The organism is Klebsiella sp. SYXHC3 (genome assembly GCF_057196925.1).
The window spans coordinates 230,204-287,874 of the sequence record NZ_JBXUNG010000005.1; the positions used below are offsets into that span (position 1 = coordinate 230,204).

Sequence of the window (57,671 nt, forward strand, 5' to 3'; positions counted from 1 at the left end):
CCGATATAGAAAATACAGATTAAGGTAAACAGCTGCTGTAGCGTGCTGGTTAAGCCAATCGGCAGCATCGCCGCCGTCATCACCAGCAAACCCGCCATCAGACGATGCTCGAGGCGAAAACGTTTCTCGCTCCAACGGGCGATGGGATACAGCAGCGTCAGGGAGATTGTCGCCTCGATGGCATACATCCATTTCACCGCCGCCGGAGAGCCCGCAATATCGTTAACCATAATCGGCAGCATGAGCATCACCTGCACGGCCAGCATGTAGTAACCGGTCAGGGTCAACACGTAAGTGACAAAGCGCTTATCGCGTAACACCAGCCCCAGTCCTTCGCGGATCGGTGTTTTGACCGTCGAGAGTTTCCATGCCGGCAGATACCAGGCGTTAAATGCGGCACAGGCAATAAAGAGCGCTGCCCCTGCGCTGCACACCAGACGGAAATCGTACTGTAATAGCCAACTGCCGAGCAGGGCGCCGATGACCGCGCCGGCGCTATCTTGCATCATCAGGATAGAGAAGAAGCGACCACGTTGATGCGGGCGCACCAGTTTGACCACCAGCGCCGCTCGCGGCGGGTCGAACAGGGTGCCGCCGAGACCGGACAAAATGCATGAGAGCCAGAGCACCCAGGGCTCATGGGCGACGGCCATCGCCGCGAAACCGCCGGCGCGCATCAGCATGCCGGTGACGATCATCGGTTTGGCGCCGAAACGATCGGCAATCGCCCCACCGAAGATGCCTAAACCTTGTTGCACCAGCTGACGTAGACCGAGGGCGATACCGACCATCAGCGCCGCCCAACCCATTTGGTCGACAAAACGGATCGATATCAGTGGGAATACGACAAAAAAGCCGAGCACAACCAGCATGTTATCGACTAACAGGAAATATTTACCCAGGCTCCTTGCCTGCGATACGCGGGACATTTCCCCTCCAGGGAAAAAGAAAGATAAGCTTAGATATTCTGCGGGGGCGGCGGTTATTTTCCCAGCATACTGGCGACAATATTTTTTTATCAAAAAGCAAGATCGATTGAGCCTATTCATCGAAAAATGGAGATGGTGCAGAAAATGGTATGTTGCTGTTTTCCCACCTTCACTCAGGGAAGGTATAGTGAAAGATATTAGTTTGGGGCAGGGAACAGGAGTGAGGAATGTTTGGCTATCGCAGTAACGTACCCAAGGTGCGTTTGACGACGGACCGGCTGGTGGTGCGGCTGGTTCACGATCGTGACGCCTGGCGTCTGGCCGATTATTACGCGGAAAACAAGGGGTTCCTGAAACCCTGGGAGCCGGTGCGCGATGAAAGCCACTGTTATCCTTCCGGCTGGCAGGCGCGATTATCGATGATTACGGAGTTTCATAAACAGGGTTCGGCCTTTTATTTCGCGCTACTCGATCCTGATGAGAAAGAGATTATTGGCGTAGCGAATTTCTCAAATGTGGTGCGTGGTTCATTTCATGCCTGTTATCTCGGCTATTCCATTGGTGAAAAGTGGCAAGGGCAGGGGCTGATGTTTGAAGCGCTGACCGCGGCGATTCGCTATATGCAACGTACGCAGCATATTCACCGTATCATGGCCAACTATATGCCGCATAACAAACGCAGCGGCGATCTGCTTGCCCGGCTCGGGTTCGAAAAAGAGGGTTACGCAAAGGACTACCTCCTCATTGATGGGCAATGGCGAGACCACGTATTGACGGCGTTAACGGCCACTGACTGGACACCAGGGCGCTAAGGAGAAAACATGAAATATCAGCTAACCGCGCATGAAGCGCGCATCATTGGTTGCCTGCTGGAGAAGCAGGTGACCACGCCGGAACAATATCCGCTATCAGTGAATGCTGTGGTTACCGCCTGTAACCAGAAAACCAACCGTGAGCCGGTAATGTCGCTGGCGGAAAGCGACGTCCAGGATTTGCTGGATGAGCTGGTCAAACGCCACTACCTGCGTACGGTAAGCGGTTTTGGCAACCGGGTGACCAAATATGAACAGCGCTTCTGCAATTCGGAATTTGGCGATCTCAAATTAACGGCGGCGGAAGTCGCCATTGTCACGACGCTGCTGCTGCGCGGTGCGCAAACGCCAGGCGAGCTGCGTAGCCGCGCGCAGCGGATGTATGAATTCCGCGACATGGCCGAGGTGGAAAGCACGCTCGACAATTTGGCCAGTCGTGAAGACGGTCCTTACGTCGCGCGCCTTCCGCGCGAGCCGGGTAAACGCGAAAGCCGCTATATGCACCTGTTTTGTGATGACATGGATTCGCTCATTACCGTCGTGGAAGCCGTGTCGCCGCCGAATGACGATTTGCAGGCGCGCGTTGAGGCGCTGGAAAGTGAAGTCGCTGAGCTCAAAGTACGCCTTGATTCACTACTGGCTCATTTAGGAGAGTAACCGTGACGGCGAAATTACGTGTTGGCGTGGTGGGACTTGGCGGCATTGCGCAAAAGGCATGGCTGCCGGTGCTGGGCGCCGCTGATGGCTGGACGCTGCAGGCCGCCTGGTCGCCAGGAAAAGAGAAAGCGTTACGCATCTGCGAAACCTGGCGTCTGCCCTATGCCGAGTCTCTGGATGCGCTGGCGGCGCAATGTGATGCGGTATTTGTCCATACCTCAACCGCTTCACATTATGAAGTGGTTCATCATCTGCTGAATGCAGGCGTTCATGTTTGCGTGGATAAGCCGCTGGCGGACAAGCTCAGCGAAGCCGAATCATTGGTTGAACTGGCGGCACGTCGGCGTTTAACGTTAATGGTGGGCTTCAATCGCCGCTTTGCGCCGTTGTATCGTGAATTGAAAGCGCATCTCAATGACGCGGCGTCATTGCGCATGGATAAGCACCGTAGCGATAGCGTGGGCAAAGAGCTGCGCTTTACCCTGCTGGATGATTATCTGCATGTTGTCGATACCGCGCTGTGGCTGGCGGGAGATAAAACGCGGGTGGACGGCGGGGTCCTGCAAACCACTTCTCAAGGGGAAATGCTCTACGCCGAGCATCACTTCAGCGCGGGGCAACTGCAGATCACCACCAGTATGCATCGTCGCGCGGGAAGCCAGCGTGAGTGGGTGCAAGCGGTGACCGATGGCGGACTGTATGAGGTGTGCGATATGCGCGAGTGGCGTGAAGAGCGGGGCAGCGGTATCCTGCAGCGCCCGGCGCCCGGCTGGCAAACGACGCTTGAGCAGCGTGGATTCGACGGCTGCGCGCGGCACTTTATCGAATGCGTGCAAAATCAGACGGTTCCGGAAACCGCCGGCGAGCAGGCGCTTTTAGCCCAGCGGATCGTGGAAAAGCTCTGGCGCGAGGCGATGAGCGAATAACTGGTTGTAACAACTGACAGTAGTAATTCATTGCGAACCCGGTAGACTATCGCCACTTTCCAGCGCCCGCTTTTGCGGGCGTTTTACTCCATGGGTTGTGGAATAAGACAGTAATGAATCTATTAAAATCATTAGCGGCAGTCAGCTCGATGACCATGTTCTCGCGCGTACTGGGGTTCGCCCGCGATGCTATCGTCGCGCGTATTTTTGGCGCCGGGATGGCGACCGACGCCTTTTTTGTGGCCTTCAAACTGCCAAACCTCTTGCGGCGTATTTTTGCCGAAGGCGCCTTTTCTCAGGCGTTTGTGCCGATTCTCGCTGAATATAAAAGTAAGCAGGGCGAAGACGCGACGCGGGTGTTCGTCTCCTATGTTTCCGGGCTGTTGACGCTGGTTCTGGCGCTGGTCACCGTGGCGGGGATGCTGGCGGCGCCATGGGTGATTACCGTAACCGCTCCGGGCTTTGCCGATACGCCGGATAAATTTGCCTTAACCACCCAGCTGCTGCGCATCACCTTCCCCTACATTTTATTGATCTCGCTGGCGTCGCTGGTGGGGGCGATCCTTAACACCTGGAACCGCTTCTCGGTTCCCGCCTTCGCGCCGACCTTCCTTAACGTCAGCATGATTGGTTTTGCCCTGTTTGCCGCGCCTTATTTTCATCCGCCAATGCTGGCGATGGCCTGGGCGGTCACGGTTGGCGGTATCCTGCAACTGGCGTATCAACTGCCGCATCTGAAAAAAATAGGTATGCTGGTTCTGCCGCGGGTTAACCTGAAAGATGCCGGGGCGATTCGCGTGGTTAAGCAGATGGGGCCGGCGATCCTCGGCGTCTCTGTTAGCCAGATCTCGCTGATTATCAATACCATTTTCGCCTCCTTCCTGGTTTCAGGTTCGGTCTCCTGGATGTATTATGCCGACCGTCTGATGGAGTTCCCCTCCGGCGTGCTGGGCGTGGCGCTGGGCACCATCCTGTTGCCATCGTTATCAAAAAGTTTCGCCAGCGGCAATCACGATGAGTACTGCCGACTGATGGATTGGGGGCTGCGTCTGTGCTTCCTGCTGGCCTTGCCAAGCGCGGTTGCCTTAGGCATTCTCGCCAAACCGCTGACGGTATCGCTATTCCAGTACGGTAAGTTTAACGCTTTCGATGCGGCGATGACGCAACGCGCTCTGGTGGCTTATTCGGTTGGACTGATGGGGCTTATCGTCGTGAAGGTGCTGGCGCCGGGCTTTTACTCGCGCCAGGATATCAAGACGCCGGTTAAAATCGCCATTGTTACTCTGATAATGACCCAGGTGATGAACCTGGCGTTTATTGGCCCGTTGAAGCATGCCGGCTTGTCGCTGTCTATTGGTCTGGCTGCCTGTCTGAACGCCGCGCTGCTTTACTGGCAACTGCGTAAGCAGAAAATCTTCACGCCGCAGCCGGGCTGGTTCGTCTTCCTGCTGCGTCTGGTCATCGCGGTGCTGGTCATGGCCGCAGCGCTCGTCGGCGTGATGTATCTGATGCCGGAATGGTCGCAGGGGACGATGCCGTTCCGCCTGATGCGTCTGATGGTGGTGGTGGTGGCTGGCGTTGTCGCCTATTTCGCGACCTTGCTGCTGCTCGGCTTCCGCCTGAAAGAGTTTGCCCGCCGCACGATTTAAATTCACCGTAACGTCGGGCCTGATTAACCCGTTCCGCTATGCGGAGCGGGTTTTTTTATCTCACGGCGCGTTCTGCGGCCTGTAGACGAGCATTTTCCAGCAGGCGGATAATCAGAGCAATCGCGCCGCTGCTCACCGCCAGAATCACCACACCGTTCCAGCCAGCCAGCACGTACAGTTTACTTCCCAGCACCGATCCCAGAGCCATTCCGATGAAGACCACGGTAAATAGCAAGGCGTTAAGCCTGCCGCGGGCCTGGGGCTCCAGGCTGTAAACCAGGTTTTGATGCGCCACCAGGCTCGACTGCAGACCAAGGTCAAAACCGATAGCCGATAACGCAATCAGCGCCAGTTGGCCGTGTACCGGCAGCGCGGGCAGTAGCAACATTAGGGCAAAGGAGACGGTGACGAATGCCGCGCCGAGCTGGGTGACTCTCCCCGCGCCAACTTTATCCGCCAGTCCTCCTGCCAGCGGTGCCGCCAGGGCGCCTGCCGCGCCAGCGATACCGAAGCCGCCGGCGACCGCGCTACCCATCTGGTAATGTTCGGCGAGCATCACCGCCAGCGTCGACCAGAACGCGCTAAAGGCGATAGACAAAAAGCCCTGGGCGAATGCCGCGCGGCGCAGCGCGGGATAGCGCTGCCACAAATGGGCCATTGACTTCAGCAACTGCGGATAACTGAGGGTAGAGTGGATCTCAAAACGCGGCACAACACGCCACATTAACAGGCCGATAAAGGCGATACTGACTGCCGCAGCCTGGTACATGACCCGCCAGCCAAATAGCGCGCCGACCAGCCCGCTGACGGTACGTGAAAGCAGGATCCCCAGTAGCAGGCCGGTCATCACCGTACCGACCATCTTCCCCTGTTTGCCCGCCGGCGCCAGAATCGCCGCCGCCGGGACAATATCCTGCGCCATGGTCGCCGCCATGCCAATCAGCAGGCTGACGACCAGTAGCGAGGTAAGCTGACCGGTCAGGCTGCAGAGTAGCAACAGTACCGCCAGCACGGCGCTTTTCAGCAGGATAAGCATTCGGCGATCGTGGCGATCGCCGAGCGGCAGCAGAAATAATATTCCCAATGCATAGCCAGCCTGGGTCAGCGTGGGCACCAGCCCCATACCCTCCACGCTGAGATGCAGGTTGGCGCCGATTAACGGCAGCAACGGCTGGGCGTAGTAGATGGATGCGACGCTGAAGCCAGCGCCGAGCGCGAGAATAAAAATAACCCAGCCGGCCTGGCGGGGGGATAAAGGAAGCGGTGTCATGGTAGTGCCCTCGTAAATGCGTTGGCGCTATTGTTCCCTGAAGCAGACTGGCGCGGAAGATAGGGTAGTGGTAAAACGGTTATACGTAGCACGTATAGGCAAAATATAAATGAAGAAACAAGAGCGTATAGATCGGATTGAGCTGATGCGGACCTTTATTCGCATCGTCGAAGCGGGTTCGCTCTCGGCGGCGGCTCTGCAGATGAGTACGACTCAGGCGACCGTCAGCCGACGTTTGCAGTCGCTGGAGACGTTACTTGGCGCGAGGCTTATTCTGCGCACGACCCATGCGATGAAACTGACCGATGACGGCGAGCGCTGTTATCAACATGCGCGGCGGCTGGTGGACAGCTGGCTGGCGCTGGAAGATGATTTGCGCATCGAGGAGGACCGGCCGGTTGGCGTGCTGCGGGTGCGGGCGCCGCACGCTTTTGGCCAACAGCAGTTGCTGGGTCCGCTGGTGAGTTTTCTGCAGCGATATCCCGAGCTCTCCGTTGAGTGGATGCTGAATGATAAAACCGTCGACTTTCTTAGCGATAATATTGATTGCGCGATCCGCGTTGGCGCAGAAGTCGATCCATCAACGGTATCGGTATTATTGGCTGTGGTTCCCCGCAGCCTGGTGGTTGCGCCTGAGCTAATGGCGCGACATCCGGAACTCAGCGAACCGCAGGCGCTCTCCGCGCTGCCCTGGGTCGCTATCAGCACCTTTTATCAGCATGAAGTCACGCTACAGCATCAGGTAGACGGGCAGCTGATGAATTTCCCGATTGTCCCTTGCCTGAGTACCGATAGCGTCTACGTTGCGCGTAACACCGCCCTGGCGGGGCTGGGGGCGGCAATTGTTTCCAGTTGGGCGGTGGAGGAGGATATTGCGGCAGGCAGGCTGATTGAGCCGTTTGCGCAGTGGCGGGCTTCGCCGCTGCCGGTGCATCTGGTTTATCCCTGGGCGCGCTATTATCCGACGCGGCTACGCAAGTTTCTCGATTTGATGCGCGAAGTGATGCCACAGGTGGCGGGGATGCAGCGCCCGGACGAGAAGAAATAAAAAAACCGGCCAGTTGGCCGGTTTTTTCGTTGAGCACCGTTACTCTACAGGCTGCGGACGGGTAGCTTCCGCCGTGGCCTGGTGAGTGGCGCTATGGCCGCCTGCAGACCCTTTACCCTCAAAGGCAAACGGAGGACGAACCCAATCGCTTTGGCGCGGGGCTTCCGGCACGTATTCCGGAGCCGGTGCGCGGGTCATCGGCGCGGTCGCATGGCGAGTCGCGGTGGTCGCCGGTTGCGCTTTCACCACTGGCGCGGTGCTGATGACCGGCGTCGGTTCAACAACCGGCGCGGCTTCTTCAACGGCGGCAACGGTCGTTTCTTCGACAACAGCGGTTTCTTCTTCGGCAATCGTTGGCTGCGCAGTGACGGTTTCTTCAGTAGCTGGAGCAGGTGCGGTCTCAGTTTCTTCGACTACCGGCTCTGCTGGCTCACTGACTTCTGCCTGCGGCGCAACGTTTTCCGCAACAACTGCGGTCTCTTCAACCACCGCCGTTTCTTCGACGACCGGAGCTTCAACGACGGTCGCTTCTGCGGTCGGTTCGCTGGCCACTGCCGGTGCGACAGTTTCAGCTGCGACGGTTTCCGCAACGACAACCGGAGCGATAGTCTCCGCGACGACTGGCGTAATGATAGGCTCAACGTTGGCGGTTTCCTGTACCGGTAACTCTTCCTGCTGCTGATCATGCGCACGGGCAATCGGATAGCGGATCCACGCTTTACCTGACGCCAGCTCAGGCGACGCGCAGGCGATGGCCAGCGGCATCGGCGACTGGGTCGGATAACGCTCATCGCGGTAACGACGGCGACGTTGGCCGCTTACGCGCAGGTGGCGCGGAGAGCGACGAGAGCGACGCGGCATACCGTTAGATTCACGAGCGTCGCCGTTTTCATCCTGCTCAGCGGCAGTTTCAACGACGGCCGGCAGATCGACTTTTGCCAGTTCCGTACGCGGCGTAGTGGATTCCGCCTGCTGCTCAGCAACGGCTTCGACAACCTGCTCGGTTTCTGCGGATTCAAAGCGGACTTTCTGCGCCAGCTGACGCGGCTTACGACGCGGCATGCTCTGAACGCGCTCTTCCTGCTCGGTTTCCTGCTGTACTACCGGTTCTTCGCGGGTCTGAGTTTTCGCTTCCTGCTGTGCCTGACGCTTGTCATCATTACGACGGCGGTTGCGTTCACGGCGCGGTTGCTGTTGCTCATCGCGTGATTTGCCTTTATCAGACTCATCGCCCGCGTTTTGGCGAGATTCGCGCAGTTCAGCGTTCTGTGATTGTTTGTCACGACGATTACGGCGGTTCTCCTCGCGTGATTCACGAGGTTCGCGACCTTCTGTGTTTTCTCCGCGATTATCACGAGTATCACGGTTGTCACGATTATCGCGGTTATCACGACGGTCGTTACGGTCGCGGCGATTATTAGAACGCGGTTTACGGCGCTCTTGCTGACGCTCAGGTTTCTCTTCAGTTTTTTGCTCGGCTTTGACTTCAGCCGGTTTAGCTTCTTCTGCGCCGGAGAAGATGTTTTTCAACGCGCCGAAGAAGCGGGACAGCAGACCAGGCTGGGCAGGCGTTGCTACCTTCGCTGCCGGAGCAGCGGCGGCTTTCGCTGCGGTCGGCGCGGCTGCGGTTTCTTCCTGTACCGGCGCAGGCGGCGCATCCGGCATCACGAAAGCAGCCAGCGCTGGCTCTTCGCGGCGTTTGCGTTCAGCCGGTTCTTCGTCAGACGGCATCGCCATCTCTTCTTCGTGCAGTTTCGGCAGCAAATAGCTCAGCGTGGAGGTTTCTTCGCCTTTACGCACGCGCAGTACGGAGTAGTGCGGGGTTTGCATCTCATCGTTAGGGACGATGATGACGCGAATGTCGCTCTGGCGGGTTTCAATCGCGCTGACTGCGGCACGTTTTTCGTTAAGCAGGTAAGAAGCGATAGGTACCGGAACGATCGCGTGGACTTCTTTGGTGTTCTCTTTCAGCGCTTCTTCTTCAATCAGGCGCAGGATAGAGAGCGACAGCGATTCGTTGTCACGCACGGTACCGGTGCCGCTACAGCGTGGGCACACGTGGTGGCTGGATTCGCCCAGCGACGGGCTCAGACGCTGGCGGGACATCTCCAGCAGGCCGAAGCGCGAGATATGGCTGATCTGGATACGCGCGCGGTCCTGGCGGACGGCTTCACGCAGGCGGTTTTCAACCGCACGCTGGTGGCGGACCGGGGTCATATCGATGAAGTCGATAACGATCAGGCCGCCAAGGTCGCGCAGACGCAACTGGCGCGCGATTTCGTCAGCCGCTTCGAGGTTAGTGTTGAACGCCGTTTCTTCGATATCGCCGCCGCGGGTCGCGCGAGCGGAGTTGATGTCGATAGCGGTCAGCGCTTCGGTGCTATCGATAACGATAGAACCACCGGACGGCAGACGCACTTCACGCTGGAACGCGGATTCAATCTGGGATTCAATTTGGTAGTGGCTGAACAGCGGGATTTCACCGGTGTACAGTTTGATTTTGCTGCTGAAATCCGGACGACCGAGGGCGGCGATATGCTGGCGCGCCAGCTCAAGCACTTTCGGATTATCGATCAGGATTTCGCCGATGTCCTGGCGCAGATAGTCGCGGAAGGCACGCACGATAACGTTACTTTCCTGGTGGATCAGGAACGGAGCAGGGCGGCTCTCAGCGGCTTTCTGAATCGCTTCCCAGTGCTTCAGGCGGAAGCTCAGATCCCACTGCAGCGCTTCAGCGGATTTGCCAACGCCCGCGGTACGCACGATAAGACCCATGCCGTCCGGCAACTGAAGGCTCGCCAGCGCTTCTTTCAGCTCGGTACGATCGTCACCTTCGATACGGCGCGAAATGCCGCCGGCGCGAGGGTTGTTCGGCATCAGTACCAGGTAGCTGCCTGCCAGGCTGATAAAGGTGGTCAGCGCGGCGCCTTTATTACCGCGCTCTTCTTTATCAATCTGAACAATGACTTCCTGACCTTCACGCAGAACGTCCTTAATGTTAGGGCGGCCATGAGCGCTGTAATTGGCTGGGAAGTATTCGCGGGCAATTTCTTTGAGGGGGAGGAAACCATGACGCTCAGCGCCGTAATCGACAAACGCGGCTTCAAGGCTAGGTTCAATACGAGTGATTTTGCCTTTGTAGATGTTCGCTTTTTTCTGCTCGTGCCCGGGGCTTTCGATATCCAGGTCGTACAGGCGCTGCCCATCAACAAGAGCGACGCGCAACTCTTCCTGCTGAGTTGCGTTGATTAACATTCTTTTCATCGTAACTTACTCATTATTCTTACATTGACGACTAAGCTACGGGCAGAGTAACGCCTTACCGGGTGAAAACCGATGGCCTCGAGTCTGGTTCACGTCGCCAACCTCACGGTTGTCGCGCGCTTAAGAGGCGCAGAGTGTCGGTCGCCTGTGTTTCAAACGGAAACACAGCGCAATTATTCAGGGGAACAGCCTGGGATGTATCACCAGAGAATATTCCATTTATACACTTCATCCTTTAAGTGATTTCGCGTTGGCCGCGCTTGTTCACCTCACTCGATTGCTTGTACAACCGACTGAAGATTCTCTCTTTTGCAGCCTTGACGCACCTCAAACGATGTTGCGTATATTCTCATCGTCTCTCACGTCGCAGGAGTAATGGCTTAACCTGTTCACCTCAATCGGAGGATTCAGATGAACTCCCGGTGGTTCCGGAGTCGATGCCGTCCTGCCACGCAAAAATCTTATAGAGCCTGTGCCGGTAAGGACTGCAACCCGCAGCCCGCTAACTGTCTGAAAGATCAATACGTCTTACGCCATTGCTGCGTGGATGATCGGTCAGACAAAATTGGTCATTCCGCTAATTTCTTGTTCTAACAAGTGTCAACACGGAAAACGGCTTCATTATTCCATTGCTAACCTTGTTATAGCAAGTTCACTTTTACCTTTTATCACCGGGTTACTCACAGTTTTTTCACCAGCGTCTACAGATTGTTCTAATAACAAACAAAACGCCGATGAAGCATGCGATGAAAACCGGATACTGATAAATATAAGCATATAAAAATGAGTGGCGCTAATGCCCTCGGCTATTTAGAATCGCCGACCATGAAAACTGAGACTCCAACCGTAAAAATGGTTGCCATTTCCGCCGATGAAGCGGGGCAACGTATCGACAACTTTTTGCGTACGCAACTTAAAGGCGTACCGAAGAGCATGATTTATCGCATCCTGCGTAAAGGCGAGGTGCGGGTGAACAAAAAACGCGTCAAGCCGGAATATAAACTGGAAGATGGCGATGAAGTGCGTATCCCGCCGGTGAGGGTCGCCGAGCGCGAAGAAGAGGCCGTTTCGCCGCATCTGCAAAAAGTGGCGGCGCTGTCGGATGTTATCCTCTATGAAGACGATCATATCCTGGTGCTGAATAAACCTTCCGGTACCGCGGTGCACGGTGGTAGCGGTCTGAGCTTCGGCGTGATTGAAGGGCTGCGGGCGCTACGCCCTGAGGCCCGTTTCCTGGAACTGGTCCACCGTCTCGATCGTGATACCTCAGGCGTTCTGCTGGTAGCGAAAAAACGTTCGGCGCTTCGCTCGCTTCATGAGCAACTGCGTGAGAAAGGGATGCAGAAGGATTATCTGGCGCTGGTCCGCGGTCAGTGGCAGTCGCACACGAAGGTGGTACAAGCGCCGCTGCTGAAAAATATTCTGCAGAGCGGCGAGCGCATCGTGCGCGTGAGCCAGGAAGGTAAGCCTTCCGAAACGCGCTTTAAAGTGGAAGAGCGTTACGCGTTTGCCACGTTGGTACGCTGTAGCCCGGTTACCGGGCGTACGCATCAGATTCGCGTTCACACGCAGTATGCGGGACATCCTATTGCTTTTGACGATCGTTATGGCGATCGCGAGTTTGACAAGCAGCTTTCAGGGACAGGTTTAAACCGTCTGTTTTTGCATGCGGCAGCGCTGAAGTTCACTCATCCAGGCACCGGTGAAGTGATGCGTATTGAAGCGCCGTTGGATAACCAACTGAAACACTGCTTGCAGGTTTTGCGCAATAGCAAATAAGCACAGCGGCGGATTCATACTCCGCCGCTTTCTTTTATGGCTAGCTAAGCAGCGGGTTAAAGCCTTCCCGGCGCAACATCTGGCATAGCGCTATCAGCGGTAATCCAACCAGCGAATTAGGATCGCGTCCTTCCAGTCGCTCAAATAGCGTGATGCCTAAGCCTTCGCTTTTAAAACTGCCGGCACACTGCAGAGGGTTCTCTTTACGGATATAGGCCTCGATCTCCTGATCGCTTAAATGACGAAAATGGACATCGAAGGGTTCGCATTCCGTTTGCAGGTGTCCGTTGGCGGAATTGTAGAGCGCAAGCCCGGTATAAAAAGTGACAATCGTGCCGCTGGCTTTGCGTAGCTGACGGTGAGCGTTTTCTTCAGTGTGCGGTTTACCGGTGATTTCGCCGTCTAAGACGCAAACCTGATCGGAACCTATAATAAGGTGCTGAGGGAAGCGGGATGCCAGCGCCTGGGCTTTGGCTTGCGCCAGACGCACAACCAACTGGCGAGCGGATTCGCCGGGCTGAGGCGTTTCGTCAACCTCCGGCGCCGCGCATTCGAACGGCAGCGTGAGTTTTTCCAGCAGCATCCGCCGCCACGGCGAGGTTGAGGCCAGGAGAAGATTAGACATATTTTTTCATCCACATATAGCGCTTCGCAGAGCATCATTTTAAACTATGCGCCGCAATGTGTGCGAATAAATGGCAAAAGGCAACCTGAGGCTGCCTTTTTCTTTGACTCTATGACATTACAAAGTTAATATGCGCGCCCTATGCAAAAGGTAAAATTACCCCTGACTCTCGATCCGGTTCGCACGGCTCAAAAACGCCTTGATTACGAGGGTATCTACGCCCGTGATCAGGTTGGCCGTGTCGCCGATTCAGTCGTCAGCGTGGACAGTGATGTGGAATGCAGTATGTCGTTCGCTATCGATAACCAGCGTCTCGCCGTTATTACCGGTGATGCGAAGGTGTCGGTAACCCTCGAATGTCAGCGTTGCGGGAAACCGTTCCCTCATCATGTTCACACAACGTATTGTTTCAGCCCTGTCAGAAATGACGAACAGGCAGAAGCACTACCGGAAGCGTATGAGCCGATTGAGGTTAACGAATTCGGTGAAATCGATCTGCAGGCGATGGTTGAGGATGAAATCATTCTTTCCTTGCCGGTAGTTCCGGTGCATGATTCTGAACACTGTGAAGTGTCCGACGCGGACATGGTCTTTGGCGAACTGCCTGAAGAGGCACAAAAACCAAACCCATTTGCCGTATTAGCCAGCTTAAAGCATAAGTAATTGAGGAGTAAGGTCCATGGCCGTACAACAGAATAAACCAACCCGTTCCAAACGTGGCATGCGTCGTTCCCATGACGCTCTGACCGCAGTCACCAGCCTGTCTGTAGACAAAACTTCTGGTGAGAAACACCTGCGTCACCACATCACTGCCGACGGTTTCTACCGCGGTCGCAAGGTAATCGCTAAGTAATCACGCCTTACTCCGTGGATTTCACGTTGCAAGAAAACGTAGTCAACGTCCTTGTAACGTGAAAGACAAGAGTAAAAGCGTGGTGAAGCTTAGTGAGGATCTCCCCAGGTAACTGGGGAATAACCGAACCGGGCAGCGACGATACCTTGACACGTCTAACCCTGGCGTTAGATGTCATGGGGGGCGATTTTGGCCCATCCGTGACAGTGCCTGCAGCACTGCAGGCACTGAACTCTAATTCGCAACTCACACTTCTTTTAGTCGGCGACCCCGACGCCATCACGCCATTACTTGCCAAAGCTGATTTCGAACAACGTTCGCGACTGCAGATTATCCCTGCACAGTCAGTTATTGCCAGTGATGCGCGACCCGCGCAGGCTATCCGCAGTAGCCGCGGAAGCTCGATGCGCCTGGCGCTGGAGCTGGTGAAAGAAGGGCGAGCCGAAGCCTGCGTTAGCGCGGGAAATACCGGCGCGCTGATGGGGCTGGCGAAATTATTGCTTAAGCCCATTGAGGGGATTGAGCGCCCGGCGCTGGTGACGGTACTGCCGCATCAGCAAAAGGGCAAAACGGTAGTGCTGGATTTAGGCGCTAACGTCGATTGCGACAGTACAATGCTGGTGCAGTTCGCCGTAATGGGCGCAGTGTTAGCTGAAGAAGTGGTGGGGATTAAAAACCCACGCATTGCGTTGTTGAATATCGGTGAAGAAGAGATGAAAGGTCTCACCAGCATTCGCGATGCGTCGGCAATGCTCAAAAAACTGCCGTCCTTCAACTATATTGGTTACCTTGAAGCTAACGAACTGTTGACGGGGAAAACGGATGTTCTGGTTTGTGACGGATTCACAGGCAACGTCACATTAAAGACGATGGAAGGTGTTGTCAGGATGTTCCTTTCGCTGCTGAAATCACAGGGAGAGGGAAAAAAACGGTCGTGGTGGCTGATTTTATTAAAGCGTTGGTTACAAAAAAGCCTGAGCAGGCGATTCAGTCACCTCAACCCCGACCAGTATAATGGCGCCTGTCTGTTAGGATTGCGCGGTTCTGTGATCAAAAGTCATGGCGCTGCCAACCAGCGCGCATTTTGCGTCGCAATAGAGCAGGCAGTGCAGGCGGTGCAGCGGCAGGTTCCACAGCGGATCGCCGCTCGCCTGGAATCGTTATACCCAGCAGGCTTTGAACTGCCAGGGAGCAGCAGCGGTAACGGGAATGCCCGACAGCACACCGGGACCAACGGATACGACTGACGCCCTGCGGTTTGAACAACGCGGGTATATTACCCAAGAGTGACTGAGCGTACATGTATACAAAGATTATTGGCACCGGCAGCTACCTGCCTGAGCAAGTGCGTACTAACGCCGACCTGGAAAAAATGGTTGAAACGACTGACGAGTGGATTGTCACACGTACAGGTATTCGTGAACGCCGTATTGCCGCAGCGAACGAGACAGTTGCTACGATGGGCTTCGAAGCCGCAAAGAAAGCGCTGGAAATGGCGAATGTCAACCCGGAACAAATTGGTCTGATCGTTGTTGCGACCACCTCGGGTACTCATGCCTTCCCGAGCTCTGCGTGCCAGATTCAATCTATGCTGGGGGTCAAAGGCTGTCCGGCGTTTGACGTCGCAGCTGCCTGCGCGGGCTTCACCTACGCGTTGAGCATCGCCGACCAGTATGTGAAAAACGGCGCCGTAGATTACGCGCTGGTGATTGGCGCCGACGTGCTGGCGCGCACCTGCGATCCAACCGATCGCGGCACGATCATTATCTTCGGCGACGGCGCGGGCGCAGTGGTGCTTGGCGCTTCTGAAGAGCCAGGCATTATCTCCACGCATCTGCATGCCGATGGCCGCTACGGTGAGCTGTTAACGCTGCCGAACGCCGATCGCGTAGAGCCGGAAAATCCGATTTATCTGACGATGGCCGGCAACGAAGTGTTTAAAGTTGCGGTCACCGAACTGGCGCATATCGTTGACGAGACGCTGGCGGCCAATAATCTTGAGCGCTCGGCGCTGGATTGGCTGGTGCCGCACCAGGCTAACCTGCGGATCATCAGCGCGACGGCGAAAAAGCTGGGAATGTCGATGGATAATGTGGTGGTCACGCTCGATCGTCACGGTAACACTTCTGCCGCCTCGGTCCCTTGCGCGCTCGATGAAGCCGTTCGCGATGGCCGTATTCAACGCGGCCAGTTGATTCTGCTGGAAGCCTTCGGTGGTGGTTTCACCTGGGGTTCCGCGCTGGTTCGTTTTTAGTATAAGGATTTAAACATGACGCAATTTGCTTTTGTGTTCCCGGGACAGGGCTCTCAGGCTGTCGGTATGCTGGCAGATATGGCCGCGACCTGGCCAGTTATTGAAGAGACTTTCGGCGAAGCTTCCGCAGCGTTGGGTTACGATCTGTGGGCGCTTGCCCAACAGGGCCCGGCAGAAGAACTGAACAAAACCTGGCAAACGCAGCCGGCGCTGCTGACCGCTTCCGTCGCGTTATATCGCGTATGGCAGCAGCAGGGTGGTAAAGCGCCGGCGCTGTTAGCCGGTCATAGCCTTGGCGAATACTCTGCGCTGGTCTGCGCGGGCGTGATTAATTTCGCTGATGCCGTTCGTCTGGTTGAACTGCGTGGCAAATTCATGCAGGAAGCGGTACCAGAAGGTACCGGCGCGATGTCTGCAATTATTGGCCTCGACGACGCGTCCATCGCTAAAGCCTGTGAAGAATCTGCACAAGGGCAGGTGGTTTCGCCAGTGAACTACAATTCACCGGGTCAGGTGGTTATCGCCGGGCACAAAGAAGCCGTTGAGCGTGCAGGCGCTGCGTGTAAAGCCGCAGGCGCCAAACGTGCGCTGCCGTTGCCGGTCAGCGTACCGTCTCACTGCGCGCTGATGAAACCTGCCGCTGAAAAACTGGCGGTAGAGCTGCAGAAAATCACTTTTAATGCGCCTACCATTCCGGTTGTGAACAACGTCGACGTGAAGTGTGAAACCGCGCCTGATGCTATCCGCGACGCGCTGATTCGCCAACTGTACAGCCCGGTTCAGTGGACTAAGACCGTTGAGTTTATGGCATCTCAGGGCGTCGAGCACCTGTATGAAATGGGCCCGGGTAAAGTCCTCACCGGCCTGACCAAACGTATTGTTGACACCCTGACTGCTTCTGCGCTCAACGAGCCGGCTGCGATGTCTGCGGCGCTTGAGCAATAAAAGAGGAATACCATGAGTTTTGAAGGAAAAATCGCGCTGGTTACCGGTGCGAGCCGCGGTATCGGCCGCGCAATCGCTGAAACCCTCGCCGCGCGCGGTGCGAAAGTTATCGGTACTGCCACCAGCGAAAGCGGTGCGCAGGCAATCAGCGACTATTTAGGCGCCAACGGTAAAGGTCTGATGTTGAATGTGACCGACCCGGCATCTATTGAATCTGTTCTGGAAAATGTTCGCGCAGAGTTTGGCGAAGTTGATATCCTGGTCAATAATGCCGGGATTACTCGTGATAACCTGTTAATGCGAATGAAAGATGATGAGTGGAACGATATTATCGAAACCAACCTGTCATCTGTATTCCGTCTGTCAAAAGCGGTAATGCGCGCTATGATGAAAAAGCGTCATGGGCGTATTATCACTATCGGTTCTGTGGTTGGTACCATGGGAAATGCTGGTCAGGCTAACTACGCTGCGGCGAAAGCGGGTCTGATTGGTTTCAGTAAGTCACTGGCACGTGAAGTTGCGTCTCGCGGTATTACTGTAAACGTTGTTGCTCCGGGCTTTATTGAAACGGACATGACGCGTGCGCTGACCGATGAGCAGCGTGCGGGTACGCTGGCTGCAGTTCCTGCGGGGCGCCTTGGCTCCCCAAATGAAATCGCCAGCGCGGTTGCATTCTTAGCCTCTGACGAAGCGGGTTACATCACTGGTGAAACCCTGCACGTCAATGGCGGGATGTATATGGTCTGACCGAGATTTGCGCAAAATGTTCAGGAAGCGCGCAGTCTGCACGCTTGCGGGTACAGTTTTGTGCGAAATCATTTGCGTTATTAGGGCAAACAGCCGCAAAATAGCGTAAAATCGTGGTAAGACCTGCCGGGATTTAGTTGCAAATTTTTCAACATTTTATACACTACGAAAACCATCGCGAAAGCGAGTTTTGATAGGAAATTTAAGAGTATGAGCACTATCGAAGAACGCGTTAAGAAAATTATCGGCGAACAGCTGGGCGTTAAGCAGGAAGAAGTTACCAACAATGCTTCCTTCGTTGAAGACCTGGGCGCTGATTCTCTTGACACCGTTGAGCTGGTAATGGCTCTGGAAGAAGAGTTTGATACTGAGATTCCGGACGAAGAAGCTGAGAAAATCACCACCGTTCAGGCTGCCATTGATTACATCAACGGTCACCAGGCGTAAGTGAACATCTCCAGGCGGTCATTCGACCGCCTGAGTTTTATCTTTTTTTGTCCCACAAGAATCTATTTTCCCTCCCTGGAGGACAACCGTGTCTAAGCGTCGTGTAGTTGTGACCGGACTGGGCATGTTGTCTCCTGTCGGCAATACCGTAGAGTCTACCTGGAAAGCTCTCCTTGCCGGTCAGAGTGGCATCAGCCTGATCGACCATTTCGATACTAGCGCCTATGCAACGAAATTTGCTGGCTTAGTAAAGGATTTTAACTGTGATGATATCATCTCGCGCAAAGAACAGCGCAAGATGGATGCCTTCATTCAATATGGAATTGTCGCTGGCGTTCAGGCCATGCAGGATTCTGGCCTTGAAGTGACGGAAGAAAACGCAACCCGCATCGGCGCCGCTATCGGTTCCGGTATCGGGGGCCTCGGCCTGATCGAAGAAAACCATAGTTCGCTGGTAAACGGCGGACCGCGGAAGATCAGCCCGTTCTTCGTTCCGTCCACAATTGTTAACATGGTGGCCGGTCATCTGACCATCATGTTTGGTCTGCGTGGACCGAGTATCTCCATCGCGACCGCGTGTACTTCAGGCGTACACAATATCGGCCACGCGGCACGTATTATCGCCTATGGCGATGCCGACGCGATGGTTGCCGGTGGTGCAGAGAAGGCGAGTACGCCGCTGGGCGTAGGCGGCTTTGGCGCTGCGCGCGCGCTGTCCACCCGCAATGACAACCCGCAGGCGGCAAGCCGTCCGTGGGATAAAGAGCGTGATGGCTTCGTGCTGGGCGACGGCGCGGGTATGGTCGTGCTGGAAGAGTACGAGCATGCGAAAAAACGCGGCGCGAAAATCTACGCAGAGATCGTTGGTTTTGGTATGAGCAGCGATGCGTACCATATGACGTCTCCACCGGAAGATGGCGCTGGCGCTGCGCTGGCGATGGTTAACGCCATTCGCGACGCGGCGATTGAACCGGGCCAGATTGGCTATGTCAACGCCCACGGTACTTCGACGCCAGCCGGTGATAAAGCAGAAGCCCAGGCGGTGAAATCCGTGTTTGGCGATGCGGCAAGCCGCGTGATGGTGAGCTCCACCAAATCAATGACCGGCCACCTGTTAGGCGCGGCTGGCGCAGTAGAGTCTATCTACTCTATTCTGGCGCTGCGCGATCAGGCGGTTCCGCCGACCATCAACCTGGATAACCCGGATGAAGGTTGCGACCTCGACTTCGTTCCTCATGAAGCGCGTCAGGTTTCCGGTATGGAATACACCCTGTGTAACTCCTTCGGCTTTGGCGGTACTAACGGTTCGATTATCTTCAAAAAAGTATGATCAACCGCTAATGTTGGTTTAAGCGTTGACGAAAAGACCCGCCTGGCGGGTCTTTTTTTATTCGGTTTTCTCCGCTTGTTCTCTGCTTTTTATCCTGAGACACTGTGCCACCGGTGAGAGGAGCCCCCTATGTTCTTGATAAATGGTGTCGAGCAGGATGTGCTGGCAGCAAACGACCGTGCAATTCAATTCGGTGATGGGTGTTTTACCAGCTCGCGAATCATCGACGGCCAGATAGCCTTCTTCAATGCCCATTTGGGCCGCTTGCAAGATACTTGCGAAAAACTTTTGATACCTTTTTCTGAATGGGAAACGTTGGCCGCAGAAATGCAAGAACTGGCAAAGCCACATCGAGAAGGCGTACTCAAAGTGGTCATAACGCGTGGTTCAGGAGGTCGGGGATATAGCGCGAGCGGATGCATTCAACCTACCCGCATGATGAGTGTGTCGTCTTTCCCCGCGCATTATGCGCGTTGGCGAGAAGAGGGAATAACCCTGGCGTTAAGCCCGATCCGCCTGGGGCGCAATCCTTCGCTGGCGGGGCTCAAACATCTTAATCGCCTCGAACAAGTCTTAATTCGTTCTCATCTTGAGCAGACGGACGCCGATGAGGCGCTGGTTCTTGACAGCGACGGGTGGCTTACGGAATGCTGTGCCGCGAATGTGTTCTGGCGTAAAGGAAGCCAGGTGTTCACGCCGCGCCTCGATCAGGCGGGCGTTAATGGCATTATGCGCCAGCACTGTATGGCTATGTTGGCACGTTCTTCTTTTGATGTTGTCGAAGTATCCATGCGCCCTGATGTACTGCGCGATGCCGATGAAGTGCTGATTTGCAATGCGCTTATGCCGCTGGTACCGGTTTGTCGTTGGGATGACGTCTGTTGGTCTGAACGCGATCTTTACCATTTTTTAGCCCCATTGTGTGAGCTGCCTGGTTAGTCATGAAGAAAATGTTACGTTTTGTCCTGCTGTTAGTCGTGGTGTTCGGTATTGCCGCAGCGGCAGGTATGTGGAAAGTCCGCCAACTGGCAGATAGTAAGTTGCTTATTAAAGAAGAGACCATCTTCACCCTTGAGCCAGGAACCGGGCGAGTGGTGCTTGGCCAGCAGCTGTATGGCGATAAAATCATTAATCGTCCACGCGTATTCCAGTGGCTGCTGCGCGTCGAACCTGAACTTTCTCATTTCAAAGCGGGTACCTATCGCTTCACACCGCAAATGACGGTGCGCGAGATGCTGCAGCTTTTAGCGAGCGGTAAAGAAGCGCAGTTCCCGCTACGGTTTGTTGAAGGGATGCGCGTTAGCGACTATTTGCGTCAGCTGCGCGATGCGCCGTATGTGAAGCACACTTTAGAAGACGACAGTTACGAAACGGTCGCCAAAGCGCTGGGTCTTGAGCACGCCGATTGGGTTGAAGGTTGGTTATGGCCGGATACCTGGATGTACACCGCCAATACCAGCGATATCGCCATTCTTAAACGCGCGCACCAGAAAATGGTCGCTGCGGTAGCGAAAGCCTGGGAAGGGCGGGCGGATAATCTACCCTATAAAGATCAAAACCAGTTACTGACCATGGCCTCTATCGTTGAGAAAGAGACCGCGGTTCCTGCCGAGCGCGATCGCGTGGCGTCGGTTTTTATCAACCGTCTACGCATTGGCATGCGTTTGCAGACCGACCCTACCGTAATTTACGGCATGGGAGAGCGCTATAATGGTAAACTGTCGCGTAAAGATCTGGAGACGCCGACCGCTTATAACACCTATGTGATTAGCGGTATGCCGCCAGGGCCAATCGCCGTGCCGGGCGAAGCGTCTCTCAATGCGGCATCCCATCCGGCGAAAACGCCGTACCTCTATTTTGTTGCCGACGGCAAAGGCGGCCATACGTTCAATACCAATCTGGCCAGCCATAACCGTTCGGTTCAGGACTATTTAAAAGTACTTAAGGAAAAAAATGCGCAGTAACTATATCGTTATCGAAGGCCTGGAAGGGGCGGGGAAAACCACCGCACGCAATCTGGTCGTTGAGGCTCTGGAACAGCTGGGTATCCGCGATATGGTGTTTACCCGTGAACCGGGCGGTACCATCCTGGCTGAAAAACTGCGCAGCCTGGTGCTGGATATCCAGTCTACCGGCGATGAAGTCATTAACGATAAAGCGGAAGTGCTGATGTTTTACGCCGCCCGCGTACAGCTGGTGGAAACGGTGATTAAGCCTGCTCTGGCTCGCGGTCAATGGGTCATTGGCGACCGTCACGATCTCTCAACTCAGGCCTACCAGGGCGGGGGGCGCGGTATCGATCAGGGGATGCTGGCGACGCTACGCGATGCGGTACTCGGTGATTTTCGCCCTGATTTAACACTCTATCTTGACGTGACGCCGGAAGTTGGCCTTAAGCGCGCCCGCGCGCGAGGCGATCTGGATCGGATTGAGCAGGAGTCGATGAATTTCTTCAATCGTACCCGCGCGCGCTACCTTGAACTGGCGGCGCAGGATCCGACTATCCGCACGGTGGATGCGACGCAGCCTCTGGAAGCGGTTGAGCGCGACATTCGCGCCGTTATCACTCAATGGGTTGCGGAGCAACGCGCATGAAATGGTATCCGTGGTTACGCCCGTCCTTCGAGCAGCTAGTGTCTGGCTATCAGGCAGGACGGGGTCACCATGCGTTATTACTCCAGGCATTACCGGGGATGGGGGGCGATGCGCTTATCTACGCGTTATGCCGTTTCCTGATGTGCCGCCAGCCGGAAGGGCATAAAAGCTGTGGCCATTGTCATAGCTGCCAGCTTATGCAGGCGGGGACCCATCCTGATTACTACACTCTGGTTCCGGAGAAGGGCAAGAGCGCGCTAGGCATCGATGCGGTGCGCGGCATCACTGAAAAACTCTATGAGCGTGCGCGTCTCGGCGGCGCGAAGGTGGTGTGGATCAACGATGCGACGTTGTTAACCGATGCCGCCGCCAATGCTTTGCTGAAGACGCTGGAAGAGCCGCCGGAAAATACCTGGTTTTTCCTGGCCTGCCCGGAGCCGGCGCGTCTGCTCGCCACCTTGCGCAGCCGGTGCTTCTCATATCACCTTACTCCGCCTTCTGAAGCCTGGGCGTTAGGGTGGTTAGCACGTGAAGTGACAATGTCACAAGAAGCTTTATTGGCCGCGTTGCGCCTCAGCGCTAACGCACCCGCGGCAGCGCTGGAGTTACTGCAAGAGGCTAACTGGGCTCCGCGACAACAGCTTTGCCAGGCGTTAGCCAGCGCGTTAACCAGCGGTGACTGGCTGTCATTATTGCCGGTTCTGAATCACGAACAGGCCCCGGTGCGTCTGCACTGGCTGGCATCGCTGTTGCTGGATGCGCAGAAGCGGCAACAGGGGATTACGCTTCTGAGTAATCCAGATGCCTGGACGCTGGTTAACCAACTGGCGCAAACACTTTCGGGCCCACGTCTTGAAGCTATCACGCGCGATGTTAGCGCCTGTCGCGAGCAGTTGCTGAGCGTGGTCGGCGTCAACCGCGAACTACTACTCACCGAGCGCCTCCTGCGCTGGGAACATTACCTGCAACCCGGGGCGGTTCTGCCCGTCTCACATCTCTGAGAATAAGAACATGTTTTTAGTCGATTCCCACTGCCATCTTGATGGCCTGGATTATCAAACGCTGCATAAAGATGTCGATGATGTGCTGGCGAAAGCCGCCGCGCGTGATGTTAAGTTTTGCCTGGCAGTCGCCACCACGCTGCCGGGATATCGCGGGATGCGCGAGTTAGTCGGCCAGCGAGAAAATGTCGTCTTTTCCTGCGGTGTTCATCCATTGAACCAGGATGAAGCGTATGACTTCGAAGAGCTGCGTTCGCTGGCTGCGGAAGAGGGCGTAGTGGCGATGGGGGAAACCGGGCTCGATTATTTTTATACCCCGGAAACGAAACTCCGCCAGCAGGAGTCTTTCCGCCAGCATATCCGCATTGGCCGCGAATTGAATAAGCCGGTGATTGTGCATACCCGCGATGCGCGCGCCGATACGCTGGCGATTTTACAGGAAGAAAAGGTGACGGATTGCGGTGGCGTACTACACTGTTTCACTGAAGACAGGGAGACAGCGGGTAAATTGCTGGACATGAGGTTTTATATTTCGTTTTCCGGTATCGTCACGTTCCGTAACGCGGAGCAGCTACGAGATGCCGCGCGCTATGTTCCGCTCGATCGCTTGCTGGTAGAGACCGATTCGCCTTATCTGGCGCCGGTACCACATCGCGGTAAAGAGAACCAGCCGGCGATGGTGCGCGATATCGCTGAATACATGGCGGTGCTGAAGGGCGTGTCGCTGGAGCAGCTCGCGCAACAAACCACCGATAACTTTGCCAGCTTGTTCCACATCGACCCTGCCAGACTGCAACCCGCCTGATCTTTCTATTATTTTAAGGCTCGTAATTAATAGTTAAAGCGAGTAAAGTTCACCGCCGCGACAGAGGCGGTGAGCGCATTTTTGCAACATACAGATACACATTATGTAAATCAGTGTAAATTTTTATATGTTGACTGAATGAAACGTGATAGCCGTCAAACAATGTCCGCGTTAATTATTTTACTCTGTGTAATAAATAAAGGGCGCTTAGATGTCCTGTCCACGGCACGGTTCTCCCCCCGGGCCAATGCGTGAAAGCGTAAAAAAGTACCAAATACTCAGGAGCACTCTCAATTATGTTTAAGAATGCATTTGCTAACCTGCAGAAGGTCGGTAAATCGCTGATGCTGCCAGTATCCGTACTGCCTATTGCAGGTATCCTGCTGGGCGTCGGTTCTGCCAACTTCAGCTGGCTGCCAGCCGTGGTCTCCCACGTCATGGCGGAAGCAGGCGGTTCAGTTTTCGCCAATATGCCGCTGATCTTCGCAATCGGTGTTGCGCTTGGCTTCACCAATAACGACGGTGTATCCGCACTGGCTGCAGTCGTAGCTTACGGCATCATGGTGAAAACCATGGCGGTAGTCGCGCCGCTGGTTCTGCATTTACCTGCTGAGGAAATCGCAGCCAAACACCTGGCTGATACCGGCGTGCTTGGCGGTATTATCTCCGGTGCGATTGCAGCCTACATGTTCAACCGCTTCTACCGTATCAAGCTGCCTGAATATCTGGGCTTCTTCGCGGGCAAGCGTTTTGTGCCGATTATCTCTGGTCTCGCCGCTATCTTCACCGGCGTGATCCTGTCCTTCATCTGGCCGCCGATTGGCTCCGCCATCCAGACCTTCTCTCAGTGGGCTGCTTACCAGAACCCGGTTGTGGCGTTCGGTATCTACGGTTTCATCGAGCGTTGCCTGGTACCGTTTGGTCTGCACCATATCTGGAACGTACCTTTCCAGATGCAAATTGGTGAATACACCAACGCTGCAGGTCAGGTGTTCCATGGCGACATCCCTCGTTACATGGCAGGCGACCCGACTGCGGGTAAACTGTCTGGCGGCTTCCTGTTCAAAATGTACGGCCTGCCGGCTGCAGCTATCGCGATTTGGCACTCTGCTAAACCAGAAAACCGTGCCAAAGTCGGCGGTATTATGATCTCCGCGGCGCTGACCTCGTTCCTGACCGGTATTACCGAGCCGATCGAGTTCTCCTTCATGTTCGTTGCGCCGATCCTGTATATCATCCACGCGATTCTTGCAGGCCTGGCATTCCCGATCTGTATCCTGTTGGGTATGCGTGACGGGACGTCGTTCTCTCACGGTCTGATCGACTTTATCGTTCTTTCCGGCAACAGCAGCAAGCTGTGGCTGTTCCCGATTGTCGGTATTTGCTATGCGATCGTGTACTACGTGGTCTTCCGCGTGCTGATTAAAGCGCTGAACCTGAAAACTCCAGGCCGTGAAGATGCAACTGAAGACAGCAAATCCGCTGCGACCAGTGAAATGGCGCCGGCGCTGATTGCCGCCTTCGGTGGTAAAGAGAACATCACAAACCTCGACGCATGTATTACTCGTCTGCGCGTAAGCGTGGCTGACGTAGCGAAAGTTGATCAGGCTGGCCTGAAAAAACTGGGTGCTGCTGGCGTAGTTGTTGCAGGTTCCGGCGTTCAGGCTATTTTCGGCACCAAGTCCGATAACCTGAAAACCGAGATGGATGAGTACATCCGCAATAGCTAAGACGTAGTGTGGGGAGACTAAGGCAGCCAAATGGCTGCCTTTTTTACGTTGGTATTCTGGTCATTGTTTGGCAATACCCGGAAAATGGGGGAAATGCTTATTCCCTCAGCAGCTAAGTCTATAGTTGAATAAGAAAAACTGCATTCAGGTTGAAAGAGAGGGAGGAAGTCGCTCATACTCTTAGCTGATCCTGTGCATTCGTGTTTATCTGCAGAGGCAGGCCGGGGCACGGTATAAAACTAATAAGGAATCAGTCATGGCAGAAGAAACGATTTTCAGCAAAATCATTCGCCGGGAAATCCCGTCGGATATTGTGTATCAGGATGAACTGGTCACTGCTTTTCGCGATATCTCTCCGCAGGCGCCGACCCATATTCTGATTATCCCGAATATCCTGATTCCAACCGTAAATGACGTCACCGCCGAACACGAACAGGCGCTAGGCCGAATGATGACCGTCGCGGCGAAGATTGCCCGTGATGAAGGTCTGGCTGACGACGGCTACCGCCTGATCGTCAATTGTAACCGCCACGGCGGGCAGGAAGTTTACCATATTCATATGCACCTGTTGGGCGGCCGTCCGTTGGGCCCGATGCTGGCGCATAAAGGCTAAATCGATGCGTGCTGCTTATTCAGGCGTCCTGGTTCTGGCGGCGCTGTTGGCCGGATGTAGCTCGCACCCGGAAATTCCGGTTGGCGAGCAGCAGACGTTGGTGATGGAATCCAGCGTTCTGGCGGCTGGCATCAGCGCCGATCCGCCGTCGGTAACCGCTTCGGAAATTCAGGCCACCGCTACCTCAAGATTATTTAATGAACGGCAAGAGCCCATTACCGTGCACTACCGTTTTTTCTGGTATGACGCCCATGGGCTTGAGATGCATCCGCTGGACCCTGCGCGTAGCGTGACGGTTCCAGCACGCTCGTCCGTCGTGCTCTACGGCAGTGCCAATATTCTCGGGGCGCACAAAGCCCGCCTTTATCTTTATCTCTAAGAGGTCATCATAATGATTAAAATGTGTCGCTATGCGTTAATCACAGCACTGGCGATATTCCTGGCTGGCTGTGTGGGGCAACGTAGTGAACCTGCGCCGGTCGAGGAGGCGAAGCCGAAGCCGGAACAACCTGCGCAGCCCCAGCCGACGGTGCCTGCCGTGCCGACGGTGCCAACGCAGCCGGGGCCGATCGAACACGGCGGCGAACAGCCATCGCAGCCGTCTCAGCCTGCGCCGCGCGTTCGTCACTACAACTGGGACGGAGCTGTGCAACCGATGATCGGCCAGATGCTGCAGGCGGGCGGCGTGAACGCGGGCAGCATTCTGTTGGTGGATAGCGTCAATAACCGTACCAACGGATCGCTGAACGCGGCCGAAGCGACCTCCGCGCTGCGCAACGCGCTGGCGGGCAACGGCAAGTTTACGCTGGTATCGACTCAGCAGCTTGCGGTGGCTAAACAACAGCTGGGCCTGTCGCCGCAGGATAGCCTCGGCAGCCGCAGCAAAGCGATGGGGATTGCGCGCACCGTTGGCGCACAGTACGTACTGTATTCCAACGCCACCGGCAACGTGAATGCGCCGGAGCTGAAAATGCAGCTGATGCTGGTGCAGTCCGGCGAGATTATCTGGTCAGGCAAAGGTGCGGTTCAGCAACAATAAGCTTACGCGCGACGAGCTCTTGTCGCGCTTCTTTCCTCGCTATTCACCTGTCGCCGCCTTGACTGAAAACGGTCTTAGCGGCGGCAGCTGCGTTATCAGCGATGGCGTCCGTCGGCTGGTGTTGCGCCAGCCTCACGATCCGCTGGCGCCGCTCAGCCATTTTCTGCGCCAGTACCGCGCGCTTCAGCACCTTCCGGCGTCGCTTTCGCCGGCGGCGGTGTTCTTTTCGCCACGCTGGATGGTGGTGGAGTATTGCGCAGGAGAAGTGAAAAGCGCGCTGCCGGAGTGCCCTTCGCTTGCCGGGTTATTGTATCATCTGCACCAACAGCCGCGTTTTGGCTGGCGCACCGAGCTGGCGCCGCTGCTTGAGTTGTACTGGCAGCAGTGCGATCCGACCAGGCGCACCGTTTTCTGGCTGCGCTGGCATAAACGGTTATTGCGCCAGCGTGAACCGCGGCCGTTGCGTTTAGCGCCTCTGCATATGGACGTCCACGCTGGTAATATTATTCATAGCCGCGACGGTCTGCGCTTGATTGACTGGGAGTATGCGGGAGACGGCGATATCGCGCTTGAACTGGCGGCGGTATGGTGCGATGCCCATACGCGTTGCCAGCTGCTCAATGAGTATTCGCGCTTTGCCCGAATTGATAAGCAGCAACTGCGGCGGCAAATACAGCGTTGGCGGCCGTGGGTCCTTATATTGATGGCGGGCTGGTATGAGCGGCGCTGGCAGCAGAGCGGCGACCGGCAATTTATTGCACTGGCGGATGCGACATGGCGTCAGTTAAAAACAGAAAATAAAGGATAAGAGAGGTCTGTGTGGGTCCGGTAATGTTGGATGTCGAAGGTTTTGAACTGGATGCGGAAGAGCGTGAGATTCTGGCTCATCCTTTGGTCGGCGGCTTAATTTTGTTTACCCGCAACTACCACGATCCGGCGCAGTTGCGCGAACTGGTACGCCAAATCCGCGAGGCCTCGCGTAATCATCTCGTGGTGGCGGTGGATCAGGAAGGTGGGCGTGTGCAGCGCTTTCGCGAAGGTTTTACCCGTCTGCCGGCCGCGCAGTCTTTTGCCGCGCTGCTGGGGGTGGAAGAGGGCGGTAAGCTCGCCGCAGAAGCCGGTTGGCTGATGGCCAGCGAAATGATTGCCATGGATATTGATATCAGCTTCGCGCCGGTGCTGGATGTGGGGCACATCAGCGCTGCGATCGGCGAACGCTCATGGCATGAAGACCCGCAAAAGGCGCTGGTGATGGCGCGTCATTTCATTGACGGTATGCATGCCGCCGGTATGAAAACCACCGGTAAACACTTCCCGGGCCACGGCGCGGTGACGGCGGATTCACACAAAGAGACACCGTTTGATCCGCGTCCGGCAGCGGAAATCCGTGCTAAAGATATGGCGGTGTTCAAGAGCCTGATCGATGAACAACGCCTGGATGCGATTATGCCGGCGCATGTGATTTACTCTGACATCGATCCGCGCCCGGCGAGTGGTTCAGAATACTGGCTGAAAACGGTGCTGCGCGGCGAGCTGGGCTTTGATGGCGTCATCTTCTCAGACGACCTGTCGATGGAAGGGGCGGCGATCATGGGCAGCTATGCTGAACGTGGGCAGGCATCGCTCGATGCCGGTTGCGATATGATCCTGGTCTGCAATAATCGTAAAGGCGCGGTGAGCGTATTGGATAACCTGTCCCCGATCAAAGCAGAGCGTGTTACAAAATTGTATCATAAAGGTTCATTTACCCGTCAGGAACTGCGAGATTCCGCTCGTTGGCAAACGGTAAGCGCACAGCTGGAACAGCTCCATGCGCGCTGGCAAGAAGCGAAGTCTGTGTAGTTAACCTGAAGGGCGTTGTTGTCTGGTGAGGATACGATGATTATCTATTTACACGGTTTTGACTCTAACAGCCCCGGTAACCATGAAAAGGTGCTGCAGCTGCAGTTTATCGACCCTGACGTGCGGTTGATTAGCTACAGTACGCTCCATCCAAAACATGATATGCAGCATTTGTTGAAGGAAGTCGACAAAATGCTGCAGCTCACTGCCGACGATCGGCCGCTCATATGCGGCGTCGGGTTAGGCGGTTACTGGGCGGAAAGGATCGGTTTCCTCTGCGATATTCGGCAGGCCGTGTTCAACCCGAACCTGTTCCCCTACGAGAACATGGAAGGGAAAATCGACAGGCCGGAAGAGTATCAGGATATCGCCACCAAGTGCGTGAACAACTTCCGCGAAAAAAATCGCGACCGCTGCCTGGTGATGCTATCACGCCATGATGAGGCGCTGGATAGCCAACGCTCGGCTGAAGTGCTGCATCATTATTACGAAATCATCTGGGATGAAGAACAGACGCACAAATTTAAAAGTCTTTCACCGCATCTGCAGCGAATAAAGGCTTTTAAGACCCTCGGCTAACCTTGTTTTCACTTTCTCAGCCCGCCGCGTGCAAACGCCGCGGGCTTTTTCTTGTCCATAATTGACGTTGTTCGTTTAAAAAATATGCGGTAAAACTTGATGCACATCAATTTTGGTATGACCAATGTTCCGTTCATGCTATTCTCGGTCCTGCTGAATGGTTTCATTGCCGCAACTTATTGTTAACTAAGAGCTATTTGGATAACTTTTAATTAACAATTGGTTAATACTTTTAGGGGGTCTTGTGACTACGCCATTGAAAAGAATCGTTATTGTAGGTGGTGGTGCCGGCGGACTGGAACTGGCTACTCAGTTGGGTAGAAAGCTGGGCCGCAACAAAAAAGCGAAAATTACGCTGGTGGATCGCAACCATAGCCACCTGTGGAAGCCGCTACTGCATGAAGTGGCGACCGGTTCTCTGGATGAGGGCGTTGATGCGCTGAGCTACCTGGCGCATGCGCGTAACCACGGTTTCCAGTTCCAGTTAGGCTCGGTGGTAGATATCAATCGCGAAGGAAAGACCATTACTCTCGCGGAGCTGCGCAACGAGAAAGGCGAGCTGTTGGTTGCCGAGCGTAAGCTGCCGTACGACACGCTGGTGATGGCGCTGGGTAGTACCTCAAATGACTTTAACACGCCAGGGGTGAAGGAAAACTGCATTTTCCTTGATAACCCGCACCAGGCGCGCCGTTTCCATCAGGAAATGCTTAACCTGTTCCTCAAGTATTCTGCAAACCTCGGTGCCAACGGTAAGGTCAATATCGCCATCGTTGGCGGCGGGGCTACCGGGGTTGAGCTGTCCGCCGAGCTACATAATGCGGTGAAACAGCTGCATAGCTATGGTTACAAAGGGTTGACCAACGAAGCGCTGAACGTGACGCTGGTTGAAGCCGGCGAACGTATTCTTCCGGCGCTGCCGCCGCGCATTTCCGGCGCCGCGCACAATGAACTGACTAAGCTTGGCGTACGTGTCCTGACGCAGACCATGGTGACCAGCGCAGACGTTAACGGCCTGCACACTAAAGATGGTCAATTTATTGATGCCGACCTGATGGTGTGGGCGGCGGGCATCAAAGCGCCTGATTTCATGAAAGAGATTGGCGGCCTTGAGACCAACCGCATTAACCAACTGGTGGTGGAGCCGACGCTGCAGACAACGCGTGATCCGGATATCTACGCTATCGGCGATTGTGCCTCATGCGCTCGTCCGGAAGGCGGCTTTGTACCTCCACGCGCCCAGGCGGCGCACCAGATGGCGACCTGCGCGCTGAATAACATTCTGGCGCAGATGAAAGGTAAAGCGCTGAAACCGTATGTCTATAAAGATCACGGTTCACTGGTCTCGCTGTCGAACTACTCCACCGTTGGCAGCCTGATGGGTAACCTGATGCGCGGCTCGATGATGGTTGAAGGGCGAATTGCGCGCTTCGTGTATATCTCGCTGTACCGCATGCATCAGATTGCGTTACATGGCTATTTCAAAACCGGCCTGATGATGTTGGTAGGACGTATTAACCGTATTATTCGTCCGCGTCTCAAGCTGCACTAAACTGTCAGCAATCAGGATAGCGCCATCGCGGCGCTATCCTGAAAACACAGCATATCCTTCTGCCAGACTCGCTAATTCCTGTTAGGAATCCTCTGAATCCCCTTGATTTGCCGTAGGTTCCCGCATTTTTCATCCGCTTTCTGATTTGCATACCCCCTGAGCAGCACGCAGAATTGCTAGTAACAGCAATGAAGGAGGAATTCCCGTGAATAAATCAATGTTGGCGGGTATTGGGATTGGCGTTGCCGCCGCGTTGGGCGTCGCCGCCGTTGCCGGTCTCAATGTATTAGATCGTGGCCCGCAATATGCGCAAGTGGTGTCCAGTACGCCGATAAAAGAAAGCATAAAAACGCCGCGTCAGGAATGCCGTAACGTGACCGTTACCCATCGTCGTCCGGTGCAGGATGAAAACCGTATTGCCGGTTCCGTTCTCGGCGCGGTCGCCGGGGGTGTGATTGGCCACCAGTTTGGCGGCGGGCGAGGGCGTGATGTCGCTACCGTGGTTGGCGCGCTGGGCGGCGGCTATGCCGGTAACCAAATTCAGGGCTCGATGCAGGATAACGACACCTATACCACCACCCAGCAGCGCTGTAAGACGGTTTACGACAAGTCGGAAAAAATGCTCGGTTATGATGTTACCTATAAAATCGGCGACCAGCAGGGCAAAATCCGCATGGACCACCAGCCGGGGGCGCAAATCCCGCTGGACAGCAACGGTCAGTTGATTCTGAATAACAAAGCGTAAAACAGCAGTTTTAAGCTATTAGCCCCTCAATCACTCAGGCTGAGGGGCTTTTTTTATTAGAACGTTAACGCGTAGTTCAGGCCGAAGGTCCGGCCACGGCCTTTATATTCGTACAGCCCGGCGCTGCCATAGGTTGGACTGTACAACAGCGGCGCGCGCTGTCCCCAGATGGTGACGTAATCTTCGTTCAGCAAGTTTTCGATGCTAAAGGTCAGTTTACCCACCGGCAGCAAATAGCTACCGATAAAATCGACGGTATTGTACCCATCAAGCTTATTGCCGCTGGCATCGCTTAAATCAAATACCTGCTGGCTTTGCACGCGTAGCGACCATGGGTCCGGCGCCCAGCCGACCCAGGCGGTGGCTTTCGACGGCGAGGCCAGGGTGACGTCCCACTTCTGCCAACTGCCATCGGTTTTTACTTGCGATTTCAGCACGTTGAAGTTAGCGCCCAGGCTCCAGTCGCTATCAGGCACGAAGTAGTCCACCGCGCCTTCCATGCCGTAAATGCGTCGTTTATCCGATTGCACATCAATGGTCATATCGCTGCGGTTAACTACGATGGTTTTGTCTGATGTCGAGTAATAAGCGGCAAGCTGGGTGCGCAGGTTGTCGCCGGTGTAACGCCAGCCCAGCTCCCAGGAGTTAACTTTGATCCCCTGTAGCGGCGAGTCGCCGACGTTAACGCTCGAGACCAGCGGCAGATGGCCGTTGACCGCGGCGCCGTAGCTGCCGATACCGTAATATTTGCCCGGATCCGGTAGTTCGACGCCCTGAGAGAAGTTAAACCAGGTCTGCTGGCGTTCGGTAATGTGGGCGACGATCCCGGCATTAAAGAGGAAGTTATCATAATCGGTCTTACCGCCAGGAATGGCATCCGCCGACTGATATTTGCCTTTAGCGACATCCTGCTGCTGCGCGTAGCCGACAAAATCATCGACGCGGTTTTCCGTCCATTGATAGCGCACGCCGCCGCTAAGGGTGAAGATGTCGTTCAGGTCATAGCTGGTTTGCAGGAACGGCGCGAGATTGGTGATGCTGTAGCCTGGATAGCGGCCGGTGGTGTAGGCTGACTGATTATTCAGGCCGCCGGAAGCCATTGCTTTATCCAGGTCGAAGAACATTTGGTTGGAGTTGAAGGTTTCATGGTCGGCATCAACGCCCCAGGTCAGATCCCATCCCGTCAGCGGTTGGCTGTTGAAGGTGATCTTAGCGCCGTACTGATCGGTATCCTGCTGTGAAGCGGAAAAACTGCTGATTTGCCCTTTGCTCAGGGCCGGGAAGGGGTAGAAGGTCAGTGATTCGTCGCGGTAATAAATCTGGCTGACCATATTCTGGCCGAAGAAGTCGGCGTCGGAGTATTGCAGACTGATCAAATGACGCTCGGTACCAGGCACGCGATCGGAGTTAAGCCCGTTAGAGGTCCAGGCTTTACTTTCGCCAAGCACCGCAGACATATCTTTGCCCAAATTCAGACCATAATCATCGCCCTGGCTTTTATAGTACTGCGTGACAAGCTGGAGCTGGCGCTGGTCATCGATTTCGATGGTTCCGGTACCCATCACGTCGAGTCGGTCCGAATGCTGTAAGCCGGTTTGCGTATTATCGAGGATCAGCGCGTCATTGTTGCCGTCATACCAGCCGCCGAAGCGCTGATAGGCCACCGACAATCGGCCGGAAGCATGATCGGTACCCCCGCTGACGGCCGCCGCTACTCGTTCATCATGATCGTTGCTATTGGCAAAGCCGGTTTTACCACCCAGCTCCAGATCCACCTGGCGTTCCTGCTGGCCTTTTTTCGTGACGATATTAATCAGACCGCCGGTACTGCCGCCGCCGTATAACGACGTGGCGCCGGAAATAACTTCAATATGTTCGATGTTAAACGGATCGATGGCGTCAAGCTGGCGGCTATCGGTACGCGATGAATTGAGACGCACGCCGTCGATGAGCACGACGATGGCGCGTCCGCGCATGTTCATGCCGTAGTTGGTACGCCCCTGGCTGCTGACATCTATCCCGGGGATCAGCTGCGCGAGGACATCTTTAAACTCTTTACCACCCTGAACCTGTTGCTCAATCTCCTGGCCTTCAATCACCCAGGTGGTTTGCGCCATCTCGGCGACGGTACGGTGGTTACGGTTGGCGCTGACGATAATATCGTCTTCATCGGCGGCCTGCGCGGTAAAGGCTGGCAGGGCGGTGGCCAGCAGCAGAGGATTGAGCAGCCAGAGGCGCTTGTTCATTCGCATTCCTTGATATGAGTTAGTCATTACTGTTGTTATTTTTTTCAGCCACAGGCGCGGCTGTTACAGCGTGAAACATATAGAAAAACAAATGCGAATTTTGCACATATTGATTATCGTTATCAATATCATTTACAACAAATCAACATAATGAAAATATTGAGAAATGTAAGGTTATTCAGCAGATGGGGAAAAAACCGGCGAGCGACGGCCGCCGGTAGGGGATTAAGGTTGCAGGATTTGCGGCCACAGGCGCAGCGTCGTGTCACTAATCTGTTTCAGGGTGGCAAAATCAGCGCCTTCGCGCGCACTGATAGACATTCCTTGCAGCATGCAGTTTAAAAACTGCGCCAGCTGCAAGACATTGCCCTGCGCAGGGAGTTCGCCGCGTTGCTGACGCTGCTGTAAAAATTGCGTCAACGTTTGTTCCTGCACCGCGTGCCGCGACTTAATGGTGTTGGCGATATCGGTTGAAGAGGCGGCCAGCGCCGCGGAGGTGTTAATCATAAAACAGCCTGCCGGGGTATCTTTGCTGGTAAAGCAGGTGGCGACAGCGGTGAAATAGTCGCGCAGCGCCTGATCGACGGTTTTGTGGTCATCGAATAGCAGGGCTTCGTGTTTGGCGGCGAAGCGGGAAATGTAGCGATCCAGCACCGCGCGGAATAAGCCTTCTTTGTTCACGAACTCGGCGTATAGCGTCGGGGCTTTCGCACCGGTCGCTTCGACGAGATCGGCCAGCGAAGTTGCTTCATAGCCGTGCTGCCAGAAAAGTGTCATGGCCTTGTCCAGCGCCGCGTCCCTGTCGAACACTTTAGGTCGGCCACGGCTTTTTTTTGCGCAACTTTGAACGTCAGTTGTCATGATGCCGTTGTACCTATGTTGGGTTGTTGAACGGCCATTATAAAAATAAACGTGTCACGCTACCAGCGGCAGAAGTCCAAAAATAAATAATTCATATATGTATGAAAATTAAGCATTTTATAAATAGTTAAATGATCGTTATAAAAATGAGTTGACCTGTGACCTGGATCACATTATCATTTACCTATCGATCGTTAAGTTAATTCTTGCGACCCTACTATAAAAATCATCTGCATAGGTATAATAATCATGAAAAACGTCCAAAAACTGGCACTTGCTGCCGTACTGAGCTCACTCTCATTCGCAAGTTTCGCCGCTGTTGAGGTGCAATCCACCCCAGCAGGTCAACATAAAATCGGTACCGTTTCCGCATCCGCCGGCACCAATCTGGGTTCGCTTGAAGAGCAGCTGGCGCAGAAAGCCGACGAGATGGGGGCGACCTCTTACCGTATTACCTCGGTAACCGGTCCTAATACCCTGCACGGTACCGCAGTTATCTATAAATAAATGTTGTAACCCCTGTCATGCCACTGACAAAACGCGCTCCTGACCCCCTTCAGCAGAACGCGTGTAGTAAGCAGTAAAAGTCGTTCCCTTTGTTATGCCACTCTCGCGACGCGGTCCACACCCCTTCATGGGACCGCGCCCCGCGAAACCTCGTCAGCGAAGCTGGCGATTGCCACAAAAAAACCCGCCGTGCCTGGCGGGTTTTTTACATTCTACCATCCGGAAATGCACTACATGGCTTGCTCAGCGGGAAGCTGATGGCGGGTCACATCGACCGGCATTCCGGAGCGTAGCTCCATCGCGTATTCCATCACCTGCTGATTGGTCTGCGGTGCCTGTTTAAAGTTCTTCATGCCGGCATTCAGGACGATTGGCAGCGTCTGCGGATCGTCATTGATATGTTCGGACAGCGGCTGGTGGACTTCCACCAGACGGGTACCGTTTGGCTCTACCGAAACTTTGATAGGTTCGTTGATGATATTCACCCTGGTGCCCGGCGTGATTTTGTTATACAGAGACTTTATATCAGCATCGCGCAGGCGGATACAGCCTGAACTGACGCGCATCCCGATACCAAAATCGGCGTTGGTGCCGTGCAGTAGATAGACGCCGCCGTAGGCCGCGAGACGAATCGCGTGATGTCCCATCGGGTTATTCGGCCCGGCAGGGACTACGGCTGGCAAATCGATCCCCATCGCTTTATATCGCGCGCGGATGTTGGCGGTTGGTGTCCAGGTGGGGTTGGCGCGCTTATCGGAAACGGTAGTGACCATCGTCGGGGTCAGGGTATCGCCGCCAAGCTGGCCGATACCGATCGGATAAACGGTCACGCTATTCTGTCCAGGTGGATAGTAGTACAGGCGCAGCTCGGCGATATTGAGCACCAGACCTTCACGGGGGGCGTCAGGCAGCAGCGTCTGCAGCGGGATGGTCAGCACGCTACCGGCGCGCGGCACATAAGGATCGACCCCGGGATTAGCCTGCAGCAGCGCGAGAAAACCAACGTTGTATTTTTTGGCAATCGCTTCCAGCGATCCGCCGTTATCCTGCACTACATGAAACTGATTCTGCCCGACCAGACGGCTACCGCTCGGCGGTAACGGCCAGGTATTGGCGCGGGCGGGAAGGGCCAGCGTCGCCGCGAGAGCGAATGCCGTAAGCCAGGTTGAAACACGCGAGATATTTATCATTACCATAATTCCACAATAAACAAATGGTTATTTTTATAAGATAATCAATGTCAATTATGGCGCGGGAGAGTGTTGGGAAATCCAGGTGGATTGCAAAATGTTTGTAAAGTTTGCTAACTGTGACAGGTAAAGAGATGCGGTTCTGACAACCGCATCTCTTTTTTATCAAGCGGTGGCGTTTTCTTCCAGCTGACGCATAAACTGGCGTACCCAGTCCATACGTGTTTTACGCTCATCCAGCTCCTGGAAGAATTTAAGACGAGTTGGCCCATCCAGCCGGTAATGCTGCGGCTGCTTCTGCAGCAGACCGATAAGCCAGACCGGGTTCACATTATTTTTCTCGTTAAACTCGATCACGCCGCCTTTTTCATTGCACTCCAGCTTACGGATCCCCAGCTTTTGCGCCTGCTGGCGTAGGCGCGTGATATCCAGCAAATTACGCGCCGCATCCGGCAATGTGCCAAAGCGATCGATCAGCTCGACTTTGATCTCATCCAGATCGTGTTCGTTTTTGGTGCTGGCGATACGCTTATAGAACGACAGACGGGTGTTCACGTCGGGAATAAAGTCATCCGGCAGCAACGCCGGCATGCGCAGCTCCACTTCCGTCTGCTGGCTGGTGAGATCTTCCAGCGACGGCTCGCGACCCTCTTTCAGGGCATCGACGGCGTTCTCCAGCAGTTCCATATACAGCGAGAAGCCGATAGTTTCCATCTGTCCGCTCTGACCTTCTCCCAGCAGTTCGCCGGCGCCGCGAATTTCAAGATCGTGGGTCGCGAGGGCAAAGCCGGCGCCGAGGTCTTCCAGCGAAGCGATAGCTTCCAGGCGTTTCTGCGCGTCGGTAGTCATCGCTTTCGGATGCGGGGTGAGCAGCCAGGCGTAGGCCTGATGGTGCGAACGGCCCACACGGCCGCGCAGCTGGTGCAGCTGGGCAAGGCCGAAGTGATCGGCGCGCTCAATGATGATGGTATTGGCGGTCGGGATATCGATGCCGGTTTCAATAATTGTCGTACAGACCAGCACGTTAAAACGCTGGTGATGGAAATCATTCATCACCCGTTCCAGTTCGCGTTCGCGCATCTGGCCGTGACCGATGGCAATTCGCGCTTCCGGTACCAGTTCAGCCAGACGATCCGCCGCTTTCTGAATATTTTCAACATCGTTATACAGATAGTAAACCTGACCGCCGCGCAGGACTTCACGCAGGATCGCCTCGCGAACCACCAGCGCGTCATATTCGCGGACAAAGGTTTTTACCGCCAAACGGCGAGCTGGCGGGGTGGCGATAATGGACAGATCGCGCATTCCGCTCATCGCCATATTCAGCGTACGCGGGATCGGCGTGGCGGTCAGCGTCAGGATATCGACGTCCGCGCGCATCGCCTTGATGCGTTCTTTATGACGCACCCCGAAGCGGTGTTCTTCATCGACGATTAATAACCCCAGGTCGCGCAGCTTGACTTCATTTTGCAGCAGCTTATGGGTGCCGATCAGAATATCGATTTTACCTTCTGCCGCCTGTTCGAGGATCTGCGCCTGCTCTTTGGCGCTGCGGAAACGCGATAGCATCTCAATGCGTACCGGCCAGTTGGCGAAGCGGTCGCGGAAGTTATCGTAGTGCTGCTGGGCGAGCAGGGTGGTCGGCACCAGCACGGCCACCTGTTTGTGGTTTTCGACGGCGAGGAAGGCGGCGCGCATCGCCACTTCGGTTTTCCCGAAGCCAACGTCGCCGCAGACCAGGCGGTCCATTGCCAGCGGCTGGCACATATCGCTGAGAACGGCGTTGATTGCCTGCGCCTGATCTGGTGTGGTTTCGAACGGGAAACCGTCGCAGAATAATTGATACTGCTCGCGGTCATGCTTAAAGGCGAAGCCTTCTTTGGCCGCGCGTTGGGCGTAGATATCCAGCAGTTCGGCGGCCACGTCGCGCACTTTCTCCGCCGCTTTTTGCCTTGCCCGCGCCCAGGCATCGCCGCCCAGTTTGTGTAGCGGCGCATTTTCCTCCGCGCCGCCGGCGTAGCGGCTAATCAAATGCAGTGACGATACCGGGACGTACAGTTTGGCGTCGTTGGCGTAGGTCAGCATCAGATATTCGCCTTTGATGCCCCCGGCTTCGAGGGTGGTCATCCCCGCATAACGACCCACCCCATGTTCAAGGTGCACCACCGGCTGTCCGATATGCAGTTCCGCCAGGTTGCGAATGAGCGTATCGGGGTTGATGGTACGGCGGGAATCCTGACGACGGCGGGCGACGCGTTCGCCCAGCAGATCGCTTTCGCAAATCAGCGCCAGATTAGCCTGGCTGTCGATAAATCCGTGCTCGGCGGCGCCGATCATCAGGAAACGACCATTGCCGCTGGCTTCCTGCAGGCGCAATATATGTTTTGGCGCAACTTTGATGCGCGCCAGCATCTCGCCCAGCGCCTCGCGGCGGCCTTCGCTTTCAACGGAGAAAATCACCGGGCCGCTGAAGGATTCAAGGAAGCGACGCAGATTGTCCAGCGGCGCTTTATTCTGCGCCTGAATCGCCAGCTCGGGCAGGGGTTGATAGCCGAGATTAGTATGAGCGGCTTTCTCCGCCAGACGCTCGGTTTTTAACTGGACCCGCGGCCATTTTTTCAGCTCGCTAAAAAGTTCGTCGCTGCGCAGCCACAGTTGTTCCGGCGGTAGCAGCGGGCGCATCGGATCGACGCCGCGGTTTTCAAAGCGGGCGCGGGTTTCATTCTGGAAACGCTCGGCGCTGTGCTCCAGATCGCCGGTATTCACAATCAGCGTACTGGAGGGGAAATAGCTAAACAGCGGCGGCAGCGGCTCGTTGAAGAACAGCGGTTGCCAGTATTCGATCCCGGCAGGCAGGGTACCTTTGCTTACCTGCTGGTAGATATGTTCCGGATCGCGCTTCACGTCAAAGCGATCGCGCCACTGGCTGCGGAACAGTTCGATCGCCGCCTGGTCGGTTGGGAACTCATGCGCCGGCAGCAAATTGATGGCCTCGACTTCTTCCAGAGTACGCTGGCTATCAACATCGAATAACCGCAGGCTGTCTATTTCGTCATCAAAGAAATCGAGGCGATAGGGCTGCTCGCTGCCCATCGGGAAGAGGTCGAGCAGGGCGCCGCGGGTCGCGTATTCGCCGTGTTCCATTACCTGATCGACATGGCGGTAACCGGCGCTGTCCAACTGCGTGCGTAGCGCATCGCGCGACAGGCGCTGCCCTTTTTTCATTACCAGCGCGTGACCGTGCAGATAATTATGCGGGCAGACCTTCTGCATCAGAGTGCTGACCGGAACGATAAGCACGCCGCGCTGCATGGTTGGCAACTGGTATAACGTCGCAAGGCGCGAAGAGATAATATCCTGATGTGGCGAAAAGCTATCGTAGGGCAGGGTTTCCCAGTCAGCGAGGCCGATCACCATGCTATCGGTAAATTGCCTGATTTCATCATTCAAACGCAGGGCGTTTTGCATGTCAGGCGCCACCAGCACCACCGGGCCATGATGGCGTTCGGCCATTTCGGCTACCAGCGTGGCGCATGCGGCGCCGGTGAGTTCGCCAAGCTGGCGCTGATCGCCGGCTTTGACCGGCAGAGTATAGCGATATTGTTCAGGCATAACGGTTGTCAGGATCCCTTAGCGCCTATCCCATCAGGCGATTGTGTGTACTGTTTGGCCGCAGTCGGCCAACTCGCTCTTCGATGTAGGGGCAAATTGCTGATATTCAATGTCTCTGATTATCCGCAATTGGTCTGATTTCGCCAACCCGAATGGCCTTCTGCGCCATGTTTTCTACAGCGCGTGGCGATTGATAAATATATACACTCTAAATTAACTTTCTGATTTAAAACTATTATTTTGTTATTTTGGCGAAAAAATCTACCGTATCAGCGATTTACGCGTTGGGCTATGCCATATATACTCGAACATCGGCTATCAGCAACCAGATGGATTACATGTACCAACCTGCCGCACTATTTATCGGCCTTCGCTACATGCGCGGGCGCGCAGCCGACCGCTTCGGCCGTTTCGTCTCCTGGCTTTCGACCATCGGCATTACGCTTGGCGTGATGGCGCTGGTGACCGTCCTGTCGGTGATGAACGGTTTTGAGCGCGAGCTGCAAAACAACATCCTGGGGCTGATGCCGCAGGCTATCATTAGCGCCCAGCAGGGCTCTATCAACCCGCAAAAAATGCCGGAAAGCGCCGTTAAGCTGCAGGGCGTGACGCGCGTCGCGCCGATCACCACCGGTGATGTGGTGCTGCAAAGCGCCCGCAGCGTCGCCGTCGGCGTGATGCTGGGTATTGACCCGGCGCAAAAAGATCCGCTGACGCCTTACCTGGTGAACGTGAAACAAAGCGATTTGCAGGCCGGCAAATATAACGTCATTCTCGGCGAACAGCTGGCGGGTCAGTTGGGGGTTAACCGCGGCGATCAAATTCGCGTGATGGTGCCTTCCGCCAGCCAGTTTACCCCGATGGGCCGTGTCCCGAGCCAGCGTTTGTTTAACGTCATCGGCACCTTTGCCGCCAACAGCGAAGTCGATGGCTATCAAATGCTGACCAACATTGATGACGCCTCCCGCCTGATGCGCTATCCGCTGGGCAATATTACCGGCTGGCGTCTGTGGCTCAGCCAACCGCTGCAGGTTGATACCCTCAGCCAGCAGAAGCTGCCTGATGGCACCAAATGGCAGGACTGGCGTGAGCGTAAAGGCGAGCTGTTCCAGGCCGTGCGGATGGAAAAAAATATGATGGGGCTGCTGCTGAGCCTGATCGTCGCCGTTGCCGCTTTTAACATTATTACCTCGCTTGGCATGATGGTGATGGAGAAGCAGGGCGAGGTGGCTATTCTGCAGACCCAGGGGCTGACGCCGCGGCAGATCATGGCCGTCTTTATGGTACAGGGCGCCAGCGCCGGGATAGTGGGCGCGCTGCTTGGCGCGCTGCTCGGCGTGCTGTTGGCCAGCCAGCTGAATAATTTAATGCCGATTATCGGCGCGTTTTTGGACGGCGCGGCCCTGCCGGTGGCGATTGAGCCGCTGCAGGTGATTATTATCGCTCTGGTGGCGATGGCGCTGGCCCTGCTGTCTACGTTGTATCCTTCCTGGCGCGCCGCCGCCACCCAACCCGCTGAGGCTTTACGTTATGAATAAGATCCTGCTGCAATGCGACAACCTGTGCAAACGCTATCAGGAAGGCAACGTGCAAACCGATGTGCTGCACGATGTCAGCTTCAGCATTCAAGAGGGTGAAATGATGGCGATTGTCGGCTCTTCAGGCTCCGGCAAAAGTACGCTACTGCACCTGCTTGGCGGGCTGGATACGCCGACTTCCGGCGATGTTATTTTCTCCGGTCAGCCGATGAGCTCGCTCTCCGCCGCGGCTCGCGCCGATCTGCGTAACCGCGAACTCGGCTTTATCTATCAGTTCCACCATCTGCTGCCGGATTTTACCGCGCTGGAAAACGTGGCGATGCCGCTGCTGATTGGCAAGAAAAAAGCGGCGGATATCGAACGCCAGGCGAAAGCGATGCTGCAGGCGGTCGGCCTGGAACACCGTAGCCATCATCGTCCGTCGGAGCTTTCCGGCGGCGAGCGCCAGCGCGTGGCGATTGCTCGCGCGCTGGTGAACAAACCGCGGCTGGTACTGGCGGATGAACCGACCGGCAACCTCGACGCCCGCAATGCCGACAGTATTTTTGAGCTGCTGGGCGAGCTCAACGTGGCGCAGCGTACCGCTTTCCTGGTGGTGACCCATGACCTGCAGCTGGCGAAACGCATGAACCGCCAGTTGGAGATGCGCGATGGCCGCCTGACGGCTGACCTGACCCTGATGGGGGCCCAGTAATGGCTTCACCGTTATCGTTACTGATTGCGCTGCGTTTTAGCCGCGGCAGACGCCGCGGCGGTATGGTCTCGCTGATTTCCGTCATCTCTACTATCGGCATCGCATTAGGGGTGGCGGTACTGATCGTCGGCCTGAGCGCGATGAACGGTTTCGAGCGCGAGCTCAACAACCGCATTCTGGCGGTGGTGCCGCACGGCGAAATCGAGCCGGTTAACCAGCCGTGGAATAACTGGAACGAAGCGCTGACGAAAGTTGAAAAAGTGAAAGGCATCGTCGCCGCTGCGCCTTATATCAACTTTACCGGGTTGGTGGAGAGCGGCAGCAATATGCGCGCCATTCAGGTCAAGGGCGTCGATCCGCAGCAGGAGAGCCGCCTGAGTTCGCTACCAAACTTTGTGCAGAACAACGCATGGGCCAACTTTAAGGCCGGCGAGCAACAGGTAATTCTGGGTAAAGGCGTCGCCGATGCGCTGCACGTGAAGCAGGGCGATTGGGTGTCGATCATGATCCCCAATTCAGATTCCGAGCACCAGCTGTTGCAGCCGAAACGCGTCAGGCTACACGTGACCGGGATTCTGCAACTGAGCGGCCAACTGGACCATAGCTTCGCGATGATCCCAATGGCGGACGCCCAGCAGTATCTGGATATGGGCAGCAGCGTGACCGGCATCGCCATTAAAGTCACCGACGTGTTTCACGCGAATACGCTGGTACGCGACGCCGGCGAAGTGACCAACAGCTACGTCTATATCAAGAGCTGGATCGGCACTTATGGCTATATGTACCGTGATATTCAGATGATCCGCGCCATTATGTATCTCGCCATGGTACTGGTTATCGGCGTCGCCTGTTTCAACATTGTCTCGACGCTGGTGATGGCGGTGAAAGATAAAAGCGGCGATATTGCGGTGCTGCGCACGCTTGGCGCGAAAGACGGCTTAATCCGCGCGATTTTCGTATGGTATGGTTTATTGGCCGGTTCGGTCGGGAGTCTGATCGGGGTAGTGATCGGTGTGATAGCCGCGCTGAAGCTGACATCGATTATCAACGGTATCGAAGCGTTGATCGGGCATAAATTCCTTTCCGGCGACATCTATTTTATTGACTTCCTGCCGTCTGAATTGCACTGGCTGGATGTCGTTTATGTGCTGGTGACAGCACTGTTGCTGAGTTTGCTGGCCAGCTGGTATCCCGCCCGCCGCGCCAGTCGTATTGACCCGGCGAGGGTGCTGAGTGGCCAGTAATTTATCGTCGTGGCCCGTCAAACGCCGCATCCCTTAGGCCAGTGCTGTGAAAGCAGATACAGCCCAAAGGATGAGGGGTTGGGGCCAATAAGAGGAATGGCTGAAATGTACTACGGATTTGACATTGGCGGCAGCAAGATAGCATTGGGCGTATTTGATAACGCCCGGCAACTGCAGTGGGAAAAACGTGTCCCCACTCCAACGGAAAGCTATGAGGCTTTCCTGCAGGCTATTGAAGCGCTGGTTCGCGAAGCCGATCGGCGCTTTGGCGTGGAGGGCGCGGTCGGTATCGGTATCCCCGGCATGCCGGAAACCGCGGAGGGCAAGCTGTATGCCGCCAACGTACCCGCCGCCAGCGGCCAACCGCTGCGCGTTGATCTCAGCGCGCGCCTGGGGCGTGAAGTGCGTCTTGATAATGACGCCAACTGCTTTGCGTTATCTGAAGCGTGGGATGATGAATTTACTCAATATCCGCTGGTGATGGGATTAATCCTCGGCACCGGCGTGGGCGGCGGGATCGTGCTTAACGGCAAATCGATAACCGGCCACAGCTACATCACCGGCGAGTTCGGCCATATTCGTCTACCGGTAGACGCCCTGGAAGTGGTGGGGCGCGATTTTCCGCTGACCCGTTGCGGCTGCGGTCAGCTCGGCTGCATCGAGAACTATCTTTCCGGCCGCGGATTCGCCTGGCTGTATCAGCATTTTTATCACCAATCCTTAACTTCTCCGCAGATCGTCGATCTGTGGCTGCAGGGTGATGCGCAGGCGCGGGAGCACGTCGAGCGTTATCTCGATCTACTGGCCGTTTGTCTGGGCAATATCCTCACCATTGTCGATCCGGATCTGCTGGTGTTGGGTGGCGGATTATCTAATTTTACTGCTATAACCGAAGGGCTGGCGCAGCGCCTGCCGCGTCATTTGCTTCCGGTCGCCCGGGTGCCGCGCATTGAGCGCGCGCGTCATGGCGACGCCGGAGGTATGCGCGGTGCGGCCTTCCTTCATTTGACTCATTAATTACAGGGGTAGCTATGCTGTCGCGCCGCTTACATCGCTTAAGCCGTTTCCGCCGTAAAAAACGCCAGTTACGCGATCGCTTACGGCAACGTGTCTTCTTTGGCGAAGACAAAACGCCGCCGCAGGCAATAGACAAACCGCGGGTGGTGGTGTTAACCGGCGCCGGTATTTCGGCAGAGTCGGGGATTAAAACCTTCCGCGCCGCCGACGGCCTGTGGGAAGAACACCGGGTGGAGGACGTGGCGACACCGGAAGGTTTTGCCCGCGACCCGGCGCTGGTGCAGGCGTTTTATAACGCCCGCCGCCGCCAGTTGCAGAGCGCGGAAATCGCGCCTAATGCCGCGCATCTGGCGCTGGCGAAGCTGGAAGAGGCGCTTGGCGATCGTTTTCTGCTGGTGACGCAGAACATCGATAATCTGCACGAGCGCGCGGGTAACCGCCGGGTTATCCATATGCATGGCGAGTTGCTGAAAGTACGCTGTTCGTGGAGCGGGCAGGTGCTGGAATGGACCGGCGACGTGACGGTGGATGACAAATGCCACTGCTGCCAGTTCCCGGCGGCGCTGCGCCCGCACGTGGTGTGGTTTGGCGAGATGCCGCTGGGGATGGATGAGATCTACAGCGGGTTGGCCGAGGCCGATATCTTTATTGCTATTGGAACCTCTGGTCACGTTTATCCGGCGGCGGGTTTCGTCCATGAAGCCCGTCTGCACGGCGCGCATACCGTCGAGCTAAACCTTGAACCCAGCCAGGTCGGCAGCGAATTCGCTGAGAAACATTACGGGCTGGCAAGCGAAGTGGTGCCCGAGTTCATTGATAAGCTGCTGAAAGGGCTGTAACGGCTTAACGTCAAACCGCCGCGTCTGACGCGGCGGTTTTATAGCGCTTTTTGCATATTGATAACCGAGCGGGCATTTGAGGCGCTGGTCGCCAGCACATCTATAACCCCGGTACGGAGCGCGCCGAGGATGGCCGTCGCTTTAGTGCTTTCCGAAGCAATGGCGATAACGCAAGGAATGGAACGCAGTTGCTCGAGGCTCAGGCCGATCACCCGGTCATTCATTACTGTATCAACCGGCTTACCCTGAATATTGAAAAAGCTATACCCTGCAAGGTCGCCAACCACGCCCTGATCCTGCCGCGCGGAAGCGATTTCCTGCGGTGTGAACCATCCGAGTTGGACCATAAAGCTGTTCTCGTTCATATCGCCAAGGCCAATGATGGCGACGTCGGCTTTGCTGGCCTGCTCCAGCGTGGCTTTGATCAGGCGGTTTTGCATAAACGCCGAACGTAGCTCCGGGGTTTCGACATAGGCTGGCGCATACAGCGTTTCACTAAAGCCGTTAAATTTGCGCGCCAGATTCCGGCTGATATGGTCGGCGTCAATGAGCTGGTTATCGCGCTTGGTGCCGCCGATGCCGCAGATGAAGCGGCAGTTGCGCTCCGGGAATACGCCAACGTGATTAGCGACGGCCGCCACGTTCCGCCCCTGACCGACGGTGACGGTCATATCATTCTTTAACACGCCGGCAAGATAGTTGCTTACCAACGCCGCCACCTGCTGGCGCTGCTCATCTTCATCATGATGATCGAGGGCAATCAGCGCGCGTTTAATCCCGAAGTGCGAAATAAACTGCTGTTCAATCTGCGAACTAAAGACCGGGTGGTACTTAACGCTTATCTCAACGATGCCTTCCTGACGCGCTTTTTTCAGTAGTCGCCCCACTTTGATGCGCGAGATCCCGAAACGTTTGGCTATCTCTTCCTGCGTCTGTTCCCGATCGTAATAGGCGACTGCGATTTCAGTGAGCAGCGCGTAATCTGAGTCTTGTTCATTCATAGCGTGGAATTTCCATCTCTGGTGTCCCCTTAATACTACTGCGCCTGAAGAATAAATTCCTGTGTAACGCGTTGAACAATTTCACAATAGCCGTTGGCGTCCCATGCCGCGCGGCCGATAAACAGGCCGTCGATATCCGGCTGGCGCAGTAGTTCTACCGCATTTTGCAGATTGACGCTGCCGCCGTAGAGCAGGGGAATACGTTGCCCGGTCTCATCGCCGAAAGTCGCGCATAGCGCCTGACGCAACGCCTGATGCACCGCCGCGGCCTGTTCCGGCGTCGCCGGCGTACCCTGTTCGCCGATAGCCCAGATGGGTTCATAGGCCACCAGCGTTTGCAACACCTGACTATCGCTCAGGCCATAGAGGGCGATTTTCATCTGCCGCACTACGCTTTCTTGAGACACCTGCCAGCGCTTTTCATCAGCGCTATCGCCGATGCAGATCAGTGGGCGTAATCCATGGCGCAGGGCGCTATGCACCTTTTGGTTAATGGCCGCGTCGCACTCATTGAACGCGCCGCGTCGTTCTGAGTGGCCAAGTTCGACCAGTGTCGCCCCGGTTTCCTGCAACATGGCGGCGGAAATCTCGCCTGTCCACGCGCCGTTCTCCGCTTCATGCATATTTTGTGCGCCGGTCAGACACGGCAGATGGTGCTGCTGGATAAAGCGGCTGACGGGATGAATGGCGGTAAAGGGGGGAATAACAAAGGATTGAATATCAGGATGCGTCACCTGCGGTAAACGTTGCGCCAGGGTTTCGCACCAGGCTAGCGCCTGCGATAGCGGTTTGTTCATCTTCCAGCTGGTTCCTAACCATATCGGTTTCATCTTCACTTCTCCTGATTAATAAAATCAATAGCTTGTCACATCGATTTGTGCTGATAGCACTGAGATTGAACTTTTTATCATTGTGTGAACACATGTTAGATCACGTTTTTTGATGAAATAAATTCTCAGATTATTTTATGTGATCGGCATCACTAATGGTTACGCGATCATCAGGTAATGTTTTGAACATCTGATTTGATAGTGAACATATGAACAACTAACTTCTACCACGAGAGGCTCACGATGTCACAAGAGAAAAAACCCGTTGTTGCAATCACCATCGGCGATCCGGCAGGGATCGGCCCGGAGATCACCGTTGCCACCATGATGGACAAAGGCGTCTATGACGAGTGCAACCCTTTTCTGATAGGCTCGGTTGCTATCGTCGAGCGGGCGATGAAGATCATGGGCTGCGATTTTGCCATCAACCGCATTACGCATCCGGAACAGGCCCGTTTCCGTTGGGGCACGCTGGATATCATGGAGACTGGCGAATACGACTGCGACAGCATCGAATGGGGTAAAGTGCAAAAACTGGCGGGCGAGATGTCGCTGGATTATGTGATGAAATCTATCGAGCTGGGGATGGCAGGGCTTATCGATGTGGTATCTACCGCGCCTATCCATAAAGAGGCGATCAAGCTGGCGGGCTGTAAATTGCCGGGCCATACCGAAATCTATCAGGTTGAGACCAAATCCGACTACGGGCTGACTATGTTCCATGTGCATAATCTGCGCGTGTTCTTCGTCAGCCGTCATATGGCGCTGAAAGCCGCCTGTGATTACGCCAACAAAGAGCGTGTGCTGGCCTGTGTGCAACAAATCCACCATGAATTTAGCGAACTGAATATTCGCAACCCGCGCATTGCCGTTGCCGCGCTGAACCCGCATGGCTCTGATAACGGTCTGTTTGGTCATGAAGAGGCCGATAACCTGATTCCGGCGGTGAAAGCGGCGCAAGAGCTAGGTATCAATGCCATTGGCCCGGTACCGGCGGATTCGGTGTTCCATCTTGGTAAACAGGGCCGCTACGACGCCATTCTCTCCCTGTATCACGATCAGGGGCATATCGCCTGTAAGACGCTCGATTTTGAACGTTCGATCACCATTACCTTCGGTCTGCCGTTTATGCGCAGCTCCGTGGATCACGGTACGGCCTTCGATATCGCCGGTACCGGCAAGGCGGGCACCGTCAGTATGCTGGAGTCGACGCTGGTGGCCGCGCGTTACTGGAAAATGAAGCATCAATAATCGCTGACGTTAATGCAAATCAAAAGGACAGAGAGATGGAAAAGCATCTGTTGATTAGCAAAGGCAGTAAAGGCTGGGGCGGGCCGCTGACGGTAAATATCGGTCAGGCGAAAAAGATTGCGTATATCACCGGTGGGATGTGTCCCCCGGTAGTTGAGCGCCTGTGTGAGCTGACCGGCTGGCCAGCCGTTGATGTATTTAAAAATGGCGAGCCGCCGGAAGCGGAAATTGGCCTGATGGTGATTGACTGCGGCGGCACCCTGCGCTGCGGCCTGTATCCGAAACGCGGGATCCCGACCATCAATTTACACCCCACCGGAAAGAGCGGACCGCTGGCGGAATATATCCACGAGGAAATATATGTCTCCGGGGTCACGCCTGCCGGTATTGAGGTGGTGTGGCCGCAGGGAGAAGGCGGCACGCTGGGTATCGTCGCAGACGATCTCACCGGCGCGACGACCCTTGGCGTCCTGCTGGCGCGTAGCGGCCTGAAGACGGCGGCTTTCTTTGATACGGAGTCCTTCTCGCGCAATGAGGTGGAATATCCGGCCATGGTTGTTAGTAGCGACAGTCGGCCGCTGCCGAAAGCCGAAGCCCAACACCAGGTGAGCGCGGCGGTACAGCAGTTACAGGCGCGCGGCGCGCACTATTTTACCAAGCGCATCGATACCACCTTGCGCGGCGGCATCGGTTTTGAAATTGACGCTATGCTCGAACAACTGCCGCTGGAAACGGTGGCGGTCGTGGTGCCGGCGATGCCGCAGTCGCGGCGGATCCTCGTGGGCGGCTATTCGGTTATTGATTCAGTCGCGCTCTCGCGTACCGACGTTGCCCGCGATGTCCGCACGCCAGTAACGGAATCCTGGGTGCCGGGGCTGTTGGCGGCGCAAACGCATCATCAGGTTGGCCATATTTCTCTCTCTTCGGTAATGAAGGGCGAGTCGCAGATTGAAATTGATCTGCAGGAGCAACAGCAACGCGGAGTACGAGTTATCGTTGTTGACGCGATCACCGTCGAGGATGTTGATGCGATTGCCGGGGCGGTGGTTGCGTTGAACTGGAATGTACTGGCCGTCGACCCGGGCCCCTTTACCGAACGGCTGGCGGTGCGCCGTGGCCTGATGCGTGAAGCTCGCGTCGCAGCGCTGGCTCCGCAGACCGCAGAGCAGCAGCGTGGTTCGATTCTGGTGGTGGCGGGCAGCGCCACGCCGGTGACCAAAAAACAATTACAGTATTTGATCGCCAACGATCCGCGGGTATGCCACATCCCGGTGGATGCGGAACTGCTGGTGGATAAAAAGAATGCCGCGGAAATTGAAGTACAGCGGGTGGTACAGCATGCCCGTCATTGCATTCCGCAGCAGCAAAACGCCTTATTCGTCTTTGAGTCGGCGTTGACCGGGCGGCTTCTGGATCTCCAGGAGGAGGAGCGGCGTTTCGGGCTCTCTCACGGCCAGGCGGCGGAGAATATCAACCAGGGACTGGGCAGCATCGTGCGTGAGGTGTTGAACTGCGCCGGTGGGGAAATAAAAGGGCTTTATATGACCGGAGGCGACACAATGGTCAACGTCCTGAAAGAGCTTGGCGCAACCGGTATTGAAATGATTGACTACGTGATCCCGCAAACTGATATGGTGCGAATTATCGGCGGTGATTATGCTGGGTTAATTTGCGTCGGCAAGGGCGGATTAACCGGCCCGGAAGATATTATTAGCACCATTGTCGAACGGATTTATAAAGAAGCACAAAATTAATAATCCAAGGCGACGTAATTGTAGTCCGGGTGGTATTGCGTCGTTTTCTCTCTGTGCCCTAAATACTTTAAGTTATCAGCCGTAATTGCATTATTCGTCGATACAACTTGAAGAGGGCTGGATATATATAACTAAGATGAGCTACCCTATGAATATAAATATCCTGGATAAAATGAATAAGGTACCCGGTGGATTAATTATTATCCCACTGCTTGCCGCCATTCTTATTAATACTTTTGTGCCGCAGGTATTGGCGATTGGCGGCCCGACAACGGCACTGTTTAAAGTTGGCTCCAGCGCCATGATGGGGATTTTCCTGCTAATTTGCGGAACCTCGATTAATATTCGCCAGGCCGGTTTGCCGTTGTATAAAGGCGCGGTGCTGCTGTTCCTTAAATGTCTTGCTGGGGCGCTGGCGGTATGGGCGGCAGGGGCGATGTTTGGTCCGGCTGGTTTCCTTGGTATTTCGACCCTGGCGCTGATTGCCTGTTTAACCAGCTCTAACAGTTCACTGTATATCGCGCTGTGTAGCAACTATGGCGATGCCAGCGACGCCGGAGCGATATCGGTGTTTTGCATTAAAGACGGTCCCTTCGTCACCATGGTGGTGTTGGGTGTCAGCGGTCTGGCTAATATCCCCTTTGCCGCGCTGCTGTCGATGCTGATCCCGCTGCTGATCGGCATGCTATGGGGGAATCTCGATGAGCGCTTCAAACAGCTTTGCGCCGCGGCGCAGCCGCTGATTATCATCATTATGTCGTTTGCCATTGGCGCTAACTCAAGCATTGATACCGTGTTTACCGCCGGGCTGTCAGGCATTCTGTTGGGCGTTATCTCGGCCATCACCGGCATTATTTTCTCTTTCCTGTATAACCTGTTTCTTAAGAGGAAGACCGCATTGGGCGCAGCGCTCGGCACCACGGCCGCCAGTTCCGCACTGACGCCAGCTCTGGTGGCGCAGGCGGATCCGTCGCTGACGATGTACGTTGATGCCGCCACCGCGCAGCTGGCTACCGCCAGTATTATTACCATGCTCACCGCGCCGGTTCTGGTGGCCTGGTTTGACAAACGTCTGAAAAAGCGCGCCCCGCAGGTAGAGGATACGCCAGTAAAAGAAGATGACAAACCGGTGTCGCTACCATCGCATGCGCCGCGGGGGAATAAATAATATGCCATCACCGTTGTATTCGTTGTCAATTACCGCCGTGGGAGAATACGTCACAAATTATCTCGCGGAAAATAAATTAATTCTCTTTGCTGAACCGGCACCTGCGGATATTGCCATGTATTGTGCGCTGCACCGCGCCAGTGATTTATCGGCGGAATTAGCTCCCGGACAGATACTATCGCTAAATAATACTCAGTATCGCATCACCGCGGTGGGCAGCGTGGCAACGGCGAATTTAAAACGGCTTGGCCATATTACCTTGAGTTTTGATAACGCCGCGCAGGCTGAATTACCTGGGATGGTTCACCTGGCAGGCAGTTCACCCAAAATAATAAGTGAGGGTGACCAAATTTCAATTTATACACTTTAAATTAAATCTGTTATTAATCTAAGGAATTAACTATGAAAACGATCGCTATTGGTGCGGATGATGCCGCCTATGCATTTCGCGATGTCATCGTCGCTTATTTGCAGGAGTCAGGAATAAACGTTGCGGATTACAGCAGCGATAAACGCCAGGGTAGCACGGTATATCCGGATGTCGCTCACGCGGTGGCGATGTCGATTAAGCAGGGTGAACACGATCGCGGGATCTTAATTTGCGGTACCGGCATTGGCATGAGCATTGTGGCGAATAAAGTTCCGGGTATTCGCGCCGCGCAGTGTCACGATACTTTCTCCGCCGAGCGGGCGCGCAAAAGCAATAATGCGCAGATTATCACCCTTGGCGCGCGGGTTATCGGCACGGAATTAGGCAAAAAAATCCTCCAGGCGTGGCTGGCGGCAGAATACGAGGGCGGCGGTTCAGCGCCGAAAGTTGAACGAATCGATTATTACGAACACCAGCATGCCAGAGATTAATTCCCGGTTTTTTTGAAAGGAACAGACTATGAACCAGCTTGATACCCTGAAATCCTATACCGTGGTCGTTGCCGATACCGGCGATATTGAATCGATTAAAAAATTTTCGCCGCAGGATGCTACGACCAATCCGTCATTGGTGCTGAAGGCTGCCCAACTTCCGCAGTACCAGGCGCTGATCGCCGACGCCATCGGTAAAGCGCGCCGTCAGGGCGGCAGCGAACAAACCCAACTGATTAATGCTTGCGATCAGGTGGCGGTGGATATCGGCAGCGAAGTACTGCGCCATGTACCCGGGCGTATCTCCACCGAAGTCGACGCGCGTTACGCCTGGGATCGTGGCATGTGCGTCGCGCAGGCGCGCAAGCTAATCCAGATGTATGAAAAAAACTGTATCGGCGCCGAACGGATCCTGATTAAGCTGGCGGCGACCTGGGAAGGGATCCGCGCGGCGGAGGAACTGGAGAAAAGCGGCATTAACTGTAACCTGACGCTGCTCTTTTCCTTTGCCCAGGCACGCGCCTGCGCCGAAGCGGGGGTCTATCTGATTTCGCCGTTCGTCGGGCGGATCTACGACTGGTATCAAAAGCATCAACCCCAGACGGAATATCAGGCCGACCTCGATCCGGGCGTCGTTTCCGTACGCCAGATTTATCAGTACTACAAATCCCACGGCTACGACACCGTAGTGATGGGCGCCAGCTTTCGCCGTATTGAGCAAATTCAGGCGCTGGCGGGCTGCGACCGGTTGACGATTTCCCCGGCGCTGCTCGATGAGCTGGCGGCTAACGACGCACCGCTCAGTCGTCAGCTCCAGCCCGGTTACGTCAGCGAAACTCGACCGTCGCCGATGAGCCAGGCTGAGTTTCTCTGGCAGCATCATCAGGATCCGATGGCGGTGGAGAAACTGTCGGAAGGCATTCGGCTGTTTGCCGCCGATCAACTGAAACTTGAAAACCAAATTCGCCAGATGCTGTAAGCAGCAGGGAAGACCGCTATGAATAACACTCTTGTCGTTCGCCGCCGCTGCGCCAACGCGCTGCGCGCACTCTCGATGGACGCTGTACAGAAAGCCAAATCCGGCCACCCTGGCGCCCCGATGGGCATGGCTGACATTGCCGAAGTCCTGTGGCGTGATTTCCTGAACCATAACCCGCAGAACCCGTCCTGGGCCGATCGCGACCGCTTCGTGCTGTCCAACGGTCACGGCTCCATGCTGATTTACAGCCTGCTGCACCTCACCGGTTATGATCTGCCGATTGAAGAACTGAAAAACTTCCGTCAGCTGCACTCCAAGACTCCGGGCCACCCGGAAGTCGGCTACACCGCAGGCGTGGAAACCACCACCGGCCCGCTGGGCCAGGGGATCGCTAACGCAGTCGGTATGGCTATCGCGGAAAAAACGCTGGCGGCGCAGTTTAACCGTCCAGGACACGACATCGTTGATCACTTCACCTACGCCTTCATGGGCGACGGCTGCATGATGGAAGGCATTTCTCACGAAGTGTGCTCCCTGGCCGGTACCCTGAAACTGGGTAAACTGGTGGCGTTCTATGATGACAACGGCATCTCCATCGATGGCCACGTTGAAGGCTGGTTCACCGACGATACCGCGAAACGCTTTGAAGCCTACGGCTGGCACGTGGTGCGCGGCGTTGACGGTCACGACGCTGACGCCATCAAACGCGCGGTAGAAGAAGCGCGCGCGATCACCGACAAACCGTCCCTGCTGATGTGCAAAACCATCATCGGCTTCGGTTCGCCGAACAAAGCAGGCACCCATGATTCCCACGGCGCGCCGCTGGGCGACGCGGAAATCGCGCTGACCCGCGAAGCGCTGGGCTGGAAATACGCTCCGTTTGAAATCCCGTCTGACATCTATGCGCAGTGGGATGCGAAAGAAGCCGGCCAGGCGAAAGAAGCCGCGTGGAACGACAAGTTTGCCGCCTACGCCAAAGCTTTCCCGCAGGAAGCGGCTGAATTCACCCGCCGTATGAAAGGCGAAATGCCGTCTGACTTCGACGCGAAAGCTAACGAGTTCATCGCTAAGCTGCAGGCGAATCCGGCGAAGATCGCCAGCCGTAAAGCATCGCAGAACGCCATCGAAGCGTTTGGCCCGCTGCTGCCGGAATTCCTCGGCGGTTCTGCCGACCTGGCGCCGTCCAACCTGACCCTGTGGTCCGGCTCTAAGCCGATCAACGAAGACACCGCCGGTAACTACATCCATTACGGCGTACGTGAATTCGGTATGACCGCGATTGCCAACGGTATCTCGCTGCACGGCGGTTTCCTGCCGTACACCTCTACCTTCCTGATGTTCGTGGAATATGCGCGTAACGCGGTACGCATGGCGGCGCTGATGAAACAGCGTCAGGTGATGGTCTACACCCACGACTCCATCGGTCTGGGCGAAGATGGCCCGACTCACCAGCCGGTAGAGCAGGTGGCTTCCCTGCGCGTCACGCCGAACATGTCCACCTGGCGTCCGTGTGACCAGGTTGAATCCGCGATTGCGTGGAAATATGGCGTAGAGCGTCAGGACGGCCCGACCGCGCTGATCCTCTCCCGTCAGAACCTGGCGCAGCAGGAGCGTACCGCAGAGCAGCTGGCAAACGTGGCCCGCGGCGGTTATGTGCTGAAAGATTGCGCCGGCCAGCCGGAACTGATCTTCATCGCTACCGGTTCAGAAGTGGAACTGGCGGTTGCCGCGTGGGACAAACTGACCGCTGAAGGCGTGAAGGCGCGCGTGGTCTCCATGCCGTCCACCGACGCGTTCGACAAGCAGGATGCGGCCTATCGTGAATCCGTACTGCCGAAAGCCGTTTCTGCCCGCGTAGCGGTAGAAGCCGGTATCGCGGACTACTGGTTCAAATACGTTGGCCTGAACGGCGCCATCGTTGGCATGACCACCTTCGGTGAGTCTGCGCCGGCAGAGCCGCTGTTCGAAGAGTTCGGCTTCACCGTTGACAACGTTGTCGCCAAAGCGAAAGCACTGCTGTAATCGCCTCACCGCTATCGCCCGGAACGTTGCCGGGCGATACTCATAATGTGTTATTTTTTAGTTGCAATATTGTGACTACCGAAGCGATATGCTGCCGTCGTTTATGGCATATTCTTACTCTCTGGCGACCAAGAAGGAGCGTGAGATGCCACCTGAGTACGTTGATTACCTGATCCTCGGCGACGAGCACCATGGCGAAACTTACAGCGATATTAAATCTACCCGCCTGGCCGTACGTTCAAAGTATGCCTCAGATGCTAAACGCACCGTTGATGATGAGCCGATGGTTGCGCCGAAAATGGTGAACTATCATGTTCACGAATATCCAGCGCAGGATGGCCGTTTCTACCTGGTGGCCAGCAACTATCCTTTAAGCCATTTCGATGTTGAGGACGCGTTGATCAAATCCCGCGTCCATCCGCTGCGCGCGTAGCACCTGGCGTTTATCGGCGGGCAGCTTCCGGCTGCCTCGTCATCAATCCCATCTTTATCCTGTCTCTGCCGCGGTGTTGATCGTTATCGTGGAAGACCCTGCGGCGATTCCATCCGCCATGCCCATCAGCCTGCATAAGGAGAGCCTGTGATGCCTTCGCCGATGATTTATCAGCACTTAACGACCTCAGCGCTACTCGAACACGCGGCGCAGTATCATCGCGAGACGGAAATCGTCTCGGTGAGTACTGCCGGAGAAATAGAACGTAGCAGTTGGGGAGAAGTGGCCCGCAACGCCCGACGACTGGCCTCGGCGCTGGCGACGTTAGGCCTGCCCGCTGGGGCCCGCTGCGGTACGTTAGCGTGGAATAACCGCCGTCATCTCGAAATCTATTTTGCCGTCGCGTCCGGCGGTTGGGTGACGCACACGATCAATCCGCGGCTGTCGGTCGAACATCTGTTGTATATCATCAATGATGCCGCCGATGAGGTGCTGTTTATTGACCAGACTTTCCTGCCATTAATACGGCAACTGCAGCCACAACTACCGACGGTTAAACATATCGTATTGATGGAGCCGCATAGTGAAGACGCGCAGGATTTGCTGCCGTCATTACGCTTTTTTGACCAGCTGTTACAGCAGGGGGATGCCGACTATTGCTGGCCTGGGTTGAATGAGCTGACGCCTGCTTCGCTTTGTTATACCTCAGGGACCACCGGCAGGCCGAAAGGCGTACTGAATACCCATCGCTCGCTGGTGCTGCATGCGCTAAGCGGCAACCAGCCGGACGGTGCAGGCATTTCAGCGCAAGATTCGCTGTTGCCGGTAGTGCCGATGTTCCACGTCAACGCCTGGGGAACGCCGTTTATTGCCGCGATGGTCGGCGCGCGGCTGGTGTTGCCGGGGCCGCACCTGGATGGCGATAGCCTGTTGCGTCTGCTGAGCGCCGAGAAGGTCAGCGTGGCTTTTGGCGTGCCGGTGATTTGGGCCGGACTGCTGGCGGCGCTGCGTAAATCGGATCTTCGCCTGCCTTATTTCAAGCGCTCCTTCGTCGGTGGCTCGGCGTTACCGCCATCGATGAGAGAAGCGTTTAAGCGCGATTATGATATTGAGCTGATCCATGCCTGGGGGATGACGGAAACGTCGCCCATCGGCACGATCAATACGCTGCTCAGTAAGCACGCCGCACTCCCGGCGGAGCAGCAGCGTCAGCAGAGTGATGGGCAGGGACGGCCGATTTTCGGCATCGATCTACGGGTGGTGGATATCGACGGGAAACCGCTACCCTGTGATGGCAAAAGTCAGGGATATTTGCAGGTTCGCGGCCACTGGGTGGTCGATCACTATTTTGGTCGCGATGAGAGTGCGCTGACCGCTGATGGCTGGTTTGATACCGGCGATATCGGCACCCTCGACGTTAACGGCTATCTGGTTATCCACGATCGGGCGAAAGATATTATTAAATCTGGTGGGGAGTGGATCTCGACCGTCGAGCTGGAGAATATCGCCATCGCCCATCCAGCGGTGCGCAGCGCCGCAGCGATTGCCGCACGTCATCCGCGTTGGGATGAACGCCCGGTGCTGCTATGCG

53 protein-coding genes and 1 pseudogene (2 of these 54 running past the window's edge) are annotated in these 57,671 nt (G+C 55.6%); 43 read left to right on the forward strand and 11 right to left on the reverse strand.

Annotated features, from left to right (window positions below; all coding sequences use genetic code 11):
• On the reverse strand, positions 1 to 929 hold the 5' portion of the coding sequence (mdtH, locus tag AC2CGP_RS15305; RefSeq protein ID WP_015367204.1) for a multidrug efflux MFS transporter MdtH. Its footprint begins 280 nt before the window's first position; 929 of the gene's 1,209 nt are visible here — the first part of the coding sequence; it begins with the start codon at positions 927 to 929; the stop codon falls past the left edge of the window.
• Positions 930 to 1,156: 227 nt separating this feature from the next.
• On the opposite strand from mdtH, the gene rimJ reads away from it, so the two are divergent.
• From rimJ to murJ, 4 genes are all read left to right on the forward strand, one after another.
• Complete coding sequence (rimJ, locus tag AC2CGP_RS15310) at positions 1,157 to 1,741, forward strand: ribosomal protein S5-alanine N-acetyltransferase (protein ID WP_015367203.1); 585 nt, start codon at positions 1,157 to 1,159, stop codon at positions 1,739 to 1,741.
• A 9-nt stretch (positions 1,742 to 1,750) separates the two neighbouring features.
• Positions 1,751 to 2,398 carry a YceH family protein gene (locus AC2CGP_RS15315; protein WP_015367202.1) on the forward strand — a complete coding sequence of 216 codons (648 nt, stop codon included), beginning with the start codon at positions 1,751 to 1,753 and terminating at the stop codon, positions 2,396 to 2,398.
• Positions 2,399 to 2,400: 2 nt separating this feature from the next.
• A complete protein-coding gene (locus AC2CGP_RS15320) occupies positions 2,401 to 3,324 on the forward strand; it encodes a Gfo/Idh/MocA family protein (RefSeq protein WP_015367201.1) in 924 nt (307 codons plus the stop codon).
• A gap of 113 nt (positions 3,325 to 3,437) precedes the next feature.
• Positions 3,438 to 4,973 (forward strand): murein biosynthesis integral membrane protein MurJ, encoded by a 1,536-nt coding sequence (murJ, locus tag AC2CGP_RS15325; RefSeq protein ID WP_015367200.1) that lies wholly within the window; start codon positions 3,438 to 3,440, stop codon positions 4,971 to 4,973.
• 55 nt (positions 4,974 to 5,028) lie between these two features.
• Here murJ and AC2CGP_RS15330 read toward each other — a convergent pair whose 3' ends face one another.
• Positions 5,029 to 6,243 carry an MFS transporter gene (locus tag AC2CGP_RS15330; RefSeq protein WP_110916026.1) on the reverse strand — a complete coding sequence of 405 codons (1,215 nt, stop codon included), beginning with the start codon at positions 6,241 to 6,243 and terminating at the stop codon, positions 5,029 to 5,031.
• 109 nt (positions 6,244 to 6,352) lie between these two features.
• Between AC2CGP_RS15330 and AC2CGP_RS15335 the strand changes: the two genes are divergently transcribed.
• Complete coding sequence (locus AC2CGP_RS15335; protein WP_163312384.1) at positions 6,353 to 7,291, forward strand: LysR family transcriptional regulator; 939 nt, start codon at positions 6,353 to 6,355, stop codon at positions 7,289 to 7,291.
• A 39-nt stretch (positions 7,292 to 7,330) separates the two neighbouring features.
• Here AC2CGP_RS15335 and rne read toward each other — a convergent pair whose 3' ends face one another.
• Positions 7,331 to 10,555, reverse strand: coding sequence for a ribonuclease E (gene rne / locus AC2CGP_RS15340; protein WP_047058271.1), 3,225 nt, complete (start codon positions 10,553 to 10,555; stop codon positions 7,331 to 7,333).
• Between the two features lie 825 nt (positions 10,556 to 11,380).
• Here rne and rluC point away from each other — a divergent pair.
• Positions 11,381 to 12,334 (forward strand): 23S rRNA pseudouridine(955/2504/2580) synthase RluC, encoded by a 954-nt coding sequence (gene rluC / locus AC2CGP_RS15345; protein WP_072205245.1) that lies wholly within the window; start codon positions 11,381 to 11,383, stop codon positions 12,332 to 12,334.
• Positions 12,335 to 12,374: 40 nt separating this feature from the next.
• Here the strand turns inward: rluC and AC2CGP_RS15350 are convergent, their stop codons facing one another.
• The gene (locus AC2CGP_RS15350) at positions 12,375 to 12,959 is read right to left on the reverse strand and encodes a Maf family protein (RefSeq protein WP_015367195.1); all 585 of its coding nucleotides are present in this window, start codon (positions 12,957 to 12,959) and stop codon (positions 12,375 to 12,377) included.
• A gap of 141 nt (positions 12,960 to 13,100) precedes the next feature.
• Between AC2CGP_RS15350 and yceD the strand changes: the two genes are divergently transcribed.
• The 22 genes from yceD to AC2CGP_RS15460 all read left to right on the forward strand — a co-directional run bounded on the left by yceD (position 13,101) and on the right by AC2CGP_RS15460 (position 32,033).
• Entirely contained in the window at positions 13,101 to 13,622 is a 522-nt protein-coding gene (gene yceD / locus AC2CGP_RS15355; RefSeq protein WP_015705036.1) for a 23S rRNA accumulation protein YceD, read from the forward strand.
• A 16-nt stretch (positions 13,623 to 13,638) separates the two neighbouring features.
• The gene (rpmF, locus tag AC2CGP_RS15360; protein ID WP_000290724.1) at positions 13,639 to 13,812 is read left to right on the forward strand and encodes a 50S ribosomal protein L32; all 174 of its coding nucleotides are present in this window, start codon (positions 13,639 to 13,641) and stop codon (positions 13,810 to 13,812) included.
• A 146-nt stretch (positions 13,813 to 13,958) separates the two neighbouring features.
• Positions 13,959 to 15,059: a phosphate acyltransferase PlsX gene (gene plsX / locus AC2CGP_RS15365; RefSeq protein ID WP_086557245.1), complete on the forward strand. Its 1,101-nt coding sequence runs from the start codon at positions 13,959 to 13,961 to the stop codon at positions 15,057 to 15,059.
• 53 nt (positions 15,060 to 15,112) lie between these two features.
• A complete protein-coding gene (locus tag AC2CGP_RS15370; RefSeq protein WP_015367192.1) occupies positions 15,113 to 16,066 on the forward strand; it encodes a beta-ketoacyl-ACP synthase III in 954 nt (317 codons plus the stop codon).
• Between the two features lie 15 nt (positions 16,067 to 16,081).
• Positions 16,082 to 17,011: an ACP S-malonyltransferase gene (fabD, locus tag AC2CGP_RS15375; protein WP_015367191.1), complete on the forward strand. Its 930-nt coding sequence runs from the start codon at positions 16,082 to 16,084 to the stop codon at positions 17,009 to 17,011.
• Between the two features lie 12 nt (positions 17,012 to 17,023).
• Positions 17,024 to 17,758: a 3-oxoacyl-ACP reductase FabG gene (fabG, locus tag AC2CGP_RS15380; protein ID WP_015367190.1), complete on the forward strand. Its 735-nt coding sequence runs from the start codon at positions 17,024 to 17,026 to the stop codon at positions 17,756 to 17,758.
• A gap of 210 nt (positions 17,759 to 17,968) precedes the next feature.
• Entirely contained in the window at positions 17,969 to 18,205 is a 237-nt protein-coding gene (gene acpP, locus AC2CGP_RS15385) for an acyl carrier protein (RefSeq protein ID WP_000103754.1), read from the forward strand.
• An 88-nt stretch (positions 18,206 to 18,293) separates the two neighbouring features.
• The gene (fabF, locus tag AC2CGP_RS15390; RefSeq protein WP_015705037.1) at positions 18,294 to 19,535 is read left to right on the forward strand and encodes a beta-ketoacyl-ACP synthase II; all 1,242 of its coding nucleotides are present in this window, start codon (positions 18,294 to 18,296) and stop codon (positions 19,533 to 19,535) included.
• Positions 19,536 to 19,664: 129 nt separating this feature from the next.
• Positions 19,665 to 20,474 (forward strand): aminodeoxychorismate lyase, encoded by an 810-nt coding sequence (gene pabC / locus AC2CGP_RS15395; RefSeq protein WP_063443651.1) that lies wholly within the window; start codon positions 19,665 to 19,667, stop codon positions 20,472 to 20,474.
• A gap of 2 nt (positions 20,475 to 20,476) precedes the next feature.
• On the forward strand, positions 20,477 to 21,499 hold the full coding sequence (yceG, locus tag AC2CGP_RS15400; protein WP_032705663.1) for a cell division protein YceG: 1,023 nt from the start codon (positions 20,477 to 20,479) through the stop codon (positions 21,497 to 21,499).
• Complete coding sequence (tmk, locus tag AC2CGP_RS15405; protein ID WP_020079143.1) at positions 21,489 to 22,130, forward strand: dTMP kinase; 642 nt, start codon at positions 21,489 to 21,491, stop codon at positions 22,128 to 22,130. The genes yceG and tmk overlap by 11 nt, the downstream gene beginning before the upstream one ends.
• Positions 22,127 to 23,131, forward strand: a complete 1,005-nt coding sequence (gene holB / locus AC2CGP_RS15410; protein WP_015367186.1) for a DNA polymerase III subunit delta' — start codon at positions 22,127 to 22,129, stop codon at positions 23,129 to 23,131. The genes tmk and holB overlap by 4 nt, the downstream gene beginning before the upstream one ends.
• A gap of 10 nt (positions 23,132 to 23,141) precedes the next feature.
• Positions 23,142 to 23,936: a metal-dependent hydrolase gene (locus AC2CGP_RS15415; RefSeq protein WP_411303320.1), complete on the forward strand. Its 795-nt coding sequence runs from the start codon at positions 23,142 to 23,144 to the stop codon at positions 23,934 to 23,936.
• A gap of 296 nt (positions 23,937 to 24,232) precedes the next feature.
• Positions 24,233 to 25,666, forward strand: coding sequence for a PTS glucose transporter subunit IIBC (ptsG, locus tag AC2CGP_RS15420; protein ID WP_015367184.1), 1,434 nt, complete (start codon positions 24,233 to 24,235; stop codon positions 25,664 to 25,666).
• A 256-nt stretch (positions 25,667 to 25,922) separates the two neighbouring features.
• On the forward strand, positions 25,923 to 26,279 hold the full coding sequence (hinT, locus tag AC2CGP_RS15425; protein ID WP_015705043.1) for a purine nucleoside phosphoramidase: 357 nt from the start codon (positions 25,923 to 25,925) through the stop codon (positions 26,277 to 26,279).
• 4 nt (positions 26,280 to 26,283) lie between these two features.
• Complete coding sequence (locus tag AC2CGP_RS15430) at positions 26,284 to 26,658, forward strand: YcfL family putative periplasmic lipoprotein (RefSeq protein ID WP_015367182.1); 375 nt, start codon at positions 26,284 to 26,286, stop codon at positions 26,656 to 26,658.
• 21 nt (positions 26,659 to 26,679) lie between these two features.
• Positions 26,680 to 27,318 carry a penicillin-binding protein activator LpoB gene (gene lpoB, locus AC2CGP_RS15435; RefSeq protein WP_162778477.1) on the forward strand — a complete coding sequence of 213 codons (639 nt, stop codon included), beginning with the start codon at positions 26,680 to 26,682 and terminating at the stop codon, positions 27,316 to 27,318.
• Positions 27,299 to 28,126 (forward strand): thiamine kinase, encoded by an 828-nt coding sequence (thiK, locus tag AC2CGP_RS15440; protein ID WP_047037519.1) that lies wholly within the window; start codon positions 27,299 to 27,301, stop codon positions 28,124 to 28,126. Before lpoB ends, thiK begins: the two co-directional genes overlap by 20 nt.
• A gap of 23 nt (positions 28,127 to 28,149) precedes the next feature.
• On the forward strand, positions 28,150 to 29,160 hold the full coding sequence (gene nagZ / locus AC2CGP_RS15445; protein WP_162778476.1) for a beta-N-acetylhexosaminidase: 1,011 nt from the start codon (positions 28,150 to 28,152) through the stop codon (positions 29,158 to 29,160).
• 36 nt (positions 29,161 to 29,196) lie between these two features.
• A complete protein-coding gene (gene ycfP / locus AC2CGP_RS15450) occupies positions 29,197 to 29,739 on the forward strand; it encodes an alpha/beta hydrolase YcfP (protein ID WP_015367178.1) in 543 nt (180 codons plus the stop codon).
• 244 nt (positions 29,740 to 29,983) lie between these two features.
• Complete coding sequence (locus tag AC2CGP_RS15455; protein ID WP_015367177.1) at positions 29,984 to 31,288, forward strand: NAD(P)/FAD-dependent oxidoreductase; 1,305 nt, start codon at positions 29,984 to 29,986, stop codon at positions 31,286 to 31,288.
• Positions 31,289 to 31,493: 205 nt separating this feature from the next.
• On the forward strand, positions 31,494 to 32,033 hold the full coding sequence (locus AC2CGP_RS15460; RefSeq protein WP_048228651.1) for a glycine zipper 2TM domain-containing protein: 540 nt from the start codon (positions 31,494 to 31,496) through the stop codon (positions 32,031 to 32,033).
• Between the two features lie 56 nt (positions 32,034 to 32,089).
• Here AC2CGP_RS15460 and AC2CGP_RS15465 read toward each other — a convergent pair whose 3' ends face one another.
• The 3 genes and pseudogenes from AC2CGP_RS15465 to AC2CGP_RS15475 form a co-directional block, all read right to left on the reverse strand.
• Positions 32,090 to 34,279, reverse strand: coding sequence for a TonB-dependent siderophore receptor (locus tag AC2CGP_RS15465; protein ID WP_045386312.1), 2,190 nt, complete (start codon positions 34,277 to 34,279; stop codon positions 32,090 to 32,092).
• 225 nt (positions 34,280 to 34,504) lie between these two features.
• A complete protein-coding gene (locus AC2CGP_RS15470; RefSeq protein WP_015705049.1) occupies positions 34,505 to 35,140 on the reverse strand; it encodes a TetR/AcrR family transcriptional regulator in 636 nt (211 codons plus the stop codon).
• Between the two features lie 62 nt (positions 35,141 to 35,202).
• A pseudogene (locus AC2CGP_RS15475) lies at positions 35,203 to 35,265 on the reverse strand (hypothetical protein); the annotation flags it as partial.
• A gap of 124 nt (positions 35,266 to 35,389) precedes the next feature.
• Between AC2CGP_RS15475 and bhsA the strand changes: the two are divergent.
• Positions 35,390 to 35,647 carry a multiple stress resistance protein BhsA gene (gene bhsA / locus AC2CGP_RS15480; protein ID WP_015705050.1) on the forward strand — a complete coding sequence of 86 codons (258 nt, stop codon included), beginning with the start codon at positions 35,390 to 35,392 and terminating at the stop codon, positions 35,645 to 35,647.
• Between the two features lie 230 nt (positions 35,648 to 35,877).
• Here bhsA and ldtC read toward each other — a convergent pair whose 3' ends face one another.
• Both ldtC and mfd read right to left on the reverse strand, forming a co-directional pair.
• Positions 35,878 to 36,837 carry a L,D-transpeptidase LdtC gene (gene ldtC / locus AC2CGP_RS15485; protein ID WP_015705051.1) on the reverse strand — a complete coding sequence of 320 codons (960 nt, stop codon included), beginning with the start codon at positions 36,835 to 36,837 and terminating at the stop codon, positions 35,878 to 35,880.
• A 165-nt stretch (positions 36,838 to 37,002) separates the two neighbouring features.
• Positions 37,003 to 40,449, reverse strand: a complete 3,447-nt coding sequence (mfd, locus tag AC2CGP_RS15490) for a transcription-repair coupling factor (protein ID WP_015705052.1) — start codon at positions 40,447 to 40,449, stop codon at positions 37,003 to 37,005.
• A gap of 338 nt (positions 40,450 to 40,787) precedes the next feature.
• Between mfd and lolC the strand changes: the two genes are divergently transcribed.
• The 5 genes from lolC to cobB all read left to right on the forward strand — a co-directional run bounded on the left by lolC (position 40,788) and on the right by cobB (position 45,781).
• The gene (gene lolC / locus AC2CGP_RS15495; RefSeq protein WP_015705053.1) at positions 40,788 to 41,987 is read left to right on the forward strand and encodes a lipoprotein-releasing ABC transporter permease subunit LolC; all 1,200 of its coding nucleotides are present in this window, start codon (positions 40,788 to 40,790) and stop codon (positions 41,985 to 41,987) included.
• The gene (gene lolD, locus AC2CGP_RS15500) at positions 41,980 to 42,681 is read left to right on the forward strand and encodes a lipoprotein-releasing ABC transporter ATP-binding protein LolD (RefSeq protein WP_015367168.1); all 702 of its coding nucleotides are present in this window, start codon (positions 41,980 to 41,982) and stop codon (positions 42,679 to 42,681) included. Before lolC ends, lolD begins: the two co-directional genes overlap by 8 nt.
• Positions 42,681 to 43,925, forward strand: coding sequence for a lipoprotein-releasing ABC transporter permease subunit LolE (gene lolE, locus AC2CGP_RS15505; protein ID WP_015367167.1), 1,245 nt, complete (start codon positions 42,681 to 42,683; stop codon positions 43,923 to 43,925). The genes lolD and lolE overlap by 1 nt, the downstream gene beginning before the upstream one ends.
• Before the next feature lie 105 nt (positions 43,926 to 44,030).
• Positions 44,031 to 44,942, forward strand: a complete 912-nt coding sequence (gene nagK / locus AC2CGP_RS15510; protein WP_015367166.1) for an N-acetylglucosamine kinase — start codon at positions 44,031 to 44,033, stop codon at positions 44,940 to 44,942.
• Positions 44,943 to 44,956: 14 nt separating this feature from the next.
• Entirely contained in the window at positions 44,957 to 45,781 is an 825-nt protein-coding gene (cobB, locus tag AC2CGP_RS15515) for a Sir2 family NAD+-dependent deacetylase (RefSeq protein ID WP_015367165.1), read from the forward strand.
• Between the two features lie 38 nt (positions 45,782 to 45,819).
• Here the strand turns inward: cobB and AC2CGP_RS15520 are convergent, their stop codons facing one another.
• Both AC2CGP_RS15520 and AC2CGP_RS15525 read right to left on the reverse strand, forming a co-directional pair.
• Entirely contained in the window at positions 45,820 to 46,782 is a 963-nt protein-coding gene (locus AC2CGP_RS15520) for a sugar-binding transcriptional regulator (RefSeq protein ID WP_015367164.1), read from the reverse strand.
• A gap of 35 nt (positions 46,783 to 46,817) precedes the next feature.
• Positions 46,818 to 47,612 (reverse strand): triose-phosphate isomerase, encoded by a 795-nt coding sequence (locus AC2CGP_RS15525; RefSeq protein WP_015367163.1) that lies wholly within the window; start codon positions 47,610 to 47,612, stop codon positions 46,818 to 46,820.
• A gap of 243 nt (positions 47,613 to 47,855) precedes the next feature.
• Between AC2CGP_RS15525 and pdxA the strand changes: the two genes are divergently transcribed.
• From pdxA to AC2CGP_RS15570, 9 genes are all read left to right on the forward strand, one after another.
• Complete coding sequence (gene pdxA, locus AC2CGP_RS15530; protein WP_015367162.1) at positions 47,856 to 48,863, forward strand: 4-hydroxythreonine-4-phosphate dehydrogenase PdxA; 1,008 nt, start codon at positions 47,856 to 47,858, stop codon at positions 48,861 to 48,863.
• A 35-nt stretch (positions 48,864 to 48,898) separates the two neighbouring features.
• On the forward strand, positions 48,899 to 50,617 hold the full coding sequence (locus AC2CGP_RS15535) for a four-carbon acid sugar kinase family protein (protein ID WP_048228652.1): 1,719 nt from the start codon (positions 48,899 to 48,901) through the stop codon (positions 50,615 to 50,617).
• A gap of 148 nt (positions 50,618 to 50,765) precedes the next feature.
• On the forward strand, positions 50,766 to 51,785 hold the full coding sequence (locus AC2CGP_RS15540) for a 2-keto-3-deoxygluconate permease (RefSeq protein WP_484502388.1): 1,020 nt from the start codon (positions 50,766 to 50,768) through the stop codon (positions 51,783 to 51,785).
• A gap of 1 nt (position 51,786) precedes the next feature.
• The gene (locus AC2CGP_RS15545; protein WP_047045304.1) at positions 51,787 to 52,155 is read left to right on the forward strand and encodes a PTS glucitol/sorbitol transporter subunit IIA; all 369 of its coding nucleotides are present in this window, start codon (positions 51,787 to 51,789) and stop codon (positions 52,153 to 52,155) included.
• Positions 52,156 to 52,187: 32 nt separating this feature from the next.
• The gene (gene rpiB, locus AC2CGP_RS15550; protein WP_015367158.1) at positions 52,188 to 52,646 is read left to right on the forward strand and encodes a ribose 5-phosphate isomerase B; all 459 of its coding nucleotides are present in this window, start codon (positions 52,188 to 52,190) and stop codon (positions 52,644 to 52,646) included.
• 28 nt (positions 52,647 to 52,674) lie between these two features.
• The gene (gene tal / locus AC2CGP_RS15555; RefSeq protein WP_213759488.1) at positions 52,675 to 53,625 is read left to right on the forward strand and encodes a transaldolase; all 951 of its coding nucleotides are present in this window, start codon (positions 52,675 to 52,677) and stop codon (positions 53,623 to 53,625) included.
• 18 nt (positions 53,626 to 53,643) lie between these two features.
• Positions 53,644 to 55,647 (forward strand): transketolase, encoded by a 2,004-nt coding sequence (tkt, locus tag AC2CGP_RS15560; protein ID WP_475702342.1) that lies wholly within the window; start codon positions 53,644 to 53,646, stop codon positions 55,645 to 55,647.
• Positions 55,648 to 55,792: 145 nt separating this feature from the next.
• Positions 55,793 to 56,080, forward strand: a complete 288-nt coding sequence (locus tag AC2CGP_RS15565) for a hypothetical protein (protein WP_015367155.1) — start codon at positions 55,793 to 55,795, stop codon at positions 56,078 to 56,080.
• Positions 56,081 to 56,230: 150 nt separating this feature from the next.
• Positions 56,231 to 57,671, forward strand: partial view of a long-chain fatty acid--CoA ligase gene (locus tag AC2CGP_RS15570; protein WP_042892242.1) — the 5' portion only. The gene runs 188 nt beyond the window's last position; 1,441 of the gene's 1,629 nt are visible here — the first part of the coding sequence; its start codon is at positions 56,231 to 56,233; its stop codon lies off the right edge, out of view.

Coding starts and splice junctions, on each gene's coding strand:
- bhsA (WP_015705050.1), top strand. CDS start 35,390: ATGAAAAACGTCCAAAAACTGGCACTTGCTGCCGTACTGAGCTCACTC.
- AC2CGP_RS15535 (WP_048228652.1), top strand. CDS start 48,899: ATGGAAAAGCATCTGTTGATTAGCAAAGGCAGTAAAGGCTGGGGCGGG.
- AC2CGP_RS15330 (WP_110916026.1), bottom strand. CDS start 6,243: ATGACACCGCTTCCTTTATCCCCCCGCCAGGCCGGCTGGGTTATTTTT.
- mfd (WP_015705052.1), bottom strand. CDS start 40,449: ATGCCTGAACAATATCGCTATACTCTGCCGGTCAAAGCCGGCGATCAG.
- AC2CGP_RS15565 (WP_015367155.1), top strand. CDS start 55,793: ATGCCACCTGAGTACGTTGATTACCTGATCCTCGGCGACGAGCACCAT.
- AC2CGP_RS15430 (WP_015367182.1), top strand. CDS start 26,284: ATGCGTGCTGCTTATTCAGGCGTCCTGGTTCTGGCGGCGCTGTTGGCC.
- AC2CGP_RS15540 (WP_484502388.1), top strand. CDS start 50,766: ATGAATATAAATATCCTGGATAAAATGAATAAGGTACCCGGTGGATTA.
- rimJ (WP_015367203.1), top strand. CDS start 1,157: ATGTTTGGCTATCGCAGTAACGTACCCAAGGTGCGTTTGACGACGGAC.
- holB (WP_015367186.1), top strand. CDS start 22,127: ATGAAATGGTATCCGTGGTTACGCCCGTCCTTCGAGCAGCTAGTGTCT.
- rne (WP_047058271.1), bottom strand. CDS start 10,555: ATGAAAAGAATGTTAATCAACGCAACTCAGCAGGAAGAGTTGCGCGTC.
- rluC (WP_072205245.1), top strand. CDS start 11,381: ATGAAAACTGAGACTCCAACCGTAAAAATGGTTGCCATTTCCGCCGAT.
- AC2CGP_RS15350 (WP_015367195.1), bottom strand. CDS start 12,959: ATGTCTAATCTTCTCCTGGCCTCAACCTCGCCGTGGCGGCGGATGCTG.
- hinT (WP_015705043.1), top strand. CDS start 25,923: ATGGCAGAAGAAACGATTTTCAGCAAAATCATTCGCCGGGAAATCCCG.
- tkt (WP_475702342.1), top strand. CDS start 53,644: ATGAATAACACTCTTGTCGTTCGCCGCCGCTGCGCCAACGCGCTGCGC.
- fabD (WP_015367191.1), top strand. CDS start 16,082: ATGACGCAATTTGCTTTTGTGTTCCCGGGACAGGGCTCTCAGGCTGTC.
- ldtC (WP_015705051.1), bottom strand. CDS start 36,837: ATGATAAATATCTCGCGTGTTTCAACCTGGCTTACGGCATTCGCTCTC.
- AC2CGP_RS15525 (WP_015367163.1), bottom strand. CDS start 47,612: ATGAAACCGATATGGTTAGGAACCAGCTGGAAGATGAACAAACCGCTA.
- pdxA (WP_015367162.1), top strand. CDS start 47,856: ATGTCACAAGAGAAAAAACCCGTTGTTGCAATCACCATCGGCGATCCG.
- AC2CGP_RS15465 (WP_045386312.1), bottom strand. CDS start 34,279: ATGAACAAGCGCCTCTGGCTGCTCAATCCTCTGCTGCTGGCCACCGCC.
- murJ (WP_015367200.1), top strand. CDS start 3,438: ATGAATCTATTAAAATCATTAGCGGCAGTCAGCTCGATGACCATGTTC.
- yceD (WP_015705036.1), top strand. CDS start 13,101: ATGCAAAAGGTAAAATTACCCCTGACTCTCGATCCGGTTCGCACGGCT.
- fabG (WP_015367190.1), top strand. CDS start 17,024: ATGAGTTTTGAAGGAAAAATCGCGCTGGTTACCGGTGCGAGCCGCGGT.
- AC2CGP_RS15415 (WP_411303320.1), top strand. CDS start 23,142: ATGTTTTTAGTCGATTCCCACTGCCATCTTGATGGCCTGGATTATCAA.
- ptsG (WP_015367184.1), top strand. CDS start 24,233: ATGTTTAAGAATGCATTTGCTAACCTGCAGAAGGTCGGTAAATCGCTG.
- lolD (WP_015367168.1), top strand. CDS start 41,980: ATGAATAAGATCCTGCTGCAATGCGACAACCTGTGCAAACGCTATCAG.
- lolC (WP_015705053.1), top strand. CDS start 40,788: ATGTACCAACCTGCCGCACTATTTATCGGCCTTCGCTACATGCGCGGG.
- tal (WP_213759488.1), top strand. CDS start 52,675: ATGAACCAGCTTGATACCCTGAAATCCTATACCGTGGTCGTTGCCGAT.
- AC2CGP_RS15335 (WP_163312384.1), top strand. CDS start 6,353: ATGAAGAAACAAGAGCGTATAGATCGGATTGAGCTGATGCGGACCTTT.
- AC2CGP_RS15470 (WP_015705049.1), bottom strand. CDS start 35,140: ATGACAACTGACGTTCAAAGTTGCGCAAAAAAAAGCCGTGGCCGACCT.
- nagZ (WP_162778476.1), top strand. CDS start 28,150: ATGTTGGATGTCGAAGGTTTTGAACTGGATGCGGAAGAGCGTGAGATT.
- lolE (WP_015367167.1), top strand. CDS start 42,681: ATGGCTTCACCGTTATCGTTACTGATTGCGCTGCGTTTTAGCCGCGGC.
- AC2CGP_RS15520 (WP_015367164.1), bottom strand. CDS start 46,782: ATGAATGAACAAGACTCAGATTACGCGCTGCTCACTGAAATCGCAGTC.
- nagK (WP_015367166.1), top strand. CDS start 44,031: ATGTACTACGGATTTGACATTGGCGGCAGCAAGATAGCATTGGGCGTA.
- AC2CGP_RS15370 (WP_015367192.1), top strand. CDS start 15,113: ATGTATACAAAGATTATTGGCACCGGCAGCTACCTGCCTGAGCAAGTG.
- pabC (WP_063443651.1), top strand. CDS start 19,665: ATGTTCTTGATAAATGGTGTCGAGCAGGATGTGCTGGCAGCAAACGAC.
- AC2CGP_RS15545 (WP_047045304.1), top strand. CDS start 51,787: ATGCCATCACCGTTGTATTCGTTGTCAATTACCGCCGTGGGAGAATAC.
- cobB (WP_015367165.1), top strand. CDS start 44,957: ATGCTGTCGCGCCGCTTACATCGCTTAAGCCGTTTCCGCCGTAAAAAA.
- tmk (WP_020079143.1), top strand. CDS start 21,489: ATGCGCAGTAACTATATCGTTATCGAAGGCCTGGAAGGGGCGGGGAAA.
- rpmF (WP_000290724.1), top strand. CDS start 13,639: ATGGCCGTACAACAGAATAAACCAACCCGTTCCAAACGTGGCATGCGT.
- AC2CGP_RS15315 (WP_015367202.1), top strand. CDS start 1,751: ATGAAATATCAGCTAACCGCGCATGAAGCGCGCATCATTGGTTGCCTG.
- lpoB (WP_162778477.1), top strand. CDS start 26,680: ATGTGTCGCTATGCGTTAATCACAGCACTGGCGATATTCCTGGCTGGC.
- ycfP (WP_015367178.1), top strand. CDS start 29,197: ATGATTATCTATTTACACGGTTTTGACTCTAACAGCCCCGGTAACCAT.
- yceG (WP_032705663.1), top strand. CDS start 20,477: ATGAAGAAAATGTTACGTTTTGTCCTGCTGTTAGTCGTGGTGTTCGGT.
- rpiB (WP_015367158.1), top strand. CDS start 52,188: ATGAAAACGATCGCTATTGGTGCGGATGATGCCGCCTATGCATTTCGC.
- acpP (WP_000103754.1), top strand. CDS start 17,969: ATGAGCACTATCGAAGAACGCGTTAAGAAAATTATCGGCGAACAGCTG.